Annotated in this window: 44 protein-coding genes, 2 tRNA genes, 1 other RNA gene and 2 pseudogenes (1 of these 49 running past the window's edge); 19 read left to right on the top strand and 30 right to left on the bottom strand. The window is 37.2% G+C overall.

Annotation, left to right across the window (positions count from 1 at the left end; translation table 11 throughout):
- The 13 genes from T429_RS0105355 to ettA all read right to left on the bottom strand — a co-directional run.
- Positions 1-152, bottom strand: the beginning of a protein-coding gene (locus T429_RS0105355; RefSeq protein WP_005773194.1) for an FtsW/RodA/SpoVE family cell cycle protein. It extends 997 nt beyond the left edge of the window; the window shows 152 of its 1,149 coding nt (coding positions 1-152); its start codon is at positions 150-152; its stop codon lies off the left edge, out of view.
- A gap of 145 nt (positions 153-297) precedes the next feature.
- The gene (murD, locus tag T429_RS0105350; RefSeq protein ID WP_026500891.1) at positions 298-1,692 is read right to left on the bottom strand and encodes a UDP-N-acetylmuramoyl-L-alanine--D-glutamate ligase; all 1,395 of its coding nucleotides are present in this window, start codon (positions 1,690-1,692) and stop codon (positions 298-300) included.
- A gap of 4 nt (positions 1,693-1,696) precedes the next feature.
- The gene (gene mraY / locus T429_RS0105345; protein ID WP_005773192.1) at positions 1,697-2,767 is read right to left on the bottom strand and encodes a phospho-N-acetylmuramoyl-pentapeptide-transferase; all 1,071 of its coding nucleotides are present in this window, start codon (positions 2,765-2,767) and stop codon (positions 1,697-1,699) included.
- Between the two features lie 21 nt (positions 2,768-2,788).
- Positions 2,789-4,210, bottom strand: coding sequence for a UDP-N-acetylmuramoylalanyl-D-glutamyl-2,6-diaminopimelate--D-alanyl-D-alanine ligase (locus T429_RS0105340; RefSeq protein ID WP_005773190.1), 1,422 nt, complete (start codon positions 4,208-4,210; stop codon positions 2,789-2,791).
- Positions 4,207-5,658: a UDP-N-acetylmuramoyl-L-alanyl-D-glutamate--2,6-diaminopimelate ligase gene (locus tag T429_RS0105335; RefSeq protein ID WP_005775195.1), complete on the bottom strand. Its 1,452-nt coding sequence runs from the start codon at positions 5,656-5,658 to the stop codon at positions 4,207-4,209. The genes T429_RS0105340 and T429_RS0105335 overlap by 4 nt, the downstream gene beginning before the upstream one ends.
- Positions 5,659-5,681: 23 nt before the next feature.
- Positions 5,682-7,424: a peptidoglycan D,D-transpeptidase FtsI family protein gene (locus T429_RS0105330; RefSeq protein WP_005775194.1), complete on the bottom strand. Its 1,743-nt coding sequence runs from the start codon at positions 7,422-7,424 to the stop codon at positions 5,682-5,684.
- Positions 7,421-7,828 (bottom strand): cell division protein FtsL, encoded by a 408-nt coding sequence (ftsL, locus tag T429_RS0105325; RefSeq protein ID WP_005775192.1) that lies wholly within the window; start codon positions 7,826-7,828, stop codon positions 7,421-7,423. Before ftsL ends, T429_RS0105330 begins: the two co-directional genes overlap by 4 nt.
- Positions 7,825-8,823, bottom strand: coding sequence for a 16S rRNA (cytosine(1402)-N(4))-methyltransferase RsmH (rsmH, locus tag T429_RS0105320; protein WP_005775191.1), 999 nt, complete (start codon positions 8,821-8,823; stop codon positions 7,825-7,827). Before rsmH ends, ftsL begins: the two co-directional genes overlap by 4 nt.
- Before the next feature lie 264 nt (positions 8,824-9,087).
- Positions 9,088-9,478: RNase P RNA component class A (gene rnpB, locus T429_RS10100), an RNA gene on the bottom strand.
- A 94-nt stretch (positions 9,479-9,572) separates the two neighbouring features.
- On the bottom strand, positions 9,573-10,082 hold the full coding sequence (locus tag T429_RS0105310; protein ID WP_005775190.1) for a lytic transglycosylase domain-containing protein: 510 nt from the start codon (positions 10,080-10,082) through the stop codon (positions 9,573-9,575).
- Between the two features lie 1,399 nt (positions 10,083-11,481).
- Complete coding sequence (locus tag T429_RS0105300; protein WP_005775189.1) at positions 11,482-11,856, bottom strand: hypothetical protein; 375 nt, start codon at positions 11,854-11,856, stop codon at positions 11,482-11,484.
- A gap of 990 nt (positions 11,857-12,846) precedes the next feature.
- Complete coding sequence (locus tag T429_RS0105295) at positions 12,847-13,785, bottom strand: methyltransferase domain-containing protein (RefSeq protein WP_005775188.1); 939 nt, start codon at positions 13,783-13,785, stop codon at positions 12,847-12,849.
- 680 nt (positions 13,786-14,465) lie between these two features.
- Positions 14,466-16,115 carry an energy-dependent translational throttle protein EttA gene (ettA, locus tag T429_RS0105290; protein WP_005775187.1) on the bottom strand — a complete coding sequence of 550 codons (1,650 nt, stop codon included), beginning with the start codon at positions 16,113-16,115 and terminating at the stop codon, positions 14,466-14,468.
- Between the two features lie 177 nt (positions 16,116-16,292).
- Here ettA and T429_RS0105285 point away from each other — a divergent pair, with 177 nt between their 5' ends.
- Entirely contained in the window at positions 16,293-16,829 is a 537-nt protein-coding gene (locus tag T429_RS0105285; RefSeq protein WP_005775186.1) for a hypothetical protein, read from the top strand.
- Between the two features lie 46 nt (positions 16,830-16,875).
- Positions 16,876-17,484 carry a bifunctional nicotinamidase/pyrazinamidase gene (gene pncA / locus T429_RS0105280; protein ID WP_005775185.1) on the top strand — a complete coding sequence of 203 codons (609 nt, stop codon included), beginning with the start codon at positions 16,876-16,878 and terminating at the stop codon, positions 17,482-17,484.
- Positions 17,485-17,935: 451 nt separating this feature from the next.
- Here pncA and T429_RS0105275 read toward each other — a convergent pair whose 3' ends face one another.
- Positions 17,936-18,985, bottom strand: coding sequence for a DUF475 domain-containing protein (locus T429_RS0105275; RefSeq protein WP_005773178.1), 1,050 nt, complete (start codon positions 18,983-18,985; stop codon positions 17,936-17,938).
- 365 nt (positions 18,986-19,350) lie between these two features.
- Between T429_RS0105275 and T429_RS0105270 the strand changes: the two genes are divergently transcribed.
- Both T429_RS0105270 and T429_RS0105265 read left to right on the top strand, forming a co-directional pair.
- On the top strand, positions 19,351-19,890 hold the full coding sequence (locus tag T429_RS0105270) for a helix-turn-helix domain-containing protein (RefSeq protein WP_005773177.1): 540 nt from the start codon (positions 19,351-19,353) through the stop codon (positions 19,888-19,890).
- A gap of 386 nt (positions 19,891-20,276) precedes the next feature.
- Complete coding sequence (locus T429_RS0105265; protein ID WP_005773176.1) at positions 20,277-20,456, top strand: YegP family protein; 180 nt, start codon at positions 20,277-20,279, stop codon at positions 20,454-20,456.
- Between the two features lie 425 nt (positions 20,457-20,881).
- On the opposite strand, the gene T429_RS0105255 is transcribed toward T429_RS0105265, so the two are convergent.
- Together T429_RS0105255 and T429_RS0105250 are read right to left on the bottom strand one after the other, a co-directional pair.
- Positions 20,882-21,193: a hypothetical protein gene (locus tag T429_RS0105255; protein ID WP_005773175.1), complete on the bottom strand. Its 312-nt coding sequence runs from the start codon at positions 21,191-21,193 to the stop codon at positions 20,882-20,884.
- Positions 21,194-21,824: 631 nt separating this feature from the next.
- On the bottom strand, positions 21,825-22,016 hold the full coding sequence (locus tag T429_RS0105250; protein ID WP_244548680.1) for a hypothetical protein: 192 nt from the start codon (positions 22,014-22,016) through the stop codon (positions 21,825-21,827).
- 469 nt (positions 22,017-22,485) lie between these two features.
- Between T429_RS0105250 and T429_RS0105245 the strand changes: the two genes are divergently transcribed.
- Positions 22,486-22,800, top strand: coding sequence for a helix-turn-helix domain-containing protein (locus T429_RS0105245; RefSeq protein WP_005773173.1), 315 nt, complete (start codon positions 22,486-22,488; stop codon positions 22,798-22,800).
- Here the strand turns inward: T429_RS0105245 and T429_RS11040 are convergent.
- Both T429_RS11040 and T429_RS0105235 read right to left on the bottom strand, forming a co-directional pair.
- Positions 22,724-22,906, bottom strand: coding sequence for a hypothetical protein (locus T429_RS11040; protein ID WP_005773171.1), 183 nt, complete (start codon positions 22,904-22,906; stop codon positions 22,724-22,726). The two genes, T429_RS0105245 and T429_RS11040, sit on opposite strands and share 77 nt — an antisense overlap.
- A gap of 1,110 nt (positions 22,907-24,016) precedes the next feature.
- Positions 24,017-24,093: transfer RNA gene (locus tag T429_RS0105235), tRNA-Ile, on the bottom strand.
- Positions 24,094-24,261: 168 nt separating this feature from the next.
- On the opposite strand from T429_RS0105235, the gene T429_RS0105230 reads away from it, so the two are divergent.
- A complete protein-coding gene (locus tag T429_RS0105230; protein ID WP_005773169.1) occupies positions 24,262-24,993 on the top strand; it encodes an SIMPL domain-containing protein in 732 nt (243 codons plus the stop codon).
- Positions 24,994-25,022: 29 nt separating this feature from the next.
- Here T429_RS0105230 and T429_RS0105225 read toward each other — a convergent pair whose 3' ends face one another.
- From T429_RS0105225 to dnaG, 3 genes are all read right to left on the bottom strand, one after another.
- On the bottom strand, positions 25,023-25,484 hold the full coding sequence (locus T429_RS0105225; RefSeq protein ID WP_005773168.1) for a YcgN family cysteine cluster protein: 462 nt from the start codon (positions 25,482-25,484) through the stop codon (positions 25,023-25,025).
- A 605-nt stretch (positions 25,485-26,089) separates the two neighbouring features.
- Entirely contained in the window at positions 26,090-28,105 is a 2,016-nt protein-coding gene (gene rpoD / locus T429_RS0105220) for an RNA polymerase sigma factor RpoD (RefSeq protein WP_005775184.1), read from the bottom strand.
- Positions 28,106-28,509: 404 nt separating this feature from the next.
- Complete coding sequence (dnaG, locus tag T429_RS0105210) at positions 28,510-30,447, bottom strand: DNA primase (RefSeq protein WP_005773166.1); 1,938 nt, start codon at positions 30,445-30,447, stop codon at positions 28,510-28,512.
- A 135-nt stretch (positions 30,448-30,582) separates the two neighbouring features.
- Between dnaG and T429_RS0105205 the strand changes: the two genes are divergently transcribed.
- The 4 genes from T429_RS0105205 (at position 30,583) to ubiC (ending at position 36,598) form a co-directional block, all read left to right on the top strand.
- A complete protein-coding gene (locus T429_RS0105205) occupies positions 30,583-31,800 on the top strand; it encodes a mechanosensitive ion channel family protein (RefSeq protein ID WP_005773165.1) in 1,218 nt (405 codons plus the stop codon).
- Between the two features lie 70 nt (positions 31,801-31,870).
- Positions 31,871-33,562 (top strand): Na/Pi cotransporter family protein, encoded by a 1,692-nt coding sequence (locus T429_RS0105200; protein WP_005773164.1) that lies wholly within the window; start codon positions 31,871-31,873, stop codon positions 33,560-33,562.
- A 1,234-nt stretch (positions 33,563-34,796) separates the two neighbouring features.
- Complete coding sequence (locus T429_RS0105190; protein WP_005773163.1) at positions 34,797-35,048, top strand: GlsB/YeaQ/YmgE family stress response membrane protein; 252 nt, start codon at positions 34,797-34,799, stop codon at positions 35,046-35,048.
- A gap of 1,043 nt (positions 35,049-36,091) precedes the next feature.
- Positions 36,092-36,598, top strand: a complete 507-nt coding sequence (ubiC, locus tag T429_RS0105185; RefSeq protein ID WP_005773162.1) for a chorismate lyase — start codon at positions 36,092-36,094, stop codon at positions 36,596-36,598.
- Positions 36,599-37,120: 522 nt separating this feature from the next.
- Here ubiC and T429_RS0105175 read toward each other — a convergent pair.
- Entirely contained in the window at positions 37,121-37,573 is a 453-nt protein-coding gene (locus T429_RS0105175; protein WP_005773159.1) for a GatB/YqeY domain-containing protein, read from the bottom strand.
- 259 nt (positions 37,574-37,832) lie between these two features.
- Here T429_RS0105175 and carA point away from each other — a divergent pair, with 259 nt between their 5' ends.
- Positions 37,833-39,029, top strand: coding sequence for a glutamine-hydrolyzing carbamoyl-phosphate synthase small subunit (carA, locus tag T429_RS0105170; protein WP_005773158.1), 1,197 nt, complete (start codon positions 37,833-37,835; stop codon positions 39,027-39,029).
- A 315-nt stretch (positions 39,030-39,344) separates the two neighbouring features.
- Here the strand turns inward: carA and T429_RS0105165 are convergent, their stop codons facing one another.
- A complete protein-coding gene (locus tag T429_RS0105165; RefSeq protein WP_034456008.1) occupies positions 39,345-40,565 on the bottom strand; it encodes a tetracycline resistance MFS efflux pump in 1,221 nt (406 codons plus the stop codon).
- Between the two features lie 647 nt (positions 40,566-41,212).
- On the opposite strand from T429_RS0105165, the gene T429_RS0105160 reads away from it, so the two are divergent.
- A complete protein-coding gene (locus T429_RS0105160; protein ID WP_005773156.1) occupies positions 41,213-42,049 on the top strand; it encodes a DUF1460 domain-containing protein in 837 nt (278 codons plus the stop codon).
- A 103-nt stretch (positions 42,050-42,152) separates the two neighbouring features.
- Here the strand turns inward: T429_RS0105160 and T429_RS0105155 are convergent, their stop codons facing one another.
- Positions 42,153-43,061: a cation diffusion facilitator family transporter gene (locus tag T429_RS0105155; RefSeq protein ID WP_005773155.1), complete on the bottom strand. Its 909-nt coding sequence runs from the start codon at positions 43,059-43,061 to the stop codon at positions 42,153-42,155.
- Positions 43,062-43,822: 761 nt separating this feature from the next.
- Here T429_RS0105155 and T429_RS0105140 point away from each other — a divergent pair.
- Entirely contained in the window at positions 43,823-44,641 is an 819-nt protein-coding gene (locus T429_RS0105140) for a TrmH family RNA methyltransferase (protein WP_005773153.1), read from the top strand.
- A gap of 279 nt (positions 44,642-44,920) precedes the next feature.
- On the opposite strand, the gene mnmA is transcribed toward T429_RS0105140, so the two are convergent.
- Complete coding sequence (gene mnmA / locus T429_RS0105130; RefSeq protein ID WP_005773152.1) at positions 44,921-46,144, bottom strand: tRNA 2-thiouridine(34) synthase MnmA; 1,224 nt, start codon at positions 46,142-46,144, stop codon at positions 44,921-44,923.
- Between the two features lie 424 nt (positions 46,145-46,568).
- On the opposite strand from mnmA, the gene sciP reads away from it, so the two are divergent.
- The gene (sciP, locus tag T429_RS0105120) at positions 46,569-46,844 is read left to right on the top strand and encodes a CtrA inhibitor SciP (protein WP_005773151.1); all 276 of its coding nucleotides are present in this window, start codon (positions 46,569-46,571) and stop codon (positions 46,842-46,844) included.
- Positions 46,845-46,991: 147 nt separating this feature from the next.
- Here the strand turns inward: sciP and T429_RS0105115 are convergent, their stop codons facing one another.
- Positions 46,992-47,387, bottom strand: a complete 396-nt coding sequence (locus tag T429_RS0105115) for a hypothetical protein (protein ID WP_005773149.1) — start codon at positions 47,385-47,387, stop codon at positions 46,992-46,994.
- A 566-nt stretch (positions 47,388-47,953) separates the two neighbouring features.
- Here T429_RS0105115 and ctrA point away from each other — a divergent pair.
- Entirely contained in the window at positions 47,954-48,655 is a 702-nt protein-coding gene (ctrA, locus tag T429_RS0105110; RefSeq protein ID WP_005773147.1) for a response regulator transcription factor CtrA, read from the top strand.
- A gap of 223 nt (positions 48,656-48,878) precedes the next feature.
- Here ctrA and chpT read toward each other — a convergent pair whose 3' ends face one another.
- Positions 48,879-49,517 (bottom strand): histidine phosphotransferase ChpT, encoded by a 639-nt coding sequence (gene chpT / locus T429_RS0105105; RefSeq protein WP_005773146.1) that lies wholly within the window; start codon positions 49,515-49,517, stop codon positions 48,879-48,881.
- Positions 49,518-49,733: 216 nt separating this feature from the next.
- On the opposite strand from chpT, the gene T429_RS0105100 reads away from it, so the two are divergent.
- Together T429_RS0105100 and T429_RS11035 are read left to right on the top strand one after the other, a co-directional pair.
- Positions 49,734-50,330 carry a DUF1134 domain-containing protein gene (locus tag T429_RS0105100; RefSeq protein ID WP_005773145.1) on the top strand — a complete coding sequence of 199 codons (597 nt, stop codon included), beginning with the start codon at positions 49,734-49,736 and terminating at the stop codon, positions 50,328-50,330.
- Positions 50,331-50,357: 27 nt separating this feature from the next.
- Positions 50,358-51,003, top strand: a pseudogene (locus tag T429_RS11035) (hypothetical protein).
- Between the two features lie 330 nt (positions 51,004-51,333).
- Here T429_RS11035 and T429_RS0105085 read toward each other — a convergent pair.
- Positions 51,334-52,452, bottom strand: coding sequence for a DegT/DnrJ/EryC1/StrS family aminotransferase (locus tag T429_RS0105085; RefSeq protein ID WP_005773141.1), 1,119 nt, complete (start codon positions 52,450-52,452; stop codon positions 51,334-51,336).
- 50 nt (positions 52,453-52,502) lie between these two features.
- Positions 52,503-53,459 (bottom strand): Gfo/Idh/MocA family protein, encoded by a 957-nt coding sequence (locus T429_RS0105080; RefSeq protein WP_005773140.1) that lies wholly within the window; start codon positions 53,457-53,459, stop codon positions 52,503-52,505.
- A 160-nt stretch (positions 53,460-53,619) separates the two neighbouring features.
- On the opposite strand from T429_RS0105080, the gene T429_RS0105075 reads away from it, so the two are divergent.
- Positions 53,620-53,696 (top strand) — tRNA-Met (locus tag T429_RS0105075).
- Positions 53,697-54,188: 492 nt separating this feature from the next.
- On the opposite strand, the pseudogene T429_RS11030 reads toward T429_RS0105075, so the two are convergent.
- Positions 54,189-54,720 (bottom strand): annotated as a pseudogene (locus T429_RS11030) (late control protein); the annotation flags it as partial.
- 198 nt (positions 54,721-54,918) lie between these two features.
- Here T429_RS11030 and T429_RS09805 point away from each other — a divergent pair.
- On the top strand, positions 54,919-57,671 hold a 2,753-nt coding region (locus T429_RS09805), incomplete at its 3' end, for an autotransporter (RefSeq protein ID WP_034456006.1).

Raw genomic sequence — 57,671 nt, 5'->3', positions numbered from 1 at the left:
TCAGCAATTCCGATTTTTTTTGCAATAGTGGGGCTAGCAGCAAAAGACAGCATAATGCCAATCCCCATTAAAATTAAACAAGCCGCAAAGATAGAGCGATCAATTGTCCACCACCAATTCGCAATTGGGTCTCTATCTGCACGCGTAATCATTTATAGCCACCTTATCCGTTTTATAAATTATCTCAAAGTGATAAGGTTCCCCAACCTGTCCAACAAACACTTTAAAAACTAAATTACACAAAAAAAGATTCTGGAGTCTTAACGCAAAAATATTTTTTATAAATAATGCTTCTTTTTATTGTAATTGCATCACCAAAGAGATAAATGCTTCTCCCCGCACCTCATAATTTTTAAATTGGTCATAACTTGCACAAGCAGGTGACAAAAGAACCACCACCTCCTTTGCCTTGCAATGCATTGCGTCAATGGTGGCTTCACGCACAGCATTTTCTAAAGTTAAGCTCATAGAAAAGGGAAGAGAAGAACCAATCATGCGCGCAAATTCTTCCGCTGCACTCCCAATCAAATAGGCTTTACGAATTTTAGGAAAAAATTCTCTAAGAGACTCAATTCCCCCCTTTTTTGCCTGCCCCCCAACAATCCAAAAAATATCATTAAAGGCGCGAAGTGCCGGCGCTGTTGCATCTGCATTCGTCGCCTTGCTATCATTGATAAATAAAACCGCCCCCATTTTACGAACTTGCTGCATACGATGAGGCAGTCCTTTATAGCTTGCTAAATGCTTGCTTATAGAGGGATCGGTTATTTTTAAAGCTTGCAACGTTGCCAAGGCCATAAGAGCATTTTGTGCATTATGACCTCCGCGCAAAGCAGACATAGAAGCAAGATCTGCAAGCATATGTCGCTGTCCTTGACGGACAGAAAAGAGCTTGCTCCCCTCTGCATAAAAACCATTTTCAACAAAATGATCCTTGGAAATGGCCTTAATTGGATGCCCTTCGTGAAGCAATTGTTGATACAACATCTCACAAGCTGCATCATCAACGGAAATGAAAGCCTGAGAAGCCTGAGCAACTAGATGTCTTTTGGTTTGCACATAATGCGCAAAACTCCCATGACGATCAATATGATCAGGTGTCAAATTTAATAAAAGCCCAATGGTTGGCTGAAGAGAGGGCGTAAGATCAATTTGAAACGATGAACATTCAATGACATAGATACGTTGTTTAACAAAGGGCTTAAGCGTTAATATCGCCTGTCCAATATTTCCCCCCATTTGCACATCATAACCCATTTTTTCCAACAAATGCGCAAGCAAAGCCGTTGTTGTCGACTTTCCATTCGTCCCCGTAATCGCAATGAAAGGAACATCCTCATCACAAAAATCATAACGCTGTAAAAAATGATGGCGCGCACGAACAAATAATTCAATATCGCCAATAATTTCTATATTTGCTTGACGAGCTTTTTCAACAACCCAATGGGGTTTAGGATAATTTAAAGGAACGCCAGGTGCGAGAATCAATGCCACAAATTCTGACCAATCTTCACCGTGAAGATCTCTTGTTGGAATATTTTGCTGAAAAGCTTCTTGCACGCTCGCAGGATGATCATCCCATGCTACCACTTCTGCACCGCCACGCATCAACGCTTGTGCCGTTGCTAATCCAGACTTCCCTAATCCAAAGAGAGCAACTTTTTTCGCCTTATAACACGCAACAGAAATCAAAATCTCACCGCAATTTAAGTGTTGAAAGACCAATGAGAGCAAGAACAATTGAAATAATCCAGAAGCGTATCACCACTTGGCTTTCAGTCCAGCCTTTTTTCTCAAAATGATGATGGATTGGTGCCATAAGAAACACACGTTTTCTTGTCAATTTGAAATAACCAACCTGAATAACAACTGAAAAAGCTTCCACAACAAACAGCCCACCAATAAGAGCCAAAACAATTTCATGCTTCGTAGCAACCGCAACAGTCCCCAGTAGACCTCCAAGAGCCAATGAGCCAGTATCTCCCATAAAAATAGCAGCAGGTGGTGCATTAAACCATAAAAATCCAAGCCCTGCCCCTACAACAGCACCCAATAAAACGGCCAGTTCACCTGTTCCCGATACATAGTGTATTTGGAGATAATCAGCAAAATTCATATTACCACAAAGATAAGCAATCAGAGCAAAAGATAAAGCCGCAACCATCACAGGAACAATCGCAAGACCGTCAAGACCATCCGTCAAATTAACGGCATTGCCCGTGGCGACAATAACAAAAGCAGAAAAAGGAATGAAAAACCAACCTAAATCAATAAGATAATCTTTCAAAAAAGGCAAAGCGAATCCAGTTGAGCCAATTTGTAAGATGATAAAAGCAGCAATTGCTGCAACAACAAACTCCAAGCTTAGGCGTGCTTTCCCAGAAAATCCTTTGTCTGTTTGTTTTGTAACCTTAAGATAATCATCATAAAATCCAATGGCTCCAAAAGAAAGCATAACCAAGAGCGACACCCAAAAATAAATATTCGATAAATTACACCACAAAAATGCCGATACAACAATGCCGGTTAAAATCATCAATCCACCCATTGTAGGTGTTCCAGCCTTTTTAAAATGTGTTTGAGGACCATCGGCACGAATTGGTTGCCCTTTGCCCTGCCGCAACTTAAGAGAAGCAATGATGCTAGGTCCAAACAAAAAAACAATGAGTCCCGAAGTCAGCATCGCTGCTATCGTGCGAAAAGTAATGTAGCGAAAAACATTCACACCTGGAAGCCAATCACTCAACGAAGAAAAAAACAGCATCATGGGACAAAAAACCTCTTAAAACTATGAAGAAACCGCTTTATAGCGCTCAAGCAATGCCGTCACAATATTTGATGAACAAAGGCTATTGGATGATTTAATCATCAAGAGATCCCCAGGAGAAATTTCTTCCAAAAGAAGCGGTAAAATTTTCTCAATATTTTCAGCATAATAAACCTCAACATCAGCAGATAAATCACTGACTAAAGATTTCATCGCCTCACCAAATAAAAAAACGGGATTAGCACCAGAAAGACGTATTGGCTCCCTTAAATCACGATGAAGCTTTTCACTATACCCCCCTAACTCTAGCATATCCCCTAAAACAGCAATTCGCCGTCCCCCTTCCCCAACGGGTCCTGTCGCAAGAAGCTCAAGAGCCGCACGCATAGATGCGGGATTAGCATTATAGCTTTCATCAATGAGATAAAATTCACCTCCATTCGATAAAGACAACCGATAACGAACACCACGCCCTTTTTGAGAAGAAAAATGGCTCAAAGAAAGCACAATAGGGTCTAAATCAACACCAATGGCATCACAAGCAGCAAGAACAGCTAAACTATTTTGCACAATATGGCGTCCAGGAGCACCAACTTTGACCTGCCTATTCTGTCCCCCAATGCGCACCATCATAGAAGAACAATCGGTTAAAAGACGTATATCCCGCGCTTGATAATCAGCATTTTCAGCCTCACCAAAGCTTAAGATCTTTTTCACACCACATTGCTTTGCTTTTTGAACGAGATAAGAAAAAAAATTACTATCTGCATTTAAAATGGCAATGCCCTCTTCATCCAACCCTTCAAAAATTTCAGCTTTTGCCTCTGCTATTTCTTCAAGATCTTTGAAAAAACCCATATGTCCTGCACTAATATGCGTAATGAGAGCAACATGCGGACAAACCAGTTTAACCAGAGGGCGAATTTCATCTTTATGATTCATGCCAATTTCAAAGATACCATAATCACTCTCCATCGGCATCCGCGCTAAAGTAAGCGGAACCCCCCAGCAATTATTGAAAGAAGCGAGATTGGCATGAACCTCCCCAGCCGTTGCAAGGACTTGTTTTAAAGCTTCTTTTGTTGTTGTTTTTCCCACCGATCCTGTTATCGCGATAATTTTAGCTCTTGAACGTTTGCGTGCAGCTTTCCCAAGTTTTTCTAGGGCTTGCAAAACATCAGGAACAACAATCAATGGAGCCGATATCTTTTCCATATCCTTCAAACGGTGTTCTGCAACAATAAGAACGCCTGCACCTCGTGCATAAGCCTGCGCAGCAAAATCATGTCCATCAAGATGATGCCCCTTGATGCAGAAAAAAATATCGCCTTCTGCAAGAGTACGGCTATCAATGGAAACACCAGGAAAAGTTTCTGGCACGTTTCCCATTACAATACCATCAATAGCCGCAACAAGTGCTTGTTTATCCCATAAAGCTGTCATTTCCTCCGGTCCTCTAGAGCTTCTATCGCTTTCAGACGATCTGAAAAAGGATACGTTGTCTGCCCTATAATTTGGCCATCTTCATGACCTTTTCCAGCAATGATGAGTGTATCACCAGCTTTCAAAAGCCCTACCGCATAAAAAATAGCTTCACCACGATCTGCTATCTCTGTGGCTGTTGGGACCGCCTGTAAAATATCCTTGCGTATTTTTTCTGGTATTTCTGTACGCGGATTATCATCCGTTACAATAACAATATCCGCTTTATCCGCTGCAATTTTTCCCATCAAAGCTCTTTTTCCTTGATCTCGATCTCCTCCACAACCAAAAACAACAACCAAACGTCCTTGCGTAAAGGGACGAACAGAAAGCAAAACCTGCTCCAAAGCTTCTGGTTTATGCGCATAATCAATATAAACAGGCGCATTATTTTCTGTCTTTCCAACAAACTCCAACCGACCAGGAGCCCCCTGCAAAGTTTCAAGTGCAGAAAAAACCTTATCAGGAGAAAGTCCCGTTGCAAGGGCCAGCCCTGCCGCCACAAGTGCATTGGTTACCTGAAAATTTCCAGCTAAAGGCAAGTCAAATGTATAAATCTTATTTTCCACACGACATTCGATACACTGTTTTGAGCGTTGATGTTCAACGCGATTAATTGTGATAAATTGTCCCTTACGTCCAATTGTCAAGACACGGCGGCGCGCTTGTGTAACAGCATCAATAACTTTTTGTGAATAAACGTCATCAGCAAAAATCAAAGCAGGAGCAGATACAGGCAAAAGTGTATCAAACAACCTCATTTTAGCCCGCAAATAATCCTCTACGCATTTGTGATAATCCATGTGATCTCGCCCTAAATTGGTAAAGGCACCAGCCGTTAAACGGACTCCATCAAGGCGTCCTTGATCAAGCCCATGTGAAGAAGCTTCAAGAGCTGCATGGGTTACACCTTCATGAGAAATTTCACAAAGAAGACGATGCAAGACAACCGGATCAGGTGTTGTAAGAGAACCATAATCATTCCGGTGAGGTGAAACAACACCAACTGTTCCTATACTGGCAGCACACAATCCAACATGAGACCAAATTTGCCGAAGAAAAGAGACAACAGATGTTTTACCACTTGTCCCCGTTACAGCAACAACCGTTTTAGGCTGAGAACCGTAAAAACGTGCAGCGGCCAACGCAAGACTATGTCGAACATTCAAAACACGTAAAAAAGGAACAGCTAAATCCTCAAGTACAGCCTCACAATCCGTAACGATTGCGCATGCTCCCCGCTTTATCGCATCATTGATATAGTCTCTTCCATCCCCTTGTTTTCCTTGAACAGCAACAAAAACATAGCCCGGCAAAACTTGTCGAGAATCTGCACTGATTCCTGTTATTTCCATTGAAGAAAGCTTCTGATCTTCAAGACATTCTGTAAAAACTGTTCCAAACAACATAACGACGCACCTTTATATTCATTTTACCGCTGTTTAACAAAACTTGAATGGTTCTTTTTACCTAAAAAAGGCTCATATTCTTTTTTAAAATCCGGCTTTACACCAAGAAAACTGGCTGAACGACGAACAATATTTGCAAGCATTGGTCCAGCATTCATCCCTGCTGTTGCGGAATTTTTTCCCTCTTCTGGCTTAGGTTCATCAATAATTGTTAAAACAACATAAGCAGGATCATCAATCGGAAAAGCAGCCAGAAAACTATTGAAATTTTTTGTTTTAGAATATTTTCCATTTTCAACTTTCTCAGCTGTTCCGGTTTTTCCGCCCACTCGATAGCCTTCTACTTTTGCATTACGTCCAGACCCAATATCACTATTTAATTTATAAAGGTAACGCATATTTTGACTTGTTTTGGCCTTCAAAACCTGTTTTGCATGATGCAAAGTTTGTTTTTTTGTCCGTTTTAAAAATGTCGGCTCAATCAACCAACCACCATTCATTAAAGCAGCAGCCCCAACGGCTGTTTGTAAGGGTGTTGTTGCCATACCATGCCCAAAAGAAATTGTCATAGAATGAATATCCTTCCAATGATGAGGCACAATAGGATGGGCAACTTCAGGCAATTCTGTTGTAAGACGATCCAAAAGCCCAAGTTTTTGCAAAAAACTGCGATGTTTATCAATCCCTATCGCTAATGCCTCTTTAGCAGAACCAATGTTGGAAGAATAAATAAAAACCTCCCATAACGTTAAGGGACGATTTTTTCCGTGAAAATCATGAATCGTATAGCCACTACTTGCTTTTATGGGCCTTGAAGCATCAATAACACTGTTTAAATGAAAAATATCGGAATCAAGAGCCATAGCAGTCGTAAAACTTTTAATGATCGATCCCATTTCAAAGGTTCCAGCTGTCATCCGATTAAGACGATCACTTTTTAAAGCTTCAATAGGGTTTCCAGGATCAAAATCTGGGAGTGATGCCAAAGCCAAAATTTCCCCCGTGTGTATATTTAAAATAACAGCGCCTGCAGCAATCGCCTTATAACGCTTCATAGCCTGAATAAGTTCATCATGAACAATTGCCTGAAGTCGCACATCAATCGAAAGCTGAACTTGTTTTAATGATTCTTCCACGGCAAGACCAGCAGCACGCAGAGCACTCAACCCCGTATCATCAATATATTTTTCCATACCTGCAATGCCCTGATTATCCACATTGACCATGCCGAGAATATGGGAAGTTATAGGTCCATCGGGATAAAAACGACGAATTTCAGTCCGAAAACCAATTCCTGGAATACCAAGAGCCATAATTTGCGTTTTCTGCATGGGTGTTAACCCACGCTGTATCCAAGAAAAACCGGTTTTTCTTTTTAAACGCTTATAAGTTTCCTGCCAATTGAGATCAGGCAAAACTGTTGAAAGCAATTCAATTGTTTCATCCACATCAATAATACGCCGTGGCTCAGCAAAAAGTGAATAGGTTTTAATATCTGTTGCTAATAAACGACCATTACGATCAACAATATCAGGTCGTGCCGTCAATTGCAGAATGCTTGGTCCCTTTGCTTCTTCAATCTGTCCACCTTCCAGCCCGTAAGAAATAAGGCAAGCTCCCATGATGCCATATAAAATTAAAAAGCAGAACAACGAAAAAAGTAACCGTGGACGACTAGAGTACGAACGACGAACAGAAACATGATGATGATTCAACGAATCCTTTAAGCACTTTTTTTTCTTTGAGAATAAAAAGGACGATTTCATTGCTGTGCGCCTTTTTGAACAACGCGATTGACTTGAGAAGCCCGATTATTTGCCAAAATATCCTGATGATCTTCCAAGATATTTTGTTTAATTATTTCTTCAATTGGATCGTGTTCTCGTACCGGAATATCTTTAAGCTCCACGATTTGATGCGGCTGTATAACCTCTAACCCAAGTTGTTTTTGATAACGTTTCGCAAGTTTTTGCATGCGTGAAGGCCTTATCATGACAGCCCACTCAGCATGAAGCAAACTCACCGTATTTTTTGCTGCAGCAATTTCATGCTCAAGATGACGAACCTCACTCATACGTTTTTGAACATCATATTTTACTTTATAAGTAAGGCCTGCCATACAAATCATAATCATCACTAAAATCATATCAAATGTACGGAAAACTGTCATTTCTTGCCACCTTCAAAACTGGCAATTTCTGCTAAACCAAATAATTTCATATCTTCCCCAAGAGCCTCTGCGTCAGTTCTCACCCCCATACGCAATCTTGCAGAACGTGAACGAGGATTTTTCTGTAACTCCTCTTTATTGGCCGTTATTCCTCCTTTAAACAAAGGGAAAAATGTTGCTGGCGAATGCTTTATTTCAGGTAAATGGCGTGATCTCATACCTTCTCCAGAACGAGAGACAAAAAATCTTTTAACCATACGATCTTCAAGAGAATGAAAACTGACAACCCCCAAACGGCCTCCAGCTTTTAAAATGCGTTCAGCAGCAAATAAACCACGCGCTAATTCACCGATTTCATCATTAACATAGATACGAAGAGCTTGAAATACACGTGTTGCAGGATGAATGCGATCTCCTGGCTTGCGCCCTACCAACGCTTCGATAGCATAAGCTAAATCACCTGTACGCAAAAAAGGCTGAACAGCACGACGCTTTTCAATCATTCGTGCAATTCGCCCTGCATAACGCTCTTCTCCTAATATCTTAAAAATACGCGCTAAATCCTTTGCTTTTAAATGATTGACAACATCACTGGCTGTAAAACCCGTCTGAGCCATTCGCATATCTAAGGGACCATCTTTTTGAAAAGAAAAGCCTCTTTCTGCTTCGTCAAGCTGCATTGAAGAGACACCAATATCCAAAATAACCGCATCCACCTTCTCTTCAACAACACGATCGAGCTGTGAAAATTCCATATGGACCAAACGAAGCCGTGGAAAAAATTCATCAACAAGGGATTGTCCCGCAGCAATGGCATGAGGATCACGATCAAGAGCAATCACTTGTGCCCCTGCCTTTAACAAGGCGCGCGTATAACCACCAGCACCAAAGGTGCCATCAATCACTTTTGCTCCAACCAATGGCATAAGCCCAGCCAAAACTGGCTGCAACAACACTGGAATATGGCGTTCAGCTCTTTGATCCTGTTTTGTCAAAATAATCCGTCTTGAAGTTATGCTATTTCAAATCAACAGCGCCCTCATGGCAACCGATACCAGAATAACGAACCCTCAACTTTCATATACATCACCATGAAAGAAAAAAGTTAAAGATATTCCAAGACACATCCTAACGTATTATACTTAAAGAAATGTTATAGTTTTTTAAAACACTCTTTCATTCAAGTGTTCATTTAAAACGCAAACTCCATAAAAGATCATATGTCATTGAACATACAAAATATCGCGTATTATCCATAAAATATCAGTCGGCCTATAAGCCGGGTTCTGTAGTGTAAAGCTTATACTTTACATGGCAACCATTCATCTAGGACGGATGTTACCATCCGCCTCGTGCAACCTACCCGAATGACTCGCCCGGAAATCGGCTGCAAATTAAATCTTGCACGTCATTTCTATTTGGTCTTGCTCCCGGTGGGGTTTACCTTGCCACATTCATTACTGAATGCGCGGTGGGCTCTTACTCCACCCTTTCACCCTTACCTATAAAAATAGGCGGTTTGCTTTCTGTGGCACTTTCCCTAGGGTCACCCCCGCCGGGTGTTACCCGGCACCGTCTTTCCATGGAGCCCGGACTTTCCTCACCTGCCGCTTTTCAGCATTGGACAAGCGCGGCTGCCCAGCCGACTGACGTATTAACTTATAAAACATTTTCTGCTCTGTGAAAATAGCATCTGAAAATATTTTATAGCCAATCCCTTTTAAAAAACGTTATTACTTTGTTGTTATTTTAATGAAGCCAAATACATTTTCACTTTTGCGCAATATTTCGCCGAAATGGAATTCATTTTTTTTGCAGCATGTCCTGCATTATACTTAAGAATTGTACCACACGTACTTCCCCCACTGAGTTTATAGGCCCGTGCCAAATAACGCATACCATATTCAAGATTGGTCGCAGGATCGTACAAATCTTTTACAGAACCACTAAAGCCCAACCCTCGTGCCGTAGAGGGTTTTATTTGCATCAAACCTATTTCGCCCGCGGCCCCTTTTATGCTTGCCTTATAATTACTTTCAACTTTTACAACAGCATGGGCTAAATTAACGGGAACATTATGCTTCGTTGCAAGTTTCTGAATAAGAAACTCATAAGGACGTGCAGGTGTCTTAGAAGCAACAATCACTGAGCCCTCTTTTGATTCTGCAATATTTAAGGCACTATGAGTCCAGTTTATATCGAATATAAAAAATACAGCACACGCTGTATTTAACAAGTTTTTTAAAAATTGCATTTTCTTTCTCTTCACAACATTCTCAAATTCTATTCGCCAATAGTTTGCAAGCGCATTGTACAAAAAAAGAAAGCAAAAGAACGGCTTGAAAAAGGAAATACTAAGACAATTTCAAGATAAAATTCTCTATCAAAAGAAAATCTCTTTATGCACAAATTATAGATTGTCCTATATCATAAAATAAAAAAAATAAAGAGAATATATTTGATCTTATAGTATATTCAATAAAATGATATACTCTATATATCTCTATTATTTCTGCTGTATCACTCAATTTCTATAGTACAAAATAGCAATAAAGATACATAATATTTTTTACAAATGATGATTAAATTCTTTATTAAGATCAATTCTACAAAGTAATGCAGAGACAAGACAATCTTTACCAAAGATCCCCGATATTGAAAAAAATTTTACAAAAAATAAAAACCATTATTAATGCTTCCCACTCGCCAATAAATGCCCACAATACTTTTTATACCCTATAAACCATCAACCAAAGACAATCAAAAAACCTATCATTGTGCATAAAAAGCTCATAGATATATAAAATATTCACACTCTTTACGCATTCAAAATATTACAATAGCCTTTGATATTTGAGATGACTCAAAAAAGCTTTTTACTCCTTTCTAAAAAGAGCTTTTATCCACAAAAGCTCGTCGCTTTGTGTTGTGCAAAAACTGCTTTTGATTGCTTTAACAGATTGAAAAAAAGAGAATTTCGCAATATGCGAGATCCTTACTTCACATGTAAAATGATAAATGAACGTTATAAAATAATATCTTTTTTATTCCTACAACAAAGCTTAACGATTATTTTTGTCTGTTTTTTAATTCTCGAAAATGCAATCCCCTCAAAGCCTTTTGAAGGAAAATGGATCTCTCATCCTCATCCAAATATTTTTTGCCTGATCCTAGATTAACATCTTACCAGCCTTACGCCTCATCTCCAGAAACTATACAAGTAAATCAACACCTAAAATCTGCAAGAAAAAGGTAACTCAAGCCTTTTGAGAATTTTCGATCTTCCTATCAAACAAGAAATAACGGGCATATAAAATTGTGCTTAACGTGTTTTGTTACAGCAATTCATGCCTTTTCTTTTCTACAAATGAACGCTCTCAGATTATTCTCACCCTTTATGAAAATACTGCCTTGATTTGAGCTGTTTTTATTCCTTTTGTTATTTTAGCCATCGATAATGGGAATTCATCTGAAGCGTCACCGACAAACTTGCGACCACTCTTATAATGATCGCAACCCTATTTTTATTTTGATTGATTACCTTCCAAATAAGATAATTTTTCTAATTATCTTACAAATTAATTATTTCTCTCGCGCCTTGCAAAACTTTACAAAAAGCTCTGCCCCTTAAAATAAAATCCAAAAGCGCGACTTTAAAAATAAGCATTCGCAATGGCTGGACGAGACATTGCTTTTGAGAGAGCCATAGCAACAGTTTCACCAAACTTATGCGCCTTCTCACGACTCTGACCATTTCCAGCAGCAAATGAAATCGCATCGCGACGCACTTGCTCAATAAACTGTTCTTGCTGTTGAGGACTCATCTTAGAAAGATGCACAATAATATCTGGGAAAGCCATCGACCATCTCTCTAGCAACCACTCCTCTGTTACCTCAACCTGTTGAGAAGAAGAGGTGTAACTGGAAAAAAACTTTTGAACAACAACACTGCGAGATGCAAAAACGCTAATGCCCAAAATAAGAAACATAAATAAAATTAAAGCAATACGACTGGAGAAAAATCCCATTATCTCTTACCTAAAGATTACAGAATCAAACACAGATTCCCTTTATAACATTCAACGATTTTTCAATAAAGAAAAACTCTCATCATTGAAAATGAATTCGATAACACTAACCACTCAATAAACTCTTATCCCCCTAGTACGACAAACTACACAACAGTAAATGCCACGCCTTTTAAGGCTCTTGAGAACACCTTACAAAACCCTAAAAATAATTTACAAAAAAACCTGACTGAGGAAATCCTCAGTCAGGCCAGACAATCTAGGGGATCCACGCGGGGGGGGGGGAGGAGGTTCCCCGATCGTCCTCTCGCATCAACCACTAAGATAGCCGATGCAATATTCTTGCTATGGAATAAAATGCTTTAAACAACAAGAAATTCTTATCATCTCCTACGCAAAAAAACACAAAAGAATTATAAATTGTTTAAAAATGGTGAAATTTAGGCAAAAAAAATTCAAAATGACCCAATTTGAAGCAATTTTATTCCAAGAAACATCAATCAGAATCGACAGCCATTATAGTTTTTTATAATAATTTCTTTTACAGCTCTGATGATCATCATTAAAAAATAAGTAATCTGTATATATTCGCCCTATAAAAAATAGAATCAGCAGAATCACTTGCCCAGCAGCGATCACCACAAAAGAAAAACGTCGTCTTTAAGCCTTATACAATAAAAGCAGAAACACCTGCTCAAAAGAACAGATGAATTATTTCAATAAAAAACAATAAATTAAAGGGAAAAAGTCTTATCTATCTTCATGAAAATTTCTGAAAATGACACTTTAAAAATATTGTCAAATCTCTTGACTGCTAGCATCAATAAAGAATTGAAATAGCTTATGAAACAAATGAACCCTCTGAAGGTATTTATTTCGAATCATACCCTATAATCATTCCCAATAACGATAAACTACCCTACAATAGCCAACACATCCCTATATGTTATTTAGAGAAATCTGAGAATACAGTACATTAACAAAAGCGATTTATGCAAAATCGATTTGTTTATCTTGAATATCATCAACCAATAAACGCGGATCACGAGCAAGCCAAAGTGTCACCACACACGACTCACTGTTTTTACTTTGTATAGGAGTAAGACAAATCGTTTGCTCTAAAACAAATCCCGCATTTTTAAGCCATTGTTCTATTTGTGAAGCTGAAAATCCAAAATGCATAGGCGCTTGATCAGAATGTGAAGACTGAACTTCATGATAACAAAAATCTACAATCAATAAACGCCCATGAGGACGCAACACATCTGATATCTTATGAAGAGCCCCTTCAGGGTTTTCAAGAAAATGTAAAACCCAATGAAGGATGACTAAATCAAAAGTTGTATCTCCAACCGGCAAATACAAAACATCACGATCAAGCACGATTTCAATCGCATGCGTATAAAGACCAGAAAACAATTTTAAGACAGAATCTCCACCTATTCCAATATTCAGCATCGTTTGAAATGGCTTATCACCTACGATTTTAAGTAAAGCTTTTTCGACACCATGATCTGCCATATAGAATGATCGTAAGACATCCCATTGCAACGTATTTTGTAAAAAATGCTGCTTTTTTGTTTTTTGACGCTGCTTTTTGACATCCTTCAAACGTTCTAAATCATGCGCTAACAACACATCGTGCTGTGGCAAAGCCGAAAGAATACCCTTCACAATGTCTTTACCCCAAAAGTCATGACAAAGCTTAAAATAAAGACAGCCTCCCTTCTGATAACGCTCAATCAATTGTGCTTCGTACAATACACATAAATATCGTGATATACACGCTTGTGACTGATCAAGGATAAAAATAAAATCAGGGATTGTTAAATCTTCATGATGCAAAAGCCTAAGAACACGTAAATGGCTCACTTCTGTTACCACTTTCAGCAGCACAATCATTGCATCTAAACTTGCACTTTTTTTCATAATTACCCCTCTTAAACTCTCCTATAAACATTTGTTTATAGGAAAAAAAGTCAAGCATAATGCGCATATTCTCATTTATTTCATTCCCACCATTTTATCATACTATGATAAAAAATAGGCTACCGTATAAAGACGAAGAGATCTTACCCCATTGCCCACAAATAATTATAATAAATTGATTTATTATAATAAATTGATTTATAAGAATGATTCACCATTTTTACCTTAAATAAAAGGTTAAAGTATCGTAATCTTTTCTCATTTCAAATCCATTCATGGTGAATCAATTAAACTATTCTCTTGCATCCCAGAAGTAGCTGCCTATGAACAGAAAACATAGACAATGAGTGAAATGCCTCTTATAGCTATCTCAAAATAAAAATTATCCAACATTGGAAGAGAATAAATAATAAGATGGTTTCAGCTTGTAGCTTTTTACACAAAGAGGCTAATGCTCAACGACCAGAGCACAATACACTTTCCATAAAAAGATTTCTCCCTTTCATAGCAATTTCACAAGAAAGGACAGTTCTATATCATAAGTAAAATAGCTTTATTGACGTCATAGGCTCATAAAGAGCCTCTCCTCTTTCCAATGAATAAAAACTTCCACACAATACACACGACGTTATTGATGAATAACATAAACATAAAATACACGATCTCTCAATTAAAGAATTCTAACGTGTAAGAGGCTTATAATTTGCGTGCTTAGGGTTAAGAGATTCAGCCCCAAGACGGCGAACTTTATCAGCTTCATATTCAGCAAAATTACCTTCAAACCATTCCACATGACCATTACCTTCAAAGGCTAAAATATGCGTTGCTAATCGATCAAGAAACATGCGATCGTGTGATATGATCACAGCACAACCAGCGAAGTTTTCTAATGCATCTTCCAATGCACCTAACGTTTCAGTATCAAGATCATTTGTCGGTTCATCCAGAAGAAGCACATTTCCCCCCTCTTTTAAAAGCTTTGCCAAATGGACGCGATTGCGCTGCCCTCCTGATAAATTTGCCACTTTCTGCTGTTGATCGGCCCCCTTGAAATTAAAAGCCCCACAATAAGCGCGACTATTCATCTCATATTTGCCTAACTTAATAATATCATTTCCCCCAGAAATCTCCTCCCAAACAGTTTTATCGCCCGCCAAGGAATCGCGACTCTGGTCCACATAACTCATGTGCACCGTTTCACCAATACGTATTTGACCTGAATCGGGCTGTTCTTGTCCTGTCAACATTTTAAACAAGGTCGACTTTCCCATACCATTGGGCCCAATAACGCCGACAATACCCCCAGCAGGAAGTTTAAAAGAGAGAGAATCAATCAACACACGTTCGCCATAAGCTTTAGAGAGATGATCAACTTCAATGACAACCTGTCCTAATCTTTCTCCAATAGGAATGATGATTTGCGCCTCTCCAGGACGGCGCTCACGTGCTGCCTGAACCAACTCATCATAAGCTTTAATCCGCGCCTTTGACTTTGCTTGTCGCCCTTTTGGACTAGAAGCAATCCATTCTTTCTCACGTGATAAAGCACGTTGACGTGCAGCCTCTTCACGACCTTCTTGAGCCAAACGTTTGGCTTTAGCCCCCAAATAAGCAGAATAGTTTCCCTCATAAGGGATACCTTTACCGCGATCTAACTCTAAAATCCATCCCGTGACATTGTCGAGAAAATAACGATCATGGGTTATCAAAAGCACGGCGCCAGGATATTCACGCAGATGCCTTTCAAGCCAAGCTGTCGTTTCAGCATCTAAATGGTTTGTTGGTTCATCCAAAAGCAACAAATCAGGTTTTGACAAAAGCAATTTGCAAAGCGCCACACGCCGCTTTTCACCGCCCGAAAGTTTTGTCACATCCCCTTTAGCTTGTGGACAACCAAGAGCAGCCATTGCCATTTCTACCTGACTTTCTAAATCCCAAAGATTCTGACTATCAATAATATCCTGAAGCTTTGCACTTTCATCAGCCGTTTCCTCACTATAATTCATCATCAATTCGTTATAACGCTCAAGAATGGCCTGTTTATCTGCAACACCTTCCATCACATTGCCAAGCACATCTTTGCTCGCATCAAGCACAGGTTCTTGTGGTAGATAGCCACAACGTGCTCCTTCAGAAAGCCATGCTTCTCCCGTATATTCCTTATCGAGCCCAGCCATAATCCGTAAAATAGTCGATTTACCTGCACCATTTGGCCCTAAAATACCGATCTTTGCATCTGGATAAAAAGACAAATGGATATTTTCTAAAACTTTTTTATTGCCGTAAGATTTGTTGAGCCCAGCCATATGGTAGATAAATTGACGTGCCATAAATTTCTCTTTATATAAATTTCTTTTTATATTGTGTGATATTAAAGATTAGGATTTTGAAAAACTGCTTTTGCTTCTTGAAACTGCACAGTAAATAGAGCTTACATCATCTCAAAAGCTTTTCACTTTAATATTGGTACATTTTTTCTCATCTCACAAGCCCCAGTATGGTTCTAAATGCAAAAAAACATCCCCTTAAGAAGCAAAAAGCAAATCTTTTTAGCGGTCCCTGAAACATGTTATCAAACATTGCCCCTCTTTTCCATACCAGAGATAACAGTACATTTTTACCGTATTAAACCAACCTATCAGTGTAATATAAGACCAGAAAGAAAAGCAATTCTCTATGCACCTTCTTTTTTTGCTTTATGGGCTTTATATTACGCAGTAAAAAACCCTTCCCTTTTTTCATCGATTTTTTGTTACGGGAAACAATGGACTTCACCCCTTGCCTTGATGTGGCTTAAATTACGTTTACAAAACGACCGCCGCCTTATGGGATCTGACGTCCCAAGCCCAATGATCATGAAAGCTTTGCGTCAACATGTCGCAACAAATAACGACAGTGCACTTCCTATTGGGACGTGGTTACACTTCGTAAAAAACTATAAAATGAATTGTAAAAAGTTATCTATCCCCCTCTTTTGGCTTGATAATTATAAAAATAACATCAATATTCAGCAAATCATTTCAAAACTTCAAGACGAAGTATAGCTTTTTAAAAATACGATAAAAGCTCATCTTCTATAGGAATATATTTATGGAAAAAAAAGCCTTACTCGTCATTGATGTTCAAAATGACTTCTTACCCGGTGGAGCACTCGCAGTACCACAAGGTGACGCCATTTTACCCGCCGTCAATAATCTCATCAATCATTTTGACCACGTTATCTTAACCCAAGACTGGCACCCCAAAAATCATTGTAGCTTTGCTTCCTGCTATCCTGAAAAGAAGCCCTATGATACCATTAATCTTGACTATGGTCCGCAAATACTTTGGCCTGATCATTGCATACAAGGAACCCAAGGAGCAGAGTTTCATCCATCTCTCAGAGTGGAAAAGGCACAACTTATCCTTAGAAAAGGCTATAATCAAAATATGGATAGCTATTCTGCCTTTCTTGAAAATGATCAAAAAACACCAACAGGTTTACAAGTTTATCTCAAAGAACATGGTTTTACCAAGCTTGTTATGTGCGGCTTAGCAACAGACTTTTGTGTTGGATTTTCTGCTCTTCACGCCATACAATGTGGTTTTAAAGTCAGTGTTTCATTAAATGCCTGTGCTGGTATTGATGTAAATGAATCTCTAAACACGATGCTTAAAACAATGAACGAAGCTGGTGTCGAACTGTTAATGGTCTCATAAAATCTTGTATTCTCGCAATCTATTATAAGATATTGATTAATAAGAAATAAATTATTTTATGCATATTCTAAGTGAGAGACTAAAATAGAATAAAATTCTCTTATATCGAACCTATTCATAATAAATGAACTATTCTCCTACACGTTACAAATAGAATCAATATGGAAATAAAAATCATTCAAGAAAGCAACAAATGCTTCTTATGCATCGTTAAAGACAAGAGCTTTCGTCGTTCTAAAAGCGTGTAAAAAATATAATGCCGATTTGCACCTCGTATTTAAGTCAAAGCACTCAAAGAAATTTTACAGTATTCCCTTCGCGAGAAGAATCATGCCATCGATTGAACTTTAAAATAAGGACGCCAATAAAAAAGACAATGGCATTTTATTTTGCATGAAAGATCTCTCATATTAAGAATATTTGATAAACAAAAGCATGAAGTTTTAATGACTTAAGACGCAACATGTTTATCCAATTGACGACGCTTAAAACGAATCGAAGAATATAATGCCATTCCAATAATACAGACTCCCACAAGTCCTGTTAAAACTTCAGGAACCGATATAATCGTTTGCAGATACATAATCATGGCAAGAACTAAAATTGCATAAAAAGCACCATGCTCCAAATAACGATAATGCAACAATGTCCCTGATTCGACCAACATAATTGTCATAGAACGAACATAAAATGCACCGATCCCAAGACCAATTGCGATAATAAAAAGGTTGTGTGAAAAAGCAAAAGCACCAACCACACCATCAAAAGAAAAACTCGCATCAAGCACTTCTAAATAAAGGAACGCCCCTAGCCCCCCTTGCGTCACTGTCGTCAAAGTCTTCTTAGGAGCATCCAAAAGATGACCAACAGCTTCAACAGCGATAAAAGTCAAAAGCCCGTAAAGGGCTGCTAATAAAAAAGTGACTTTATCTTCCGCATCAATCCGCCCTGATACGAATAAGATCAAAATCAAAACAATTGCAATATCAATCCCCACGAGCGCCCCAAATTTTTGAGCAGGTCTCTCTATAGCATTCAACCAATGGACCTCTTTTTCAGAATCAAAAAAATATTTTAAGCCAACCATCATAAGGAAAGTTCCTCCAAAAGCGGCAATTCCCATATGCGCATCGGTTAAGACTTCGGCATATCGATGTGGTTCCCCTATTGCTAATTGAACTGCCGCAATTGGACTAATCCCAACAGCCACGACAACCACCAACAACGGAAAAACAATCCGCATCCCAAATACAGCGATCAAAATCCCCCATATAAGAAAACGGCGACGCCATAAAGGATTCATTCTACCAAGAACACGTGCATTGATAATAGAATTATCAAAAGATAAAGAAATTTCCAAAACCCCTAAAACACAGCAAATAAAAAAATATTTAAGAAAGCCAGTCATGCTTCCCGTTTCAAACCAACCAATAACCCCTCCTAAAAAGACACCAATAATCGTGAAAAAAAAAGCAAACCCAAAATAGCGTAGTAGGGCCATGATCATTCCTTAAAGTTTATTTTCTAATTCACCCACAGCACACACATAGTGCAAATCAAAAGCTTGTATTTCTTTAAAGTTGCATCTCCTAATGCAGAGGTGTATAGAATATATATGGTAAAGTTACATGAAAATTTTCTCAAAAAAAGCAAGAGACAAATGCAGTAAACAGAGAATTTTGTTTTGAAATGAATATTAATCATCAATACAATAGAGTTGAGAGATTGTTTTTTATCCATTAAAATAAAAAAATAAAGAAAAATTAAAATGATAAATATTGACATTATGTCATAGAATATTAATACATAGTGTGCTTTTATTTTTTAATAATTTATACCATGATGATTTACTGAGGGAGATAATTCGTGGCACGTCCTGAAACTGAATCAAAAACCATATTTGGAAAACGTTTACGTTATGTACGTCTTGCTTTAGGCGATCCATCACGTGAAACTTTAGCTAAAAGTTTTAGCATGACAAAAAATTCCATTGCTTTTTATGAGCGTGGAGAAAGAGAACCCAATCTTAGTGTCTTACAAACATACCGCACATTATATGGTGTCAACATTAATTGGCTTTTAACCGGACAAGGAAAAATGTTTGATGCCGAATATACAAAAGGTGATTTTGACTGGAATTATTTTATAAAAAAAATTGAGGGACTAGAAGAAACACTTGCCAATAGTGACCGTAATGAAAAACTCAATCAAGAAAAAATCGACAGCTCTTATGAAAAATTGCAGCAATATTTGTCAAGACAAGGTTTATCAAATGGCCTTAACCCTAAAACTGCAACATCACTGATTGATATGAAAGCCAAAATGGCTAATTCTTATACCCTTAGCTTATTCATTGATTTACTCATTCGAAGCGTGTCGCAAAAAGAAGTTATCGCTAATCAATAGGCGTTTATTTCAAAAGAAAAAACAAGAAATGATTAAGAGCCACCCGCATGGGAAGAGGAAAAATGCCTCTCTCCATGCGGGTGAAGGTTTGTGTGCTTTATAAAATTTACTTCTGTAAAAGAAAAATATTTGTATTGTAAATAGACCTATAGTGTCATTAAATTAAAAAAAATGATTTTATAGTATAAAATTCTCATTCACATCTTATTGACAAGAAATTTTTTCTTGTTAAAAGAATAATAGCTCTCATAGAAATTATTTTTTAGGTCAGAAAATTTAAGGGGAATATATTGACGACTTCCTATAGAGACATACATTAGTATTCGTAAATGGGTTAGTTGAGTATTTATCCTGAAAATTATCAGCTATTTTATGAGGTGAGAAACATGTATTTTGAGGTGTTTCAAGGAGTTCACAATCAATGGTACTGGCGTTTAATCTCAGGAGATGCCCAAAAAATTGCTTTTTCGAGTAAAGGATATCCAACAAAACAAGATATCTTAATAAATATTGAGCAAATCAAAGAAATTACCCATAAGGCTCTTATTAAAGAACTACAATCTTAGCGTTCTCTACCATTAAGATTAAGAGTTTAATTTGTATAATGAGATTTTGGATTACATTTTTGTAATCAATAAAAGGTGATTGATTTTTTCTCAATGAAAAGAATTTTTTGCATTGTTTTTAACAGGTGTGCATAACAATTACATTTTTGTAAGGTATATGTTTATATTCAAAGATAATTGGATTTTGGTAGCATTTATCAAGAAGAAAATCCCTCAAGCCTTGTGCCTCTTCATAGAACAAATGCCTATGAAGAGAAAATAAATTATAGATCAGAGTAAACTTGAATATTCTCTTCCAAGACAACCTTTTCACAAGCACCGTCATGGACTTCATAAAAGACTATCTCTTTCTCATTATTTCCAATCTTTCCAACACATCTCCAAAGCCTTTAATGCAATAAATTCGATGCAAAATATGAATACAATCACCCTTTATCATCTTCAGATTTAAGCACTTTTTGATATTTTTTTTCGTTTTCTTCATATTGCTTAATTTGTTTTTTCAGTTTTTCAATTGCTTGATCGCGCCTTTTAATCACCATATTTTGCTCTCTGAAAACTCTATCTCGTTCTTCAGTCATCTTCATAGAATCCTTTAAAAACTCATGCTTTATCCTTCTGGATTCCTCTTTTAGAGCTTTAATTTGACGACGATAATATAAAGAAAACCGAAATATAACCCCGCTGAACAACAAAAAAATAATCATTACTCCCAATAAAATTTCGTTTAAACTCATTTTGATCTCCTCTCGTAGCCGCTCAAGTGATCATCTTAAGCAATTTGTTTTGTTTCATCCTCCATCAAAAAAGAAGGCAATAAACTACATTCTCCAAGTGCGCATAATCACACTCGGCATTCGTATTCTCTCCATGAAAACATTGATAAATAACGCAAAATACTCTGAAAGCGGCTAAATCCACACGCTCTCACCGATTATTCGCGACATATTTATTGATCCAAAATATAAAAAATAAAGAACTTCCAACAAAACGAACAACGTGATAAAATCATACACGTCCTTCTTGAAACATTCCTATCTTCTTTTTTCGTCATGTGGAATTTTTTCATTACTACAAAAATCTTCGGTGTCACAAAACACAGCTTTTCTGTAATCTTCTATCTTCCCACAAATCTTTACATCACCACAAACCAAAGCATTCTTATAAACACAAGCCTTTCTATAATCACCAATATCCCTAAAAACTTCACTCTATTGAGCATTCAAAATTTGGCTAAAATCACTACATTCGTATAAACATATGCCTCTCCACTCATACTCAAATGACAATAAAGCTCTCCTCTCTCATAAACATGCAAATTCTTGGCCCCTAGATGACCCTATAGCGCATTGTCATAAATAAAAAATATCATCGTAAACAGACTTTATTATAAAGCATCGCATCATCAAAAGAACATTCAACCTCATAGGAGCATTGGTCACATGTATCACATTCTAGAAAACGACGACCTTCGTGCTCAAAATTATTTTTATGTTCTATAAAAACACCAAAATCATTTTTTTGATATTTCCAAAGTTTTTTAACGCACACATACGACATACCTCTGATAGTGACCTAATTTATTACAATAAAAGAGAAATAAGCGTTTAAAACCTATGAATTTATGTTTTTTTCTCCAATCACAATCTTGTCTCTTAAGGCTGTAAAGCTTCATTATATGCTCACATACCGGCTTAACACAGAATTTTTTACAAATGCTGATGTCGGGGTATATCTTGATTTATAATGCTGCTACGTATACTATCACAGCGAAATCTTATGAACACACGCATGCGTATCACCGTTTCTGGTATACGCGCTGATTTCTTCACAACCGTGGAACTAAGGAACCATTTTTATTGATTCGAATCTAAAAGTGTATGGGGACATTTTGTTATTAGTTAAAAACAACTCTATATGCTTCATTAGCGAAGAGCTACACATGGATATTTTCACGCTCCTTGTATCATGTATTCTGGATTCGCGATGCAATATTAACGCTATAGCGTAAATGTGTAAAGGTCTAAAAATGACAAAGACTGAAAAAGATTGGTTCCAACGCTTAATTGAATTAATAAAAAGTGACGGACGGACGATGATCGAAATAAGCAGAGCAGCAGGCTGTGGACAAAACTATGTCCAACAAATGATAAAAGGAGGAAAAAGACCTTCAGTCGATAAACTTATGGCGATTCTAAATACACTCGGAAATGCTAGTGCCATATATGTTATAACTGGCTTCAACATCTCTGATGAAGACTTAAAACTTATAGCTTTGATTTCGTCGGGAGATAAAAAGAAGATTGAAGCTTTAAATGTTCTGTTGAATGAGAAGCAGTTGTAGAATTTTCCACTCTATCCAATATCGCCTGCTTTTGAGACGTCGATAAAGACTCCCATTTCACAATAATATCCGATAAAGCCGCCTCAAATTTTTCATCATTCTTCATAGTCACACTCCGTATTGTCAAACAATATAACGCTAAAGCGTTTAAACATATCTCATACCTTAGAAAAAAATATTTGCAATAGGCAGTATGGAAGCAATTGTGCACAAACTTATTTTATAAAATCAGATAAAATTCTATGAGTTATGTACCATGGTGAAAAAGAAAGCATCGCTCGATCCAGACCTTCTTATGAAAATTGGTATGATCTATCAACAACGCGAATAATGTTACGCAAATCTTTTGATTCGAACCAATAACAAATTAATGTGAAAATATCCCTGAACTCTTTATAAAAGAACACGAAAAAGCTTATTTCAAAAGAAAAATCTATCAAAATTTTATTCTACCTAGCACTATCTATATTTTTTAACAATATTGCAAAGTAAGAAGATAAGAATGGTGTGGGAATAAGCCCTTATAAACAGCCGCGTCCCCTAAAGCCCTGTAATACATTGACAAGGCAACCCCCCTCAAAAACACTGTGTAAATACTGATTCTCTATCATGAATAAAAATGGTGATGTGAAAAAAATAAAATGAATCATCACCCATGATCTCCATAGGTAAATTGTATGTAGATTTACAACAAGGAAGAAGTTCTCTCACATCAATAAAAAATTATGTTCTTTGAAGAAGTAATGTATTTTTCCAAAAAGAATATCACCTCCCTTGCCAGTCATTTTGTAAAAAAGAAAAGACTCTTTTTACAATCAAAACAAAAAAAACTAGCAATAAAAAAGGTAAAGTTTAGGAAATACAGCCAATACCTTATGAGCGTAAAATCAAAAAAGACCTCGTGACTTCAATTGAATGACATAAAAATGTAATTTGAGCATAAAGCAGAAAATGCACAATGGTAAAAATAAGAATGCAAACAGCAACACATATTAAACTATTCTAGATGCACTAATCTTGCAAATGAAGGTACTTTTTTAATGAGCCTGAAAACTATATCACCACTTTATATATTAAAATGATTGATAGAAAAACATCGCAACAAAAAATGATAAAATAATTTAGAACAAACAGAGAAATAAATCAAAAGAACGAAGGATGCAAAATCCTCAAATCTTTACTCAACTATTCATTTTTCTCTTGGACAACTTCCTATTGGTGGGCCCGGAGGGACTCGAACCCCCAACCAAGCGGTTATGAGCCGCTGGCTCTAACCAATTGAGCTACAGGCCCCATATAGGTGGTCTCTCTCTAAACTAAAATGCTCTATGATACAAGAGCTGACCGAGATTATAACCCATCTTTTTCTCTTTTCTATTGGTTTTTTTTCTAATGCCCTAATTTCTTTACAAGAACTCTCAAAAATGAGAGAGTCGTCATAATAAATGTAAAGGAATAGATATGATAGAAAAAAAAATTCAACCACTGAAAAGTTCTTTGGTTAAAATAGCTATATTAACATTCACACTCTTAACCACTTCACTGGCTGTTGTCCATGCTTATGCTGAAGAAAGTAAAAGAGATGCAACAATTACAGTGACTGCAATCGGAGAAAGTCAAGCTACACCGGATATGGCAATTATTAATCTCGCCGTTGTTACCCATGACAAAACAGCTCAAAAAGCATTAGCGTCCAATAATCAATCAATCAATGAGATTATAAAAGCTTTTAAAAATAATGGCATCCAAGCAAATGATTTGCAAACATCAGGTTTATCTATTTACCAGTCATCCCACGAAAAAAAGAATAATGAAAAACTCTATCAAGTTTCAAATTCTTTAACTGTACGTATTCGTGATCTTAGCAATGCTGGTAAAATCTTTGATCAGGCGATGGCACTGGGAATTAATTCAGTGAATGGCATTACTTTTACCAATGCAGATACGAAGCCATTTTATCAAGAAGCACGTAAAAAAGCCATTACTGAGGCCATTGAAAAAGCACAAACAATAGCACAAGCAGCTGATTTAAAATTAGGAAAAATTATTGAGATCAATGAAAAAGATGATTACTACCGTCCAACGCCACGTCTCATGAGTAGAGCAGCAGATGCAAGCTACGCAGATACAAATTTTGCAGGGGGTGAATTAAATTATAATGTGAGTGTCACTGTCGTCTTTGCGATCGATTAAATCACTAGGCATTATATAAAACGCTCATATTACTGGCCTTCACAGAGAAGACCAGTAATATGAGTAAGATAATCTTCTTCAGATGATAATTCATCTTCGTAGATCTCTATGGATCCACGTGCAGAAACGTGTGCTTTATGCACCGTCTGACAATCTCCTGATACCAATGGATGCCACCATGGAAGATCTTTTCCTTCATAAATTAATTTATAAGCACAACTTTCTGGAAGCCAACGCGCCGTTTTAACTGTTGTAATGTCTAACGATATACAATCTGGTACAATTGATTTACGATGAACATAGTCTCGACACTGGCAAGTTTCTTCATCTAAAAGGCGACAAGCAATACTGGTTGCATACAGATCACCCGTATCATCATCCTCCACTTTGTGGAGACAACAATGTCCACAGCCATCACAAAGGCTTTCCCACTCAGAGAAAGAAAGTTCTTCTAATTTTTTTACTTTCCAAAAAGGAAGTTCTCCACTCATAAACTTAAGCACACCTTTTTTAATAAAGACAATCGATAAAAAATTAAAAATTTAATTTCTATAATTTCATCGATTTCTGTCTCTTAAAAAGCTTCAACTCAATGCGTACTTCATACAATTTTCTTAAAATTGATCTGAAGAAAAAGGGAGTATTGAAAAAATAGCCTATATAAATGAACATAACCTATTGAAAAATTCCTTCGTCAATTGAGAAAGAACAAAACACGATCCCTAAAATAGTAGAATAATTTTTCAAAGAATACACCTTTTTTCTCAAAAAGACAGGATACTGCACTATAGTTTATTCTTGAAATATTTCATCTTTTAAAAACAAACCGCTCTAGGAAAAAGAATATTTTATCGTTCATTTCTTAAAAGAGCCTCCCTCACCTCTCTGTTCCATAACCACTCTTTACCCTATATCTGTTGTTCTTTTGAGACAGAGAAGCACAAAGTCTCGCTACGAAAAACGTCAAAGACCGTAAACTTCTAGATTATTCGAAATCTTCCCATATTTTTCTCAAAAAAGTACCCAAGTGCACAGTAACAAACCTTCCCCTCTATGAAAAAAAAGGGGAATAATTAAAATGCATCAATTTCTTTATTTAAGAATCAAGAAAACTGCGTAGTTTTCTTGAGCGGCTAGGATGCTTCAATTTACGAAGTGCCTTTGCTTCAATCTGACGAATACGTTCTCTTGTCACTGAGAACTGTTGTCCCACCTCTTCCAAAGTGTGATCTGTATTCATTCCTATCCCAAAACGCATCCGCAAAACACGTTCTTCCCGTGGTGTTAATGAAGCAAGAACGCGTGTTGTCGTATCGCGTAAGTTCGCTTGGATAGCAGCATCAATAGGGAGTAATGCATTCCTATCCTCAATAAAATCACCTAAATGGGAATCATCTTCATCACCAACAGGTGTCTCCAGCGAAATAGGTTCTTTTGCAATTTTAAGAACCTTTCGCACTTTTTCTAACGGCATAGAAAGCTTACTCGATAATTCTTCTGGTGTTGGCTCTCGTCCAATTTCATGAAGAATCTGACGTGAGGTACGAACGATTTTATTAATTGTTTCAATCATATGAACAGGGATACGAATAGTACGTGCCTGATCCGCAATCGAACGCGTAATAGCCTGACGAATCCACCATGTTGCATAAGTTGAAAACTTATAGCCACGCCGATATTCAAACTTATCCACAGCCTTCATCAAACCGATATTGCCCTCTTGAATAAGGTCAAGAAACTGCAAACCACGATTCGTATATTTTTTTGCAATTGAAATGACAAGACGTAAATTAGATTCGACCATCTCTTTTTTTGCAATGGTTGATTCGCGTTCACCTTTCTGCACCTGCATAACAATCCGGCGAAATTCACCAATAGAAATAGCCGTTTCTTGCGCAAGATTTTGTATTTCACTCCGTAGTTTTTGAATTTCTTTTGCCTCACGCAATGAAAATTCTTTCCAACCCGGTGTAGGCAAAGTGGCAATATAATTCATCCAATCTGCATCCAATTCACGCCCTTGGTATTCTCTTAAAAAATCTTCATGGCCAATACCATAGGTGTTAGCGATTCGTTTTAGCTTACCTTCATTATGAATAAGTCTCTTATTGATGTCATAAAGCTGTTCAACCAAAGCTTCGATACGATTTTGGTTCAAAGAGAGAGATTTCACAGCTTGAATCAACTCACCCTTTAGTTGAATATATTTTTTCTTTTGAGAAGCTGTAAGAGCCCCTTCTTTACGTTCTGCCAAACTACTTTCAACATGCTGATCTTGTAATTTGCGTAATTTTACATAGGTCTGAGCAATAAAATCCAATGTTTCCATAACTTGAGGACAAAGCTCATTTTCCATTGCTGCAAGAGATAAGTTAACATCATCATCGTCTTCTTCATCATCTTCTTCAATGCTTCTTTCTCCTACATTTTCCCCCATATTACGTATAGCAGAAGACATCTTTTCTTCTTTTATTTTATCAACTTCACTTCGCTCAATAACAGGAGCCTGCTTTGCTTCTGAACCAGCATAAGTCGTTTCAAGATCAATAATTTCACGAAGAAGAATGCGCTGTTCTTTTAACTCATCACGCCAGATAATGAGGGCCTGAAAAGTCAAAGGACTCTCACAAAGTCCGGCAATCATTGTCTCACGCCCTGCTTCAATACGCTTGGCAATGGCAATTTCACCCTCCCGTGAAAGAAGTTCAACAGCTCCCATTTCACGTAAATACATACGCACCGGATCATCTGTACGATCTGTTACTTCGCGCTTATTTGTTGTCGTTGCAAGTGCGTGGCTAGAGGCCTCTACTAAGTCCCCTCCCTCTACCGTAACTTCATCTTCATAATTTTCAGACTCAACTTCATCCTCATCATCGACAACATTAACCCCCATCTCAGAAAACATCGCCAAGATATCTTCAATTTGTTCGGATGTAACCTCATCGGAAGGAAGAACGGCATTGAGTTCATCCATCGTTACGTAACCATTTTTTTTGGCAAGTTTAATCATTTTCTTGATGGCATCATCAGAAAAATCAAGAAGAGGACCATCCAAACTCGCTTGGCTTGTTACTTCCGCATTATCTTTCTGTTTAACCTTTGTTGCCATACCATAAACTCCACTCGATCACTTCATAGCTTCCATGTAACCATAGTCTTCATGTGACCAGCTTTTTTTGTTCTCACTTAAATTGACCAACAGTTTCTCATATATACTTCCTTTTAAGAGATTACTATTGGAAAGAATACATTTTGTATACGCCTTAATATCTAGATAAACTTGCCATCCAGACAAAAACGCGGGAAAACTCCAGAAGTTTCCCCGACACCTCTCAGCCCTTCTGAGATAATCTCTGCACCCTATCGTAAGAACCAATTTCCCGCTTTTCCTAAAATTCATTCTAAAATTTCATTATCATCTTTATGAATTAACTGTTATCTTTATGAAAATATCACTCCACATACACTTCCTCATCTAAAGTTTAAGTGACTGATTCGCATTAAAAAAGCGAATCATTTTATCGTATCTTGTATGTTCCCGTCTATTTTTTCATCCAACCAACTTCCAAACCCTTCAATTAACGCTTCTGTTGCCTGCATCTGCTCCAGTTCACTTTTTATCTCCCGAAGCAGATCAAAAACCTCACTCTTAGGATTTTCTACAAGTTGCTCTTCAATATCCTGTAACCTCTTATGTAGGTGGTGTTCCTGAAGATGCAAGTAGACAGCTTGTTTTAATATAGCACGTGCATCTTCTATAGGAGCTCCAGAAAAAATAATACGCATACCAATATTCTGCACAAGATGTTTCATACGCTCTAATAAAGCTTTTTGCCCTCTTTTTTCTAAGAACGCAACCATCGTTTCTTTATCATGAAGCGACTGATCCCCGAGAATTTCCAACATCGTTTGGTGAAAATATATCAATTGTGTATTTTTTAATTCTAACTCAGAGAGAATTTCAAAATTTTCATGCCATAACTCAGGATAGTAAGCTAAAGTAAGTAAAATCACAGCTTCACGTAAAGGAATAGCCTGCGAAGAATTGCGCACTATTTCAGAATTTTCTAACAGAGAAAAGGATTGATCTTTAAAGACCCTATTAGATGAAATCTGTTCATAGCGTCCTCCCCCCTTCTTTTTTGAAAAAGAGGGACGAAAAAACTCAAAAAGGCGTTGTTTTATATCTTGCAAATAATAACGACGGACATCTTCATCCTTAATCGTAAAAATTTGTTGTTTGAGTTGTTTTTCAAGCGCCGCACGTGTCTCTGGCGTTTCAAAACGCCTTCCATAGGTAGCCCGCCACCATAAAAGCTCAATCAAAGGGATGGCTTTTTGCAAAAAAGAAGAAAAAAGGGGCGCACCACCAGCACCAACAATTTCATCAGGATCTTTTCCTTGTGGCAATAAAACAAAGTGAACACAAACCCCCACCTTTAAAAGAGGCAATACCCGATCAGCAACGCGAAAAGCAGCCTTTACACCAGCATCATCACCATCAAAGCACAAAATAGGCTCCTTGCCCATCTGCCATAACAGCTCAATTTGCGCTTCCGTTAATGCTGTCCCTAAGGGCGCCACAACTCCTTCAAAACCGGCCTTAGTCAATGCAATGACATCCATATACCCCTCGACAACCAGAAGTGAATGAATTTTTTCATCGCCAACAAAACGACTATTTTTGCGAGCAGATGCTGCATTGTAAAGTATATTGCCTTTATGAAAGAGCACTGTTTCAGGGCTGTTAAGATATTTTGCACGTGTCTCTTTCTCTAACGCACGCCCTCCAAAGGCCACCACACGACCGCGCAAATCTTCGATAGGAAACATAATGCGATTTCTAAATCGGTCATAAGAATCCGCCCTCTCCTCATGCGCTGTGAGAAGTCCACATTCTTCCATTTGCTTTATTGAGATACCCCGCGCCCTTAAAGCGTCTTTCAAAGCTGTACGCCTTACCGGTGCAAAACCAATTTTAAAACGCTCTATAAGCTTTTGCGTAACACCACGTTCCTCCAGATAACGACGTGCCTGCGCACCTCCTTTATCGCGTAAATGATACTGAAAAAAATCTGTCGCAATTTTCATTACGTCATAAAGGTCAGCTTTTTCCATTTGACGTTGATGACTTTGTGGATCCAAAACAGGGAGTTTCATTCCTGCAAAATCAGCCAAACGCTCAACACTCTCTGAAAAATGCAATCCATCAAGCTCGCACAGGAAGGTAAAAATATCACCGCTTACCCCACAACCAAAACAATAATAACGCCCTTTATGATCATCACAATGAAAACTGGGCGTCTTTTCACCATGAAATGGACAACAACCCCAAAAATCTCCCCGTGAAGGCTTACTTTTTCGAGGATCAAAGTCTACCCGTTGACCAATCACTGTTGAAATTGGAAGTCTGCTGCGTAGTTCATTAAGAAAATCAGGCGGGAAACGCATTATCTCTCACAGAGTTTAAAAATTCTTTTTTGCATATTTAACGACTTTAGAGCATAATTCCAAGACTTCCTCTTAAGCAGTTGTAAAATTTTAATCTCTCAACTGCCTATAATTTTAGAAATGGAGAGTAAAAAAGTGATCGAATTTATTGTTCAATATCCGTGGTTAGAAGCTACTTCTTGGCTTGTTATTCTTACTATATTTGCCCTTTTAATCAACTTTATAGGACGAAAATTACTCATCCACGGAGCAAAAAAACTTTCTTCTCTCCTCCCCAAGAATACAACAACCGATATTCAAAATGCTATTCAATACCTAGCCAATATCATTTCAGCTTTTATTCTTTCAGTCGGTGTTAATTTTATACCAACATTGCCCGATGCATTTAGCACTGTCATCAATAATGTTGCCAACGCCTTCATTATCTTTTTTGTTGTTCTAACAATTTCTGCCTGTCTCAATATCATTAATATCCTTTACGAACAACGACCAACAGCACGATTAAAACCAATAAAAGGGTATATTCAAATTGCTAAAATTGCACTTTTTGCTATTGCAGCCGTTTTAATGGTCGCCACCTTAATTGACCGTTCCCCTCTTATTCTTTTCTCCGGTCTTGGTGCAATGGCCGCAGTTCTCATGTTAATTTTTCAAGATACACTTCTTTCTCTTGTTGCCGGTATTCAAATTTCATCCACGGATATGGTTCGTGTTGGTGATTGGATTGAAATTCCCAATCTTGGTGCTGATGGTGATGTAATTGAAATTGCCCTTCATACTGTTAAAGTTCAAAATTTTGACAACACCATCACCTCAGTACCGATCCGCAAACTTGTAACCGACCCTTTTAAAAATTGGCGTGGAATGCAAGAATCAGGGGGCAGACGCATCAAACGCTCTCTTTGTATTGATCAATCCAGTATCCATTTTCTCACAGAAGAAGAACAAAAATATCTTTCCCGATTTAATTTATTAGAAAATTATTTCACGCAAAAAATAGCAGAAATCGATCAATGGAATGCACAATTAGATAAAAATCACGATGTTGTCGCCAATACGCGCCGTTTAACCAACATTGGAACTTTTCGCGCTTATGTTTTTGCTTATCTACAACAGCATCTCAACATCAACCCCAATATGACCTTTATGGCCCGACAATTACCCCCTACAGAAAATGGTTTACCCTTGGAAATCTATTGCTTTACGAACACCACCGTTTGGCTAGACTACGAACAAATTCAAGGAGATATTTTTGACCACCTTTATTCCATTCTTCCCTTTTTTGGTTTAAAGGTTTTTCAAAATCCTAGCGGTTCTGATTTTAATCAAGTATTAAAAGCAAAAGCAAAGTAAAAACAATAAACTTCAAGTTATCAATTTTGTGTTAACCCTATTCATAAACAAAAGAGAAAGAAAAAGTATCATGAATGGCTCATTGGTACTCCTCCATCTTGCTGGCGCTGTTTCTTTACTTCTCTGGGCCACACGCATGGTGCGCACAGGAATTGAGCGCGCCTATGGTGACAGGCTTAAATATAACCTGCGCCACGTCATCTCGAAACCATTGTTTGCTGTAAGTTTTGGACTTTTTACAGCGATGATCTTACAGAGCTCTACAGCCATAACGCTCCTCGTTGGTTCTTTTGTTGAATCTGGTTTTGTCTCTGGAGTAGCAGGACTTATGGCTGTACGTGGAGGAGAGTTAGGATCAGCACTCGTTGTTAAAATTCTCACCTACGATCTCACACTTGTTGTACCCCTTTGCCTTTTAATTGGTACTTGTATCTTCATGACAACACAAAAACGTGAGTGGCGCCAAATAGGACGTATTGTCATCGGTATTGGTCTTTTGATTTTGTCTTTACAAATGATCAGTACAGCGACAGAACCTTTGCGGGATAGCGAAATTTTGCCGAGCATCATTCGTTACCTTTCCACCGATCCTGTTTCAACTTTTTTGTTGGCTGCGGCTTTAACCTATCTCTTACATTCATCCATTGCAGGAATCATTTTGCTGGTTAATTTTGCAAACTACGACCTTATCCATACACAACTTTGCGTTATCATGGTTCTTGGTGTCAACTTTGGCTCTTCTCTTATAGCACCGCTTTTAACACGCAACGCTTCTCCCAATACCCGTCTTGTTCCCTTAGGCAATTTACTCATGCGTGGAGCCGGTTCAATCCTTGTGCTGATCTTATTTTTGTCTTTTCAACCACCCATCACATGGCTTGGCAATGACGCTCCTACTCAAGTTATCAACGCCCATATCATTTTTAATATTTTCATTCTCCTCGCTGGAATACCGCTTTCAAAATGGGTTTTAAAATTGACCACTCAAATCGTTCATATGAGTACAAAAAAAACGCAAACCAATAAAACGCTCAATTTATCGGATCAAACAGCTCTTGATGATAGCGTTCTTGAACGCCCAGCTCTAGCGCTCTCCAATGTCATGCGTGAAGTTATTCATATTTGTGATCTTGTCGACATTATGCTAGAAAAAATCATGGGACTTTATGAAGAGCCAGATCTCCATATTATTGCTGAACTCAATCAACTAAACACCATATTGGACAAAAAACATATCGCCATCAAACTTTATCTTGCACGATTAGCGGGACAAAAATTATCGGATGAAGAAGCTCTTAAAACACAAGAGCTTCTAGGTGCCTGTATAAAATTAGACCAAGCAGGCGATATCATTATTCACAATATGCTGATGCTGGTTAAAAAGAAACAACAAAAAAATCTAAAGTTCAGCAACGAAGGCTGGGATGATCTCCTTCGTTTCCATGCCATTGTACTGGCCAACGCGCATATCGCATTTAATGTTCTCGTCTCCCGTGACACCCACACGGCCCATCTATTGGTGCAAAAAAAAGATCAACTACGAAACTTAGAAAAAGAGATGAGTTTAAAACATTTTAAACGCTTGCGTGAGGGAGATCTCAAAAATGTAGAATCGTCCAGTCTTCATCTTGATACTGTCCGCGACCTCAAACAAATTAACTCTCTGTTGACCTCAATGATCTACCCTATCTTAGAAGAACAAGGTCTTCTTCAAAGTTCACGCCTACGCAACCCTGCTGAAGAACAAACAGAAAAATCTTAAACTTTCCAAACAAGAAACGCATCCTATCGATTACTCAATTTTGAACTTTTAAATATCTTGCTTAACATATTGATTTAATAAATATTTTAGACGTTTTAAATGCACTCTCTTCAATCGTGTAAATTTCTCTCATTTTTAATCTATTCATAATGAATTTCCCAAAATTATTTGCTTGCACTTAAGCGGTTTGCCCCATACCCCATGTAGAATAAAGCTCTTGAACAAAGAATGTCTCGCCTTCTTAAAGCAAAAACTGTATTTCATATAAAGCAATAGATTGATTTATAATGATAATTTACTCATTTATATTGAAGGAGCCCCCAAGATATTGTAAGATTCTCTCATTCCAAAGCCATTCCTTGTTAAATCAATCAAAACCATTCACTTACACATTAAAATGTGGATAATTCCGTATGGAATAAGATGATACAAAAAAAGACTTAAAACACCTCTTATGAACTGTCTTAAAAACCAAGAACTCTCGCAACATTCGAAGTAAGTGTGTAATGCTATCGCTTGCTCTTTTATGAAGCCCAAAGATGGGGATGCTTAATGAATTTTTCCCTCTTCACAGACATTATCATAAAAATCATAAAATAGGGTTTGGGAGAGGTCTCTATAAGGAGATGGCAAAAAGTATGATCGTTCCAGCCTAAATTCACCTCGTAAAAAAGCGACCACTTCACAGGAGTAGCAAAGTAAAGAAATATCTAATAAGGAATGCAAAATACCTCCTAATTGCAACGTTTATGTCCATAAACATTTATATCAATATTTGTAGAGATTGAATTTATACAGCATTTTATAACGCATTAACAAAACAGTTTTAATTTCATTTCAAACAATGTTGATATCAATTGGCAAGTGCCAAATCTTTAAATATTCATTTATCTTATTATTTTAATGTGAATTATTTTTCAAAAATTTTTATAAAACAATAGTTTAAAAAAATGATAAATACACTTTATTTATTCTTAAAATATTTTTACAAATATTTTATTTTTAAATCATATTTTAAATTAAATTATTTCTTTATAAATTAAAATTTTTTATATATATTTATAATAATTAGATATTATACTGATATAAATATCAGTATTATTTTAATATACAGGAAATTAATAAGTAAAATCTCTAACAAAAATATCCTTTCCACTGGGTAAAAAGGGAATAAACCTTGATCTTTACAAAGTTTACTCTAGTTACAATCTAAATGCAGGCAAAGGAGAGTATCATGGAAAATGCAAACATCGGTTGGATTGCAGCTATCATTATCGGCGCGGTTGCAGGTTGGGCTGCACAGTATATTATGAAAAGCCAGACCGGAATATTGTTAAATATTATCTTAGGGATTATTGGCGCTGCCTTAGCGAGTTTCCTTTTTAGTCTTTTAGGCGTAAGTTTTGGTGGTTGGCTCGGTTATCTTATTTCAGGTTTTATAGGAGCCTGTATTCTTATATGGATAGGACGAAAAATTCGATCATAAGGCTTTTATTTATTCCATCACCTTTGGGTGTTCAATAAAATAATTGAAATATTTTAGAATATTTCTGCGTAATACATTGATACCTGTTTGGGGTATGATGGTGAGGTGCTTAAGCTCAAATTTCTAGCATACACCATCATATATCTTAACGAAAAACAGTAAAAAACTTTATAACGCATCCTTCTTCAATATCTATATAAGCCTAGGCATATCAGGAAGGGTGTAAGCATTATTTTAATGAAAGACGAACTTATTTTGTACCGTGTTTTTGTAGGCAAACACACAAATCCAGCTCATCGCAGTGTCATCGCAATCTATAAAGGCGACTAAAACCAATCATGATGATGATTAAAGATCCTACCACGTAATACCTAATGTCTATACACTTCAGCAACAAGACCATTTTTACTAAAAAAAACCGAAGAGCCCTTTTGTATTCTCAAACGATAAAGATAGGAAGTAAGCGCAAAATAATAAAAAAATAAACGCTATAAAGTTGATATCCTCCTTTTTTCTTTTCCATATTTTTATTATTGATCAATTAAAGGAATCCAAGGTATTGAATATAAAAATTTAAATGATGATATATTCTTTTACATTAATTTATAACAATGAAAACATATTAATACTTATACTTAAAATCTATCGAATTAATGCTCCCTGTATTATAAAAAATACGCTCACCTTTCCACCTTAATTCAAAAGCTCTGTGTATCCGACTTTTAAAACTATATTAAGGGTTTTTCTCCTTTTAAAATTTCCTCTTTATATTGTCTTATATAGATGAATTCTTCCTCTCTTTTTCCTCAGCGTTACAAACGAATGCTAAAACACGAAATATCTACCCATTTCCCTCGTGTTATCAAAAAACTCTATAACCTATTTTCCACATATCTTCTTTTAAAGATCTTTTCTTTCGGTGTTCCCTTTGATATTTTTCTGTTAAAATCTTGCTGCTTTCATACGCCTGTACGACATAAAGCCATCTCTTCAGCGCACTCAGCATAACATATGGAATAGAATTTTAGATGTGGAGTAAAACGATGTCTGATCTTGAAGATTCCATCTTACCACCTCTGAAGTGGTTCTTTGATCAAAATCCTCCCATACCAGAAAACATTCGGGACTGGCTCATGGAATCGGGCTCAATGACGCTTCGATTAAAAAAATATTGCACCTGTTTTCAAGTTCAACAACAACGCGAATGTTTTATTACACGCGATAAATTAAAGGAAGAAGCAGAACATCTCCCCAAAAATGCGCGTTATTGGCTACGCGAAGTCATCTTAATGGGCGATAATAAACCTTGGCTCCTCGGACGCACTGTCATTCCACAAGAAACCCTCCACCACAATCAAGCCTTGATGCATTTAGGAACGACCCCCTTAGGACACTATTTATTTAACAGTGACAAACTAACCCGCGATTACATTCATATTGGACAACAAGGCACGCTATGGGCACGCCGTTCCCGTTTGCGGCTAACGGGTAAGCCATTGTTGCTCACTGAACTGTTTTTAACCGATTCACCCCTGTATACCCATAAATAGAGGATATTCATTTTATTCTGCATAATGTATGGATTTTGCATAGCTTAAAAGGGGTATCAGAGCAAAAAAAAATTCAAAACCATCTGCATTTAAACTTCTTGCCAAATAATCACCACTCTTGGAAAATAACAGCAACTCTTTCATCAAAAAAACGCTCTAAATCATCAAAAAAGACAACAATAAACGCCTCCCAAAATTTTAAAATTTGGATAAGTTAGCTTTTTCTCATCATCCTATTTTTTTAACTTTAATTGAAGACAATCAATCTGTTTAAAAGTAAAAATCTCTATAATCTTTTTGTTTGTTTCATAATTTAATAACTTTGAAGAACAGCAAAATATAAAATAGAAAAAAATATTTTATCGCTCCATAAGCCTCCAAAACAGATTTGTTCATTTCAAAGGAGTATTTTTTGATAAAAGCTTTATGCATAAGATAAAGATTATGAACCAATATTTTACTAACCTAACAAAAGCCTCACACAATAAAAAATATCTTCTAATTTCTTTGAAATGATAAGATCTATTGCAATTTTTTACGAAGACTATTGCACACTTTAGAAAAATTCATTTGCCCTGCGTAGCGTTCCTTAAGCCACGTCATCACCTTACCGATATCACGTAATTTTTTAGCTTTCGTTTGTGCCAAAGCCTCACAAATAACCTGTTCTACTTCCATCTCTTTAAGCTGATAAGGAAGAAATTCACGAATAACTTCTATTTCGGCTTGTTCTTTCTCTGCTAACTCCAAGCAACCAGACTCTTTATAGACACGCATTAACGCTTCACGCTGTTGAAGCATTTTCGTAAAAACAGACTGTATCTGCTGATCATCAACTTCTAGCTTCCCTTCATCATAATAAAGAATATCACGATCTCTAACCGCAGCATTCATTAAACGAAGTGTAGCAAGACGCGCACTATCTTGCGCTTTCAAAGCAGCCTTAAGAGCCCCATCAATCTGGTCACGCAACATAAATTTATCCAATTTTGTTCAAACGGAAAATGCTTTTTAACCAATCTTTATCCATCTTGCAATGGAGGATAAAAAAATAATCGAGAACTCGATCTTAGAAAAGATAAAAACAAGACTTTACCTCTTCATGGAATGCCCTTATACTCTCTGCTTTAAGCAAAACATGACTAGAATAATAGACACAGCATCTGTTAGCGGTATAATTTTTGTGTAAAGTTAATCATTATACCTTTCAGAAAATAAATTGTGGATACACACTATGATACAAACAATTTCATCGAGCAGCTCTTGGAGTGTTAGCAAACCTACAGCCCTCTTAGTTCTTGCTGATGGAACTGTCATTGAAGGTAAAGGAGCAGGTGCGACAGGTATTGCTGAAGCTGAAGTATGTTTTAACACCGCCATCACAGGCTATGAAGAAATCCTTACAGACCCATCATACACACAACAAATTGTTAATTTTACATTTCCTCATATAGGAAATGTAGGGGCAAATAGTGAAGATATCGAAGCTCTCACGCCTCTCAACGACCACGGTGCTGTTGGCGCTATTTTCAAGGCAGATATTACACATCCTTCAAACTATCGTGCCAATGAAAACCTTCATCAATGGCTTAAAGCCCATAAAATTATTGCTCTTTGTGGTATTGATACACGCGCACTCACAATTCTTATTCGTGAAAAAGGTGCGCAAAATGCTGTCATTGTGCATGATCCTGATGGAAATTTTGATATTCCTTCTTTAAAAAAACGTGCACAAAAATGGCATGGTCTCGTCAATCTTGATCTTACGAAAGAAGTGACATCTCAATCGTCAATGCAATGGGATGAAGAACCATGGCGTTGGAATAAAGGATATGGCACAAATAATGTGCACAATCTTCATATCGTTGCCATTGACTATGGTATTAAACGCAATATTCTTCGCCTTATGGCAACACAAAAAGCACGCATTACTGTTGTGCCCGCCCACACCAGTGCAAAAGAAATTCTGGCAATGAATCCTGATGGTGTTTTTCTTTCTAATGGTCCAGGAGATCCGGCGGCTACAGCTCAATATGCCATTCCAACGATCAAAACATTGATTGATCATCATTTACCAATTTTTGGAATATGTCTTGGTCATCAACTTCTCGCTCTGACAGTTGGCGCAAAAACCATAAAAATGCACCAAGGACATCATGGTGCAAACCATCCCGTTAAAGACCTTAACAGTGGAAAAGTTGAAATTGTATCGATGAATCATGGCTTTGCTGTCGATGCAACCTCTTTACCAAAACATGTTCAAGAAACACATATCTCTCTCTTTGACGGTTCAAACTGTGGTATTCGAATCATTGGAAAGCCCGTTTTTTCTGTTCAATATCACCCCGAAGCTTCTCCGGGACCACAAGATAGTCACTACCTCTTTCAGCATTTTTCTGATCTCATTATGAATTATAAAAAAATATCTTAAAATAAGATGCAAATAAATATATGCAGCATTTTACTTTCCATTTGAGTATAAAAAACTGAAATTGTTTGTACAACACTGATGCGGTTTTTCAACAGGCTGCTCTCCCTGAACACTAAATGGAAATAAGCAAAAAACATAAGCTTTACGATACACAACCATATCACAAAACAGAAAATTATTTGCAGTGAATGAGAAAGATAGATCGGTATTTATCCAATACTTTACAAAACAAATATCACAAAAAATTTTTGCTTATTAAATGTAATTTTTTGAGCATTCTCTCGCAAAATATTTTTACTAACCCCCTTCAACAAATTAACGTACGCGCAAAGTAAAAATGACCGTTGCAACGATAAGAAGCAAAAAGCCCCCAACAAAGGGAGCACCAGAAAAATAAAACAGTGCATTTTTATCTGTAAAACATTCAAAGAGAAACACATAAAAAACAGAACCAAATATTAAACTCAATGAAACAACAGATGTCATGGCTCCTTGTAGTTCTCCTTGTACATTTGTCGGCACCTGTGCTGAAGCAATAGCACGAATAGGTGCATGAACAAGATATTCAAGCATTGTACATACACAGACCATATAAACCATCCACCCCTTTGTTGCGAAGGTATAGCCTAGCATAGCAATGGATGCAAACAAAAGCCCCACTATCGTAATACGCCAATCGCTCCATCGTTTAGAAAAATAAGGCAAAATAAGAGCGACAACAATAAATTGTCCTATCCCAAAAACGCTATAGGATATTCCTATGGAAAACGAACTCCACTCATAGCGTTCTTTTGCAATGAACGCCCAAATGCTTAGCCATACAGATTCCGCAAACCAATAAAGAAAAAAGACTAACAATACCCAAAGAACCATCGGATATTGCTTCAATTGCCAAAAAGCACCTAAAGGATTTGCCCGCTTAATATCAAAAAAGCGCCGATTCCATAAAGAAAGAGTCTCAGGAAGCATAATCCAAGCAAAAATAAAATTAATGAGTGAAAAACCAGCAGCAAAATAAAACGGAATACGCGGACCAAACTGACCTAAAAAACCACCAATAAATGACCCCAAAATAAACCCTAATGCAGAGGCAACCCCTAATAGACCAAAATTGCGTGTACGGTTTTTTTCATCGGATATATCAGCAAGATAAGCTGTACACGTTGCAAAACTAGCACCACTTATTCCTGATAAAAGACGCCCGATAAATAACATAGAATAGCACCATGCTATAGCACATATCAGATTATCAAGAGCAAAACAGATAATAGAAACAAGTAAAACAGGACGACGACCATAACGATCAGAAAGATTGCCAATAACAGGAGCAAACAAAAACTGCATCACTGAATAAGCTGCAAGTAATTTTCCTCTTTCTACAAAAGATGTGCTGACATCTTTTCCAGTTAACTGAGAAAAATATTCAGGCAAAACGGGACAAATAATTGCAATGCCAAGAATATCTAACAATAAAGTGATAAACACTAAAATGAGCCCACGTCGAACAAATTTCGGATTGAGCCTGTGATCTTGCATAACATACATACTATTTTACACTCAGTTACTCATTTTACACGCACAGTTACACCCCCGCTTTCTTTTACCCTCTTCTTTTTTAAGTACTCTATACCGTATAAATTTCACATGCAAAATAATAACAAAGTAAAAATTTTAAAAAGAGTCAAGATAAAAATATAAAATTATTTTTTACTTGGTATATAATTATCGAAGTATGAATTATATTTTTTTAAAATTAAACGAACAAATATTCATGAGAGAAAATCATTAATAAGATCTCCGAAGAGATAGAAGATCCTAATAATTTTAGAGACATTATATAGTTTTCAAGAAATTATAATTGACTTTATCAATCATTATTCCCCCCACTCATACCACACCTCTCAAAAATCGTAATTTTATTGAATAGATCAGAGAGCCTATAATCATTAAAACATTACAAAAGATAAGCTCTTAAAAATTTTTCTCATCCTCAGAATATACGATAACCTTAAAGAAGCATCATCAGAATAGCTTAACACTGTAAAAACGGATCATATTTATTGAAGCCATCAATGATTATATGCTATTATTAAATCCAATAATGGTCTAACGAATAAGCATGAGGCAATACCCCTTTTAGTGAAAGTTCTCCATGAGCTGTGAATTTTAAAATAGTGTATAAAATGCGAAAAATATCCCTGTTAATTCTCACTTTAATATTCGTGACAGGATGTGATGTTCAAAACTCTGATTCACAAAAGGGTATTTTAGAAAAAAAAAGAGACACTCAACAAACAACCAACATAGAGCTAGATCCCTATACTTTAAATAAATTAAATGCTCTTCTCAAAAAACGTTCAGAAATAAATGATCCCGAAAAGGGAGCCCTGATTGATTTTTTTTCTAAAGCTTTTTTAGGGACACCTTACAAAGCAAATATGTTACAGGGCTCAGAAAAGATACCAGAAAAACTCATTATTGATTTTAGAGGCTTAGATTGCTTCACGTATCTAGATTATGTTGAAGCATTGCGCAAATCAACATCCCCAAAAGAATTCATTAATAACGTCATAAGAACGCGTTACATTAAGGGTAAAGTCCATTTTTTAAATCGAAAACATTTTTTTACAGACTGGGCTTATAGAGAATATAAACTCGCCGCTGATATTACCGCTGAAATAAGTCCTCATGCGGTGAGTATAGAAAAATATCTCAATAAAAAAGCTGATGATAGAAACTATCTTCCTGGACTTCCTGTTGTAAAACGCACAATAACGTATATTCCAAGTAACTTTATTAATGAAGAGGTTATAAGCCGTTTAAAATCAGGTGATTTCATTGGCATTTATACAAAAATTGCAGGATTGGATGTGACACATGTGGGGTTCTTTATCATGACGGATAAAGGCCCAATGTTACGAAATGCCTCTTCACGAAAAGCAAATGAAAAAGTCGTTGATTCCCCTTTTATGGATTATGTTGCAAAAACACCAGGAATCATTGTTTTAAGGGCTCTTTAATAACATCACAGCAATAAGAAAAAAATATTTTGGGGAAAGAATAAATGAAGCGAGATATGTCATGATTGTGATCTCATAAAGTATTTTATATAAATGATAACTTTTATATAAAAGGGATCATTGTTGTACCGGGAGGGAGTTTTGCCTCATCTTCAGGTTCGACATGAATAGAAATGCGCACATTATCAAATTCTTTTTGAAGAACACTTTCAATTTTATCACAAATTTTATGGGCTTCTCCGACCTGCATGACAGCTGGTACAACCAAATGAAACTCTATAAAAGTAACTCTACCAGCAACACGCGTGCGTAAATCATGGATTTCAAGTGCTCCATCTGCATTGGCAGAAATCAGCTCCCGAATCCGCATGGTTTCATTCAATTCAACGCCAACATCCATTAATCCTTGAACAGCATTCCTAATCACCTTCCAGCCCTGTAAAAGAATATTAACAGCAACGATTATCGCTAAAATAGGATCTAAAACACCCCATCCCCCTACAAAACCAGCAATCAAACCAATTAAAATTGCAAGCGAAGTAAAAACATCCGTTATAAAATGTACCCCATCAGCTTTAAGAGCCGGTGAGCGATGATGTTTTCCCTGCCAAAGCAGAACCATTCCCCACATGCAATTTATAACAGTTGCAACAAGATGAATAACAAGCCATATTCCAGGTTTCTGTAACAATTTAACGGTGGCAAGTGCTATCCACGCTTCTCTTAAAATAACAATTGCCGCAATAATAATGAGGATTCCTTCAAGAATCGCGGAAAAATATTCCGCTTTATGATGCCCAAAAGGATGATCATGATCCGCTGGCTTCAAACTCACTTTAACAGCCCACCATGCCGCTAATGAGGCAAGGATATTGACGATTGATTCCAATGCATCAGAATAAAGTGCAACCGACCCTGTGATGTGATATGCCCAATATTTCAAAGCAAAAACAATACACGCAATAAAAATGGAGTATAAAGTTAAGCTTTGTATATTGATTTTCACATTCATGAAACGCGTCCTTTTCTTCAGAAAATAAGGAATAATATTTTAAACCCTATAACGATATTTTTGACATATCACCAATATTTTCTCAATATTACAGAAGCTACCATACGCTAAATGCCTCAACGCACCCTTGTTATCGCAAAAGCCCCCCAGTTACACGAGCATCAGCAATAAAGGATAAAGAAAACAAGGCATAAACAAACAGCTTTTCCCAAGAGGAAATAAACAAATTCCCTTCATGAATCATCTTCTGAACAACTTAAAACCATCTCACGTTTTATGAACGAAAAAACTTCTTTTGCTCAAATGTGTCATGATCACGCATTTTTTTTCACATTTTATGATATGCATGATGACGCCACCTATAAACATTTCTGTATCTTAGAAAAAATGACTGAGCACTCCCCTATCCCCCTACAGCTTAAGGAAATTTTAAAATAGGACTGCTAAAAGACTTAGAAAAAGAAAAAAGAAAAAGATTCACGGCTCCCAAAAAGAATCTGGGCATTGGGGACCCAGATTCTTTTCCCTTATAACTAAGGGCATACAGAACTTGGGAAATAGCGGGGACCCAAGACACTGCACCCGATACGAAAACAAAACTTATTATCCCGCATCAGTATTTTTACGATACACTAATCTGTATATATTGTCAACAAAAATTCTACCATAAGTTTTAAAATAATATTTTTTATCTCTTTTTTTAAAAATAAAGCAAATTCTAACAACTGGAAATTGAAAGAAAAAAGCATTAAGAATCTCGCATGCATTTAAATATTACAACAATTGACGAAACCAATGACCCACGCCTAAAAGACTATCATAATATCCGTGAAAAAGATCTTGTTGGACGACAACAGCAATTTATTGCTGAAGGTAAAATAACATTGTCCGCATTATTGCATTCGAAAGAATTTTCTCCTCTCTCGCTGCTTATCTTAGCAAAACGCCTCCCTGGACTTCTACCGCTTTTAGAAAAAACACAACCTCAATGTCCCATTTATTGCGTTTCACAAAAAGTCATGGATGGTATCACCGGTTTTCATGTTCATCGTGGTATTCTGGGTATCGGTAAACGCAAAACGCTCCCATCATTACAAAGTTTTTTACACAACCTACCAGAAAAAGCTTTGATTCTGGTTTTATGTGGTATCTCGAATCATGATAATATGGGATCAATTTTTCGTAATGCGGCAGCCTTTGCCAGTCACGGCATTATTGTCGATAAAACCTCTTGCGATCCGCTTTATCGCAAATCAATCAGAGTTTCTGCTGGTGCTGCCCTAAAAGTACCCTATACGCAAAACGCTCATATAAATGACATTATAGCTGCTCTAAACGATGAAAATTTTCATCTTTATGCACTCTCTCCCTCTGCCTCACACACGCTCAAGCAAGCAAACAAAACTAAAAGAATAGCCCTTATTTTTGGAACAGAAGGTGATGGCTTACCACCTCATATACTACAACAATCACAAGCCTTACGGATTCCCATGACTGATGGCTTTGATAGCCTCAATGTTGCCACAGCCTCAGGGATTGCTCTCGCCCATTTTACCGACTTTGACCATTCAAGATGGTAAGATTTTAAGTTGTAACAAATATTCGATGATGTGTGTTCTTTACCAACCCCACAAGTCGCTATCCCCTAGCATTTGAGAGCATCCATCAAAGACATTTTTACATTTCTTTTTATCAACTTCCCCACCACAAGCCCACTTGTCCAGCACCCCCCTTGTAAAGGGCAAAAGACACGGATTGAATGGATTCAACCATAAAAAAATTGACTGAGAAAGATTTACACAAGCCTTTCATTCAAATTGAAGGATAAAATTATCATTATCAATCAATTTATTATCTTTTTATGAAGCTGTTGTCTTAAGTTCAGAGGAAACAGAATCTTTTGTTTCAAGATTGCACAACACACGTTTCAACATCATTTCAATGTCAGCCGCACGCTCTGAATGCGTTACAAATCCTCCCCCAAGAATACGCGCCTCATGACCATTTCCATCATAAAGAACGCAAGCTTGCCCTGGTGCCACACCGTTTTCACATTCCAACAAATCAACGGAAAAAACACCTTCTTTATAATGCAAGCGCGCAAGATGAGGCGGACGCGTTGAACGGACCTTTACCGCCACTTCAATACCTTGAGAAGGAAAATTATCCAACGACTCATCACCAAGCCAATTCACATCCCGTAAAAAAAGCTTATGTGTTTCTAACATTTCACGCGGACCAACAATAACACGGGCATTTTCCACATCGAGATAAACCACATAAAGCGCTTCCCCCGTTGACACCCCAATACCACGACGTTGACCAACAGTATAATTAACAATCCCCGAGTGTTTGCCTAAAATCTTTCCATCAATATGGACAATAAAACCAGGATTAGCAGCTTCTGGACGCAGCTTTGCGATAACATCTGAATATTTTCCCTGTGGAACAAAACAAATATCCTGACTATCATGCTTATTGGCAACCACAAAGCCCATTTCTGCAGCCATTTCGCGAACGCGCGCTTTTGGAAGATCTCCAAGGGGAAAACGCAAATAATCAATCTGTTCTTGTGTTGTTGCAAAAAGAAAATAACTTTGATCACGATCATTATCAAGAGGACGAAAGAGTGCTCGATGTGCCCCATGAGAACGCGAACGAATATAATGTCCAGTTGCCAAAGCATCGGCTCCCAATTCACGAGCTGTTGCTAACAAATCAGCAAACTTAACTGTCTGATTGCATGCAATACATGGAACTGGAGTCTCTCCATGAGCATAGCTTTCTGCAAAAGGATCAATAACAGCTTCGCGAAAGCGTTTCTCATAATCAAGAACATAATGCGGTATTCCTAACGTTTCTGCAACACGACGCGCATCTTCAATATCTTGTCCCGCACAACACGCCCCTACCCGATGCGTTGCAGCCCCATGATCATAAAGCTGCAATGTAATGCCAATGACATTATATCCTTCCTTTTTTAGAAGACCTGCAACAACCGATGAATCAACCCCCCCCGACATTGCAACAACAATGCGAGAATCCTTAGGTTGTCCTGGTAAATCAAGACTGTTCAAAAACATGTATTCATTCTCTATTTAGTACTCTATTAATGGATAGCCATATGTTAACATTCTGATATGCGCTTCTTCTTTTATGCTTTTGCCACTTTTATGCTATTGATTGCCCTTATATTGTTTTTTTATCCTTTCTACAACCATAGCATCATTTTCTTAAAAGCAGCTGTAAATAAAAAAGAGTGATAGAAATAAGGCATAATAGTAATCATTTGGGGGAAATCAGTTAGAAAAATCATTGAGGAAAATTTTTTTCTCTTTTTTTCAATCTAGCAAAATATTGCAAGAGGCGCTTCTACACAGTTTGCTTAAGCTTCTTTATTACCCGCTCAATCACTTTATTAATTTTTTCTTTCAGCGCGTTTAGCTCTTTTTTAAATTTCATACTCTATAAACGAATCAAGTCCTTGACGAAAGGTAGAGGATACGAATGACCAATTTGATAAAAACACAAATGAAATATGTTATTGGGCCAGATGGAAGTCCACTGACAATTGCCGACCTACCGCCACAAACAACACGGCGCTGGGTGATTCGTCGCAAAGCTGAAGTTGTGGCGGCTGTCAGAGGCGGATTGTTAAGCCTTGACGAAGCGTGTCAACGCTATACTTTGACTGTGGAAGAATTTCTTTCATGGCAAAGTTTGATCGATGAACACGGCTTAGCGGGATTACGAACGACCAAGATTCAAGATTACAGGCATTAAGTTGCCATTGATCATGATTTGATAACATAAAGCACTTTATAAAAACAGCCAAACTTAATAAAAGTTTGGCTGTTTTTATATTATTTTCAGTAGATAAATCTGACAAATTGCTTTTTTAAGAATTGTTTTGATTACTCATTCATTGAATTAGCCAACCATTGAATTAGATTGAATCAAAGTATCTTCATCATCCACATCATCCGCGACAGTCTTTTTTTCTCGTGCTTCCAAAAGCTGTGCATATTGTAGCTCTGTATGCGCTTCATGAAGAGCAATTTCAGCATTTGTTTTTTGAAGCTGTAAATCACGAATGGAATTGAGCAAATTATCACGTCTTTGCCGAGCAGCACGTGCAAAAGCAGAATAAGCAAAATGGTGAACATCATTGTTTCCAGATTTACGTTCTTCATGAGAAATCTGTGTTTCCAATTCTAACACCATTCGTTCAAATTCTGCGATCATCATTTCAAGCTGTGCAATTTCACGGCGCTTTCCACGCACTTGAAACATCCTCAATCGCACCATATTTTCCCGTGGCTTCATACTCACTACTCCTTGATTGTGCTAACTCAAAACGCGCATTCATACTCAATTCATATCGTTTTAGTTATATGTCTAGTCGAAAAAAACAGTCTATTAATAAGACCATAACTCCGCCCTTCCTTAAAGCATCTGCAAACACAACCTTCTTTAAAGAGCCATAACTATTTCTTCACTTTTCCCTCCCACTATAAAATGAAGAGGTTTAAAGCTCCGTAAATAAACACTGAAATTGTAAAAAAGTAATTTATAAAACTTTTTTTAAAAGATTTTTTTTAGATTAAAGTTTATAGGAAAAGCCCTTCATTTCTTATTATGTTAAAAAGTACGCAATTTTTTCAAAATAATTTTGTAGCCTCTTTTAAAAATAACAATATTTTGTTAACCACTATCATGGATAGTGGGGAATTTGGTAGTGATTGTTACGCGTACTACTGAAATATTTATAAACGCTTTATTGCTAAGTGTTTAATTTCATGAATTGTTTTTATCAACAGTGGTTTTACCAACTGTTTATAAAATAGAAATGCTCCTTGTGATTCGTAAAGGAGCGAAGTGAGGGATCTAAAATGCGCGTATTATTAATTGAAGATGATAGAGCGGTTACTCAAAGCATTGAGTTGATGCTAAAGTCAGCCAATTTTAATGTTTATATCACTGATCTGGGTGAAGAAGGTATCGATTTAGGAAAACTCTATGATTATGATATCATTTTGCTTGATCTGAATTTACCCGATATGTCAGGGTACGATGTCTTACGAACTCTAAGATTGGCAAAAATAAAAACACCTGTCCTTATCCTTTCCGGTATGAATGCCATTGAGGATAAGGTTCGTGGTTTTGGCTCTGGGGCAGACGATTATATGACAAAACCTTTTCATAAGGATGAACTCATTGCGCGTATTCATGCCGTTGTTCGTCGTTCTAAAGGACATGCACAATCAGTTATTGTTACCGGTGATCTCACCGTTAACCTTGACGCAAAAACCGTCGAAGTTGCAGGGCGTCCTGTTCATTTAACCGGTAAAGAGTACCAAATGCTAGAGCTTCTTTCTTTGCGCAAAGGCACAACACTTACCAAAGAAATGTTTCTCAATCATCTCTACGGTGGAATGGATGAACCAGAACTAAAAATTATTGATGTTTTTATCTGTAAACTACGGAAAAAATTGGAAGCAGTCTCTTCTAATGCAAATTATATTGATACCGTTTGGGGACGTGGTTATGTCTTGCGTGATCCAGTTGAAGAGAACGTACGAAAAACCGCTTAAGCAGTGAAAATACACATTGTAAAATCTCGGGGTGTAGCGGGCCGAGATTTTTCCCGAGATTTTTCTCTGTCACAAGTAAAAAACTCGCACACAAAAAATCTCATATAGAAAGCGCTTAAAGCTTAAGAAATAACCACACTCTATTCGCAAATATAATTTTATCGCTCGTAAGTTTGACCGAAGTTTCTTTTTCCCCAATACGGCTTAAGCGCTTCTCTCTTATTCAAAGCTTTTTCACACTTTCTAAAACAATACAATGATCCCTTTCATCAATATTTATTTTCATCTCTGTCACTTCAGCAAGTAACATTGTGTAATAAAATTGGATGACATGTGCATCAATAAGCTCTTCTTGAGCTTTTCCATGATATAACGCAAGAAAATGTGGAGGAATACGAAGAATTTCACCCACAATCTCAAATCGAAAAGAACGTTTATTTTCCTCTTGCTCAATCATAACAACAATTTCACCGCCACGAGAAACTGTTGCATTTGCAATCAATAACAAATTCAGCAGAAGTTTAACTTCATCTTTTTGTAATAAAAGAGAGGGAGCCTGCCATTTTAAAGTTGCTTTTTCTTGCAGCATATATTGTTGAGCAACCTGCTCTGCGGCACGTGTCTCTATTTTTCCTCCACTTGCACCAGCAAAACCAAAAGCCAATCGCGCAAATTGTAGACGTGCAGAAGCACTCGCAACGGATAAACGCACCAATTGCAAAGCCTCTTCTTCAGCACCTCCATCGTCATAAAGCTCCATTGCATTTTGAATAGCCCCCACAGGTGAAATTAAATCATGGCAAAGTCGACTACAAAGCAAAGCAGCAAGATCCATAGGCTTCAAAGAAATAGCGAACGTCATAACGATTGAAAACTCCTAGATTCAAAAAAACAAACTTTATTTTAAAGAAAAACTCTTAACATCTGATGCATAAGAGAAAAAATTAACAATCATGCTAAAAAGTTTTCAGAAATAAATTCAAGAATTTAAATAACCTTACATCTTATTTTTTATTTGAATAGAATGAGAATCCTAATATTATCTTTTTGTTTGTCACTAATAAAAGGAGAAAACTCTATGGCTCTCTCTCTGCTAAAATACTGGTACAAAAATATTATATCTTTAATCTTCCTTTTATTCGTCACCATAAACACTACACATGCTCAACTAAAACCAATAGAGCAAAACGAGCCTCATTATTCACTTCAAGAAATAATTGATTCTGGTCATATTTTTTTTGGGAAAACAACCAGTGGTTTAGCAATCGCAATTCAAAATATTTTTTCACAATATGGCTATCCCAATGCCTATATTTTAGGAGAAGAAGCTTCTGGTGCCTTTTTTGCTGGATTAACCTATGGCGAAGGAAAAGTTTTTACCAAAAGTTATGGTCAGCATAAAGTTTTTTGGCAAGGTCCTTCAGTAGGCTGGGATTTTGGTGGCCAAGGTTCTCGTCTCATGATCTTGGTTTACAATCTTAAGAGCATAAATAATTTATGGGGACGCTATGGTGGTATTTCAGGTTCGGCCTATTTAATTGCAGGGGTTGGTTTTCATGTGCTCAAATACCATGATACCTTGTTAATCCCAATACGGACAGGAATCGGTGCACGTCTTGGTATCAACATAGGATATTTAAAATTAACACCGAAACCGACATGGAATCCGTTTTAAACGTCTTCTTATTTGAAAGGGGGTATTATGCTTATTCAATCGTTTCTTTTTTTTATTCTTGGGGTTGCCACCACTTCTTGGCTATTCGTTCTTTTATCCCCTCTTATTTGGCGTAAAGCCGTTCATTTTGCGCATAAAGATGTTTGTGCACAACTTCCATTATCACTCACGGAAATACAAGCAAACCACGATTTTATCTGTGCACAACATGCTGTAGAATTAGCAAAGAACCAACAAAAGTATGAATCTTTGCAAAAAAAATATGCCCATCAAAAAATCCATCTGAGTCAAGTCATAGAACAACTTTATCGGCTATACCTCCCCGCACAAAACACTTCTCCCAAAGAATCGATCGCCATCAAACAAAATATTGTCAACACAAACACCTTCACAGGAAAGCAAAATGATGCGTGAAAAAATTGCACATTATCAGCAACATTTACAAAAAATCCAAACTCATAAGCTTGATATAACGGCTAACCACCAGCTGCTAGAAGAATTCCGTGAAGAAACAAAAGACCTTGCAGCAACATTAGCAGCTCAAATAGCGCTACAAGAGGGGAAAACATCACCCATAAACACACTGATTCAAAAATCAAAAAGTAAAAATGACCTCGCATCACGTATTCGTAAAAAAATAACTTATCTCTCCTCTAAAAGCCCCGTTCAATAAGTTATCTCTTAAAACACCTTCAATGAAGAATAAAATCGATAAAGGTTCATTGTAGCTCTCATAATCCAAGTGCCTTTTATTAAACGTGACTTTCTCGCTAAACTAAAGAAAAAATTTCTTACCCTACACCGATTTGAAAAAATTCATCTCCTTATCTAGCAATTCGATTTGCTTTTCATATCACCACTTTAAAGGACAGCATTTCATGAATCGTAAAGGCAAATAACACTTAAAAAATATTCATCATACATTCTAACAAAAAATACCTTCTAAGATGGACCACCCATACATAAAGCTTTTACCATAAGTTTTAAAGATAAAAGCATGCTCTCAAGCGTGATAAAAATCTCTTATTTTTTGGATAATTATATCCTGATCCGCTTGCGCCAAGTAAGGATGCATTGGTAAACTTAACACACACTCTCCTAAAGACTCTGAAACAGAAAGGGAATCTTCTACATAAGGAAAGCGTTTATAAGCTAGCTGTTTGTGTAAAGGAGTTTTATAATAAATCATGGTAGGGATAGAATTTTTTTGTAAAAAATCTTTTAATTTATCACGCTCTCTTACCTTAATTGTATATTGTGCATAAGCAGAACGAATATTTTCTCCTATTTCTGGAACAGTAACAGTATCTCTTAACCCATTGGAATAGCGTTGAGCAATTTCTACACGCTTTTCCATTTCATCTTCAAAAATTACAAACTTTTCGAGTAAAATTGCAGCCTGAATACTATCAAGACGTGAATTCATACCAATCCGTACATTATCATATTGTGTTTCACCTTTCCCATGAAACAAAATAGAGCGTAAAAGTTCTGCCAAATCATCATCATTAGTCATCATAGCGCCTCCATCGCCATAACACCCTAATGGTTTTGCAGGATAAAAACTTGTGGCCGCCACATCACCAAAAGCACCGCACATCGTCTTACCGCTTCTTCCCCCCATAGATTGAGCAGCATCTTCAATGACAAACAGATTTTCCTTTGCAGCCACTTGAGCAATTTGCACATAGTCAGCAGGAAGCCCAAATAAATCAACAGCAATAATAGCCTTTGGCTTTAGCCTTCCCTCTTTTTTAACCATTTCGATAGCGTGAGAAAGTTTTTCAACATCAATATTAAATGTATCAGGTAAAACATCCACAAAAACAGGCTCAGCTCCCACCAAAGCAACAACTTCAGCCGTCGCCGAAAAAGTAAAGCTAGGACAAAACACAGCATCCCCTGGACCGATATTTTTAGCCATAAGAGGCATCTTCAAAGCATCTGTTCCATTAGCACATGCAATGACATGTTTAACGCCAAGATACTCAGCCAATTTTTCTTCAAACTCTGTTACTTTTGGCCCCAAAATATACTGACCACTCGCAACCACATGCGCAATTGCAGAATTAATTTTATCTTCAATACGCGCCCGCTGCGCCCCAAGGTCGATGAATTGCATATTAACTCCATTGATCATCACAAGAATACAAAAGCACTACTTATCTCTTTTTATTTATCATAATTGACACCAGCAGCTGTTAAAATCCGTAAAACCGCAATAGCATCATCACCATTTGTACGAGGTAATTGACGCGTTTGAATACAATAAAGAAAATGCCGTAATTCGCAAGTAAGGGGCAAATCTTCACAAACATCAATGTAACTCAGCTCATCCATGCTAAAAGCCCACTCTTGCTTCTCTTTCCAAACGGCAAAATGGTGCATTGCCAATTTACGACTCCACGGTTCCATATCATCAAAAACGAGCATAGCCTTTGTCCCAACAACAGTTAAACGCCTCTCACGATAAGGGCTCAAACGTGAAGCAAAAAGATGACTACGTACACCATTTGGAAAAGTCATATGAACATGAGAAAAATCAGAAATCTGATCAACGACAGCAGCCCCCTCACCGCGAATTTCGGAAGGCTCACATCCTGTCAACGCTAAAATCATTGAGAGATCATGAGGGGCAAGATCCCATAAAGCATCACTGTGTGTGTGAAATTTTCCAAAGCCTAATCGATGAGAGTAAATATATCGCACCTCCCCCAATTCCCCGTTTTTCACCAATTCACACATTTTTTCAAAAGCCGGATGGAAACGTAAAATATGGCCCACCATAAAAACCCGCGCATAGTCCTCAGCCTCCTGAACTTGGCGTTTAGCATCAGCAACACTCAATGCTATTGGTTTTTCCACCAAAACATCTTTGCCATTTTTAACAGCACGCAGCACATTTTGCGTATGAAATTGTGGCGGCAGCGCTAATACGAGCGCATCAATATTTTGATGAGTGAAAAGATCATCTGGTGGAACAACCTCTACACCATACATCGCTGCAAAACTGGCAGCACGATCAGCATTAATATCAGAAACTGCTGCTAAAGCCCCAAGAGAGTGGAGTGTCCGTATATGGTTTTCACCCCAATGACCGCAACCTAAAACCGCTACACGTGGCACCATTTTTATGCCTTACCTTACTTTATCTATAAAATTATACTTTTACATATCGAGGATAAAATAGAATGACAAGAGAAAAGCTTAAAAACGATGCTTGACATCTCCCTATTCTACCTCTTATATCCGCAGAAGATGTAATTATTTGCACTTATAATTTTATTTTGGCGGAGTAGCTCAGTAGGTTAGAGCAGAGGAATCATAATCCTTGTGTCGGGGGTTCAAATCCCTCCTCCGCTACCATTTTTTTCACAGTAGTTTTTATAGTTGTAGCTTGCCAGCTGGTTTTGTATAAATTTATTTTTTTTCACATGATTTTTAAAGGATTCTCAAAGGGTCTTCAAAGACCTTTCAGAGATCATTTAAAGCCTCTTTAATAAGTCTTTATTTTTCTTCTCTTAAAGGTCTCAATTTCTGATGATCCGTCATGAGCAAGAATCGCATTAAAAGAATCGTATTATTTAAGAAGAAGCATGCATAAAATGGTATCTTTTCTTTAGCATAAACTGCGTGACAGTTTTTCGGTTTTCTGAGGTATTATTAAAAAACAAAAGAAGCTTGGAGAAATTTAGTCAACTTGACCGTATTGCGTACCATTAATGCAATTGTGCAATGTTTGCACTATTACTTGTTTGAGGAATTGGGTAAACATTACCCTATTGCTCCTTTAAGGAATAGGGACAACTTGTCCCAATTGCTCTCTCCCACCCAAAGTGCAAACCTTGCACTTTAATCTCAAGAAACATCACGACCGATCAAAGGAGCAGGTTGCACCTTTGATTTTCTGTTTCTTATACGTTTAATTTTCTCATACCTCTTTTCCCTTATCTGGTGCTTCAAAGGTTATTTCTGTGATGTATCCGCTTTACTTTTCATAGCAATAGGTCACGGTTGCAGCATGCCACGTGCCATTGATTTCGTCTCGAAACCCTTGCAGGAGAAGCAGTTGACCTGCCATGATTTCAGGGTGCCCCTCAAGGCTTAAAGAACCACTGCCCATGGTTCGACAAAGCCTATCCGACTCAGAAGCAGCCGCAGCTTGTGCTTCTTGCTCACAAGGATAACACGTCCGCAGACGGCGAATGGGCCCAGTATACCCTGTGCGATGCGTAACAACGTGCTGTTGCCCTTTTGCGCGATCAAAATATCGTGCTTCTATCATGCCATATTGGGTGCGTGGCTCGAGACTAAACTCTCAATGTGAACACTCATGTTAATAAATTGTCTGGAGGAGGAGATTGTCCCCGCTTAAAAATAAAAACTTATTTTTTAAATATACTGAAAAATAAATTATAAATTAAACCCATATATTGCGTATTTAACGATAAATTCAACTTTAACTTTGACAGAGAAAACAAAATAAATTACCAAAGTTATGTCTAATTAACGAAAAGCAATATCTATTTCTTTTCTTCTTTTGAAGAGTGTGGGGAATAATATTGGGGGCTTCAAAAGGAGAGTATTCGTGTATAAAAAATCCCTTCTGTCATCTATGGCGACAGCCGCTATTGTGCTGTTTAATATCCAATTCAATGTTCATGCTGAATCTCTTGAAGTTTCTGGAGAAAAAAAAGAGATCAAAGGTGCCACTTATGAGACTCTTCATGCTCTAAAAGGCGGTCAAATCATCGGAACTGATTTGAAGGTGATCGGAAATAAAGACACAAACTCAAGCTCACACACAAATGTCTACGTTATAAGCACTGAAGGCAAAGGCAGTGCAATTAAATTAACGGGAGATAAAACGACCGTTAAAGGAACGGATTCTGATATCCGTTTGGGTCTTGAAATAAAAGATGACGCGATACTTCAAATGACTGGGGGAATCATTACAGTTTCTGACACTGGCCTTCACTTCTTAAACAGTAACAGCCAAGAAAACAAATTGGAAAATGTGATCATATTGAGTGGTAAAAACGATGCGCCACTCGGAAATGGAATAATAACAGAAAACAGTACAGTCACTTTAAAAAATGTCACTGTCTCTCAAGCAGTTAATGCCATAGTCGGAGATGATCACTCTCAAATAACAGTCACTGGAGGATCATTCGAGAGCACAAACGATAGCATATATGCAAAGCAAGGAAGTTCCATTACTTTAAACAATGCTGCAGTCACATCATATGGTAAAAATGGTGTCTATGCAGACGGTCCGGATTCAAAAATTATAATGATAGGAGGAAGTGCAACAACGAAGAATGAACATTCTTCTGCATTGCATGCAAAAAACAAAGGGAGTATCGATGCCACGGATGTTACTCTTACAACAAATGGTACAGGAACCGGCGCCTTTGCATATGGCGAGAAGAGCATAATTGAATTGCACGGGCATACAACGATTAACAATACTTTAAATGGTCTTAGAGCAATTAATGGTAGCAAAATCTCTAGCGAAGATTTAACAGTCATCGGAGAAAAATCAATTAATTTGGGGGACTACTTTGCACACTCTGGTGTATCTTCAGAAGGCTCTGAAAGTGAGATTAAATTAACAGGCAAAACAATCATTCGCAACTTTGATGAAGGTCTTTATGCAGACGGTGGAGGCAAAATTGTCAGTGGTGATTTAACAATAATCGGTGGTGAGAGCGAAGAAACAACCGTTGGTATAAACATTTGGGAGCCTGAGAGCAAAATTGAATTAAATGGTAACACAATCATTCAAGATACTGATATTGGTCTTGCTGCAGATGAAGATGCTACGATCAAAACGGCTAGTGGTACTAAAAATGAGATAAAAGCAAAAAAAAATGCATTAGCCGTAGTAAATGGCGGACATATGGATCTCACAAATGTTTCTGCAACAGCAGAAGTTTCAGGCTTACAGTTTGCAAATTTTTCTGATAATGATCCACTTGACCCAATGGATCCACAAGAATATCGTAACAATGAAATCAATTTAAACCATGCAATTTTTCACGTTGATAATGGTACAGGAATTTTTGTTGGAGCTGTTGTTGAAAAAAACATTGAAAATAGTCCTGCTCTATCAATCGGTACGCTCAATTTCAAAGATTCAGAAATATATGCCGATATATTATTAGATGATGGTATCTTTTGGAATAAAACTTCTCGGAAAGATAAAAATGTCTGGAATGATAAAGAAGTTAAGGAAATACCCATCGGCAGTTTCACATTAAATGCAGATCATTCCACCTTAGAAGGCAGAGCAAACATTGCACAAGAGAGAAATGTACGCTTTGTCCTGAAAAACGGGACACAATGGTTCTTAAAAAACAGTACACAAGAAAAAGATGCTGAGGGCAATTTACTTGATATCGCTCAAAGGTCACGTTCTGATATTTCTGTGCTAGATCTCGAAAACAGCTCTCTCATTTTTAAAGAACCAACAGAAGATCATTACCACACATTGCATATAGGCTCTGGAAAACCAGAGACCAAAGCCGTCTATAATGCAACAGGTAATACACAGATTTCTTTCAATACTTGGTGGAGTGATGGTAAACCAATCGCTGACCAAAAAACCGATCGGCTTTTGATCAATGGGGATGTTTCGGGAACAACAAACATTTTTGTTAATTTAAAAGGAAATACCACTCAACAAAAACCTTCTGATGTTGAGAAAAATATACGGGGACTTTCTCTTATCCAAGTTTCTGGAACAGCTGAAGAAAGCTCTTTTAAATTAGCCCATGGCTATACCACAATAAATGGTTCACCAGATAAATATATGCTGCGCGTCTATGGACCAAACTCAAGCCAAGGCAAAGCGGATATAAAACAAAATCTCTTTGATGAAAAAAATGAAAAATTCTGGGATTTTCGTCTACAACCGGAGTTTCTTAATTCTAATCCAGAGGCCGGCTCTAACCCAGAGGGATCTGGCTCTAATCCAGAGTCCGGTTCTCATCCTGAAGCAAATGTACATGCACCTGTAGCACAAATGGCAAGCTATTTGGTCATGCCAAATGCTCTCTTCTATAGTGGATTGACTGATATGGCTGAACAAAACGCATTGTTGGCCAATATCAGAACAGCGATCATAGATAAAGGACAAGAAAAACAGAATGGCTTTTTCTTACACACCTATGGAAGCACAGGAACCTTCTCCTCTGAAAGCGCGCCACGCCAATATGGTTATAGCGGTGCTGATCTTCGCTATGCCGCTCTACAAGGAGGAGTGAACTTCGCAACACTGGAAGGACATAATACCACAACACGTTTCGGCCTTATAGGAACCTATGGACAGCTTTCCTT

Origin of the sequence: Bartonella elizabethae F9251 = ATCC 49927 (assembly GCF_000518165.1) — a bacterium.
Classification (GTDB): domain Bacteria; phylum Pseudomonadota; class Alphaproteobacteria; order Rhizobiales; family Rhizobiaceae; genus Bartonella; species Bartonella elizabethae.
Note: the sequence above shows the minus strand (reverse complement) of the source record. Positions and strands in the feature narration are given on the sequence as shown.

Coding starts and splice junctions, on each gene's coding strand:
- T429_RS0105250 (WP_244548680.1), bottom strand. CDS start 22,016: ATGTCGTATGTGTGCGTTAAAAAACTTTGGAAATATCAAAAAAATGAT.
- ctrA (WP_005773147.1), top strand. CDS start 47,954: ATGCGCGTATTATTAATTGAAGATGATAGAGCGGTTACTCAAAGCATT.
- rpoD (WP_005775184.1), bottom strand. CDS start 28,105: ATGGCAACAAAGGTTAAACAGAAAGATAATGCGGAAGTAACAAGCCAA.
- mnmA (WP_005773152.1), bottom strand. CDS start 46,144: ATGTTTTTGAACAGTCTTGATTTACCAGGACAACCTAAGGATTCTCGC.
- T429_RS0105080 (WP_005773140.1), bottom strand. CDS start 53,459: ATGGTGCCACGTGTAGCGGTTTTAGGTTGCGGTCATTGGGGTGAAAAC.
- T429_RS0105275 (WP_005773178.1), bottom strand. CDS start 18,985: ATGGCCCTACTACGCTATTTTGGGTTTGCTTTTTTTTTCACGATTATT.
- T429_RS0105340 (WP_005773190.1), bottom strand. CDS start 4,210: ATGACAGCTTTATGGGATAAACAAGCACTTGTTGCGGCTATTGATGGT.
- dnaG (WP_005773166.1), bottom strand. CDS start 30,447: ATGCGTTTCCCGCCTGATTTTCTTAATGAACTACGCAGCAGACTTCCA.
- T429_RS0105175 (WP_005773159.1), bottom strand. CDS start 37,573: ATGTTGCGTGACCAGATTGATGGGGCTCTTAAGGCTGCTTTGAAAGCG.
- T429_RS0105155 (WP_005773155.1), bottom strand. CDS start 43,061: ATGAATGTGAAAATCAATATACAAAGCTTAACTTTATACTCCATTTTT.
- T429_RS0105265 (WP_005773176.1), top strand. CDS start 20,277: ATGTATTTTGAGGTGTTTCAAGGAGTTCACAATCAATGGTACTGGCGT.
- T429_RS0105085 (WP_005773141.1), bottom strand. CDS start 52,452: ATGCAATTCATCGACCTTGGGGCGCAGCGGGCGCGTATTGAAGATAAA.
- T429_RS0105310 (WP_005775190.1), bottom strand. CDS start 10,082: ATGCAATTTTTAAAAAACTTGTTAAATACAGCGTGTGCTGTATTTTTT.
- T429_RS0105200 (WP_005773164.1), top strand. CDS start 31,871: ATGAATGGCTCATTGGTACTCCTCCATCTTGCTGGCGCTGTTTCTTTA.
- T429_RS11040 (WP_005773171.1), bottom strand. CDS start 22,906: ATGAAGAATGATGAAAAATTTGAGGCGGCTTTATCGGATATTATTGTG.
- chpT (WP_005773146.1), bottom strand. CDS start 49,517: ATGACGTTCGCTATTTCTTTGAAGCCTATGGATCTTGCTGCTTTGCTT.
- T429_RS0105245 (WP_005773173.1), top strand. CDS start 22,486: ATGACAAAGACTGAAAAAGATTGGTTCCAACGCTTAATTGAATTAATA.
- T429_RS0105140 (WP_005773153.1), top strand. CDS start 43,823: ATGCATTTAAATATTACAACAATTGACGAAACCAATGACCCACGCCTA.
- ftsL (WP_005775192.1), bottom strand. CDS start 7,828: ATGACAGTTTTCCGTACATTTGATATGATTTTAGTGATGATTATGATT.
- T429_RS0105330 (WP_005775194.1), bottom strand. CDS start 7,424: ATGAAATCGTCCTTTTTATTCTCAAAGAAAAAAAAGTGCTTAAAGGAT.
- T429_RS0105225 (WP_005773168.1), bottom strand. CDS start 25,484: ATGAGTGGAGAACTTCCTTTTTGGAAAGTAAAAAAATTAGAAGAACTT.
- T429_RS0105115 (WP_005773149.1), bottom strand. CDS start 47,387: ATGAAGCCACGGGAAAATATGGTGCGATTGAGGATGTTTCAAGTGCGT.
- sciP (WP_005773151.1), top strand. CDS start 46,569: ATGACCAATTTGATAAAAACACAAATGAAATATGTTATTGGGCCAGAT.
- T429_RS0105255 (WP_005773175.1), bottom strand. CDS start 21,193: ATGAGTTTAAACGAAATTTTATTGGGAGTAATGATTATTTTTTTGTTG.
- T429_RS0105190 (WP_005773163.1), top strand. CDS start 34,797: ATGGAAAATGCAAACATCGGTTGGATTGCAGCTATCATTATCGGCGCG.
- ettA (WP_005775187.1), bottom strand. CDS start 16,115: ATGGCACGTCAATTTATCTACCATATGGCTGGGCTCAACAAATCTTAC.
- carA (WP_005773158.1), top strand. CDS start 37,833: ATGATACAAACAATTTCATCGAGCAGCTCTTGGAGTGTTAGCAAACCT.
- T429_RS0105335 (WP_005775195.1), bottom strand. CDS start 5,658: ATGTTGTTTGGAACAGTTTTTACAGAATGTCTTGAAGATCAGAAGCTT.
- ubiC (WP_005773162.1), top strand. CDS start 36,092: ATGTCTGATCTTGAAGATTCCATCTTACCACCTCTGAAGTGGTTCTTT.
- T429_RS0105285 (WP_005775186.1), top strand. CDS start 16,293: ATGCAAAAAAACATCCCCTTAAGAAGCAAAAAGCAAATCTTTTTAGCG.
- T429_RS0105165 (WP_034456008.1), bottom strand. CDS start 40,565: ATGCAAGATCACAGGCTCAATCCGAAATTTGTTCGACGTGGGCTCATT.
- mraY (WP_005773192.1), bottom strand. CDS start 2,767: ATGATGCTGTTTTTTTCTTCGTTGAGTGATTGGCTTCCAGGTGTGAAT.
- T429_RS0105160 (WP_005773156.1), top strand. CDS start 41,213: ATGCGAAAAATATCCCTGTTAATTCTCACTTTAATATTCGTGACAGGA.
- T429_RS0105100 (WP_005773145.1), top strand. CDS start 49,734: ATGGCTCTCTCTCTGCTAAAATACTGGTACAAAAATATTATATCTTTA.
- T429_RS0105300 (WP_005775189.1), bottom strand. CDS start 11,856: ATGGGATTTTTCTCCAGTCGTATTGCTTTAATTTTATTTATGTTTCTT.
- pncA (WP_005775185.1), top strand. CDS start 16,876: ATGGAAAAAAAAGCCTTACTCGTCATTGATGTTCAAAATGACTTCTTA.
- T429_RS0105230 (WP_005773169.1), top strand. CDS start 24,262: ATGATAGAAAAAAAAATTCAACCACTGAAAAGTTCTTTGGTTAAAATA.
- T429_RS0105295 (WP_005775188.1), bottom strand. CDS start 13,785: ATGAAAAAAAGTGCAAGTTTAGATGCAATGATTGTGCTGCTGAAAGTG.